This is a genomic window from Sporosarcina sp. BI001-red (assembly GCF_003384035.1).
Classification (GTDB): Bacteria; Bacillota; Bacilli; order Bacillales_A; family Planococcaceae; genus Sporosarcina.
The window spans coordinates 1-44,064 of sequence record NZ_QQAK01000004.1; the positions used below are offsets into that span (position 1 = coordinate 1).

At 40.9% G+C, this 44,064-nt stretch carries 35 protein-coding genes and 1 rRNA gene; 27 read left to right on the forward strand and 9 right to left on the reverse strand.

Annotated features, from left to right (window positions below; genetic code table 11):
- From rrf to purB, 4 genes are all read left to right on the forward strand, one after another.
- Positions 1 to 104: ribosomal RNA gene (gene rrf / locus DVB69_RS01095) — 5S ribosomal RNA — on the forward strand; the annotation flags it as partial.
- Positions 105 to 1,510: 1,406 nt separating this feature from the next.
- Positions 1,511 to 2,047 carry a DUF2179 domain-containing protein gene (locus DVB69_RS01100; RefSeq protein WP_116015726.1) on the forward strand — a complete coding sequence of 179 codons (537 nt, stop codon included), beginning with the start codon at positions 1,511 to 1,513 and terminating at the stop codon, positions 2,045 to 2,047.
- Positions 2,044 to 2,238 carry an NETI motif-containing protein gene (locus DVB69_RS01105; RefSeq protein ID WP_116015728.1) on the forward strand — a complete coding sequence of 65 codons (195 nt, stop codon included), beginning with the start codon at positions 2,044 to 2,046 and terminating at the stop codon, positions 2,236 to 2,238. Before DVB69_RS01100 ends, DVB69_RS01105 begins: the two co-directional genes overlap by 4 nt.
- Positions 2,239 to 2,270: 32 nt before the next feature.
- Complete coding sequence (gene purB, locus DVB69_RS01110) at positions 2,271 to 3,566, forward strand: adenylosuccinate lyase (protein ID WP_116015730.1); 1,296 nt, start codon at positions 2,271 to 2,273, stop codon at positions 3,564 to 3,566.
- Positions 3,567 to 3,607: 41 nt separating this feature from the next.
- Here purB and DVB69_RS01115 read toward each other — a convergent pair whose 3' ends face one another.
- The 3 genes from DVB69_RS01115 to DVB69_RS01125 are packed head-to-tail and all read right to left on the reverse strand — an operon-like array spanning position 3,608 to position 7,181.
- Positions 3,608 to 4,729, reverse strand: a complete 1,122-nt coding sequence (locus DVB69_RS01115) for a Ger(x)C family spore germination protein (protein ID WP_116015732.1) — start codon at positions 4,727 to 4,729, stop codon at positions 3,608 to 3,610.
- Positions 4,726 to 5,820 (reverse strand): GerAB/ArcD/ProY family transporter, encoded by a 1,095-nt coding sequence (locus DVB69_RS01120; protein ID WP_116015734.1) that lies wholly within the window; start codon positions 5,818 to 5,820, stop codon positions 4,726 to 4,728. The genes DVB69_RS01115 and DVB69_RS01120 overlap by 4 nt, the downstream gene beginning before the upstream one ends.
- Positions 5,817 to 7,181, reverse strand: a complete 1,365-nt coding sequence (locus DVB69_RS01125) for a spore germination protein (RefSeq protein ID WP_116015736.1) — start codon at positions 7,179 to 7,181, stop codon at positions 5,817 to 5,819. The genes DVB69_RS01120 and DVB69_RS01125 overlap by 4 nt, the downstream gene beginning before the upstream one ends.
- 290 nt (positions 7,182 to 7,471) lie before the next feature.
- Between DVB69_RS01125 and DVB69_RS01130 the strand changes: the two genes are divergently transcribed.
- The gene (locus DVB69_RS01130) at positions 7,472 to 8,740 is read left to right on the forward strand and encodes an erythromycin esterase family protein (protein ID WP_116015738.1); all 1,269 of its coding nucleotides are present in this window, start codon (positions 7,472 to 7,474) and stop codon (positions 8,738 to 8,740) included.
- Between the two features lie 86 nt (positions 8,741 to 8,826).
- Here the strand turns inward: DVB69_RS01130 and DVB69_RS01135 are convergent, their stop codons facing one another.
- A complete protein-coding gene (locus DVB69_RS01135) occupies positions 8,827 to 9,519 on the reverse strand; it encodes a class I SAM-dependent methyltransferase (RefSeq protein ID WP_116015740.1) in 693 nt (230 codons plus the stop codon).
- A gap of 137 nt (positions 9,520 to 9,656) precedes the next feature.
- Here DVB69_RS01135 and DVB69_RS01140 point away from each other — a divergent pair, with 137 nt between their 5' ends.
- The 12 genes from DVB69_RS01140 to DVB69_RS01195 all read left to right on the forward strand — a co-directional run bounded on the left by DVB69_RS01140 (position 9,657) and on the right by DVB69_RS01195 (position 24,024).
- Complete coding sequence (locus tag DVB69_RS01140) at positions 9,657 to 11,375, forward strand: adenine deaminase C-terminal domain-containing protein (RefSeq protein WP_116015742.1); 1,719 nt, start codon at positions 9,657 to 9,659, stop codon at positions 11,373 to 11,375.
- Between the two features lie 10 nt (positions 11,376 to 11,385).
- Positions 11,386 to 12,423 carry a DUF3048 domain-containing protein gene (locus tag DVB69_RS01145; protein ID WP_116015744.1) on the forward strand — a complete coding sequence of 346 codons (1,038 nt, stop codon included), beginning with the start codon at positions 11,386 to 11,388 and terminating at the stop codon, positions 12,421 to 12,423.
- A gap of 18 nt (positions 12,424 to 12,441) precedes the next feature.
- Positions 12,442 to 12,756 carry a YerC/YecD family TrpR-related protein gene (locus tag DVB69_RS01150; RefSeq protein WP_116015746.1) on the forward strand — a complete coding sequence of 105 codons (315 nt, stop codon included), beginning with the start codon at positions 12,442 to 12,444 and terminating at the stop codon, positions 12,754 to 12,756.
- Between the two features lie 126 nt (positions 12,757 to 12,882).
- Positions 12,883 to 13,581, forward strand: a complete 699-nt coding sequence (pcrB, locus tag DVB69_RS01155; protein ID WP_116015748.1) for a heptaprenylglyceryl phosphate synthase — start codon at positions 12,883 to 12,885, stop codon at positions 13,579 to 13,581.
- Positions 13,582 to 13,629: 48 nt separating this feature from the next.
- Positions 13,630 to 15,855 (forward strand): DNA helicase PcrA, encoded by a 2,226-nt coding sequence (gene pcrA, locus DVB69_RS01160; RefSeq protein WP_116015750.1) that lies wholly within the window; start codon positions 13,630 to 13,632, stop codon positions 15,853 to 15,855.
- A gap of 24 nt (positions 15,856 to 15,879) precedes the next feature.
- The gene (gene ligA / locus DVB69_RS01165) at positions 15,880 to 17,886 is read left to right on the forward strand and encodes an NAD-dependent DNA ligase LigA (RefSeq protein WP_116015794.1); all 2,007 of its coding nucleotides are present in this window, start codon (positions 15,880 to 15,882) and stop codon (positions 17,884 to 17,886) included.
- Positions 17,887 to 17,894: 8 nt separating this feature from the next.
- Positions 17,895 to 19,022: a CamS family sex pheromone protein gene (locus tag DVB69_RS01170; protein WP_116015752.1), complete on the forward strand. Its 1,128-nt coding sequence runs from the start codon at positions 17,895 to 17,897 to the stop codon at positions 19,020 to 19,022.
- A 73-nt stretch (positions 19,023 to 19,095) separates the two neighbouring features.
- Positions 19,096 to 19,386: an Asp-tRNA(Asn)/Glu-tRNA(Gln) amidotransferase subunit GatC gene (gene gatC, locus DVB69_RS01175; RefSeq protein WP_116015754.1), complete on the forward strand. Its 291-nt coding sequence runs from the start codon at positions 19,096 to 19,098 to the stop codon at positions 19,384 to 19,386.
- Positions 19,387 to 19,410: 24 nt separating this feature from the next.
- The gene (gene gatA, locus DVB69_RS01180; RefSeq protein ID WP_116015756.1) at positions 19,411 to 20,871 is read left to right on the forward strand and encodes an Asp-tRNA(Asn)/Glu-tRNA(Gln) amidotransferase subunit GatA; all 1,461 of its coding nucleotides are present in this window, start codon (positions 19,411 to 19,413) and stop codon (positions 20,869 to 20,871) included.
- 2 nt (positions 20,872 to 20,873) lie between these two features.
- Positions 20,874 to 22,304: an Asp-tRNA(Asn)/Glu-tRNA(Gln) amidotransferase subunit GatB gene (gatB, locus tag DVB69_RS01185; protein ID WP_116015758.1), complete on the forward strand. Its 1,431-nt coding sequence runs from the start codon at positions 20,874 to 20,876 to the stop codon at positions 22,302 to 22,304.
- Positions 22,305 to 22,491: 187 nt separating this feature from the next.
- Positions 22,492 to 23,058, forward strand: a complete 567-nt coding sequence (locus tag DVB69_RS01190; protein WP_116015760.1) for a thioredoxin family protein — start codon at positions 22,492 to 22,494, stop codon at positions 23,056 to 23,058.
- 51 nt (positions 23,059 to 23,109) lie between these two features.
- Positions 23,110 to 24,024: a diacylglycerol kinase gene (locus DVB69_RS01195; protein WP_116015762.1), complete on the forward strand. Its 915-nt coding sequence runs from the start codon at positions 23,110 to 23,112 to the stop codon at positions 24,022 to 24,024.
- Between the two features lie 39 nt (positions 24,025 to 24,063).
- On the opposite strand, the gene DVB69_RS17430 is transcribed toward DVB69_RS01195, so the two are convergent.
- Together DVB69_RS17430 and DVB69_RS01200 are read right to left on the reverse strand one after the other, a co-directional pair.
- A complete protein-coding gene (locus DVB69_RS17430) occupies positions 24,064 to 24,285 on the reverse strand; it encodes a hypothetical protein (protein ID WP_147300746.1) in 222 nt (73 codons plus the stop codon).
- A gap of 74 nt (positions 24,286 to 24,359) precedes the next feature.
- Complete coding sequence (locus DVB69_RS01200) at positions 24,360 to 24,791, reverse strand: NUDIX hydrolase (protein ID WP_116015764.1); 432 nt, start codon at positions 24,789 to 24,791, stop codon at positions 24,360 to 24,362.
- Positions 24,792 to 25,120: 329 nt separating this feature from the next.
- Here DVB69_RS01200 and DVB69_RS01205 point away from each other — a divergent pair, with 329 nt between their 5' ends.
- From DVB69_RS01205 to cydS, 3 genes are read left to right on the forward strand one after another with little or no spacing between them, the layout of a single operon-like run.
- The gene (locus tag DVB69_RS01205) at positions 25,121 to 26,470 is read left to right on the forward strand and encodes a cytochrome ubiquinol oxidase subunit I (RefSeq protein ID WP_116015766.1); all 1,350 of its coding nucleotides are present in this window, start codon (positions 25,121 to 25,123) and stop codon (positions 26,468 to 26,470) included.
- Positions 26,467 to 27,492 carry a cytochrome d ubiquinol oxidase subunit II gene (locus DVB69_RS01210; RefSeq protein ID WP_116015768.1) on the forward strand — a complete coding sequence of 342 codons (1,026 nt, stop codon included), beginning with the start codon at positions 26,467 to 26,469 and terminating at the stop codon, positions 27,490 to 27,492. Before DVB69_RS01205 ends, DVB69_RS01210 begins: the two co-directional genes overlap by 4 nt.
- Before the next feature lie 12 nt (positions 27,493 to 27,504).
- Positions 27,505 to 27,630: a cytochrome bd oxidase small subunit CydS family protein gene (gene cydS, locus DVB69_RS17875; RefSeq protein WP_255415290.1), complete on the forward strand. Its 126-nt coding sequence runs from the start codon at positions 27,505 to 27,507 to the stop codon at positions 27,628 to 27,630.
- Positions 27,631 to 28,013: 383 nt separating this feature from the next.
- Here cydS and DVB69_RS01215 read toward each other — a convergent pair whose 3' ends face one another.
- Positions 28,014 to 28,253: a hypothetical protein gene (locus DVB69_RS01215; protein WP_116015770.1), complete on the reverse strand. Its 240-nt coding sequence runs from the start codon at positions 28,251 to 28,253 to the stop codon at positions 28,014 to 28,016.
- Between the two features lie 119 nt (positions 28,254 to 28,372).
- Between DVB69_RS01215 and rlmD the strand changes: the two genes are divergently transcribed.
- From rlmD to DVB69_RS01260, 7 genes are all read left to right on the forward strand, one after another.
- Positions 28,373 to 29,740 (forward strand): 23S rRNA (uracil(1939)-C(5))-methyltransferase RlmD, encoded by a 1,368-nt coding sequence (gene rlmD / locus DVB69_RS01220; protein ID WP_116015772.1) that lies wholly within the window; start codon positions 28,373 to 28,375, stop codon positions 29,738 to 29,740.
- A gap of 2,203 nt (positions 29,741 to 31,943) precedes the next feature.
- Positions 31,944 to 34,538 (forward strand): ATP-dependent helicase, encoded by a 2,595-nt coding sequence (locus DVB69_RS01235; RefSeq protein ID WP_116015778.1) that lies wholly within the window; start codon positions 31,944 to 31,946, stop codon positions 34,536 to 34,538.
- Entirely contained in the window at positions 34,531 to 35,349 is an 819-nt protein-coding gene (locus DVB69_RS01240) for a PD-(D/E)XK nuclease family protein (protein ID WP_370452903.1), read from the forward strand. The genes DVB69_RS01235 and DVB69_RS01240 overlap by 8 nt, the downstream gene beginning before the upstream one ends.
- Positions 35,350 to 35,351: 2 nt before the next feature.
- A complete protein-coding gene (locus DVB69_RS01245; RefSeq protein WP_116015782.1) occupies positions 35,352 to 37,367 on the forward strand; it encodes a site-specific DNA-methyltransferase in 2,016 nt (671 codons plus the stop codon).
- Between the two features lie 14 nt (positions 37,368 to 37,381).
- A complete protein-coding gene (locus DVB69_RS01250) occupies positions 37,382 to 40,396 on the forward strand; it encodes a restriction endonuclease (RefSeq protein WP_116015784.1) in 3,015 nt (1,004 codons plus the stop codon).
- A 342-nt stretch (positions 40,397 to 40,738) separates the two neighbouring features.
- The gene (locus tag DVB69_RS01255) at positions 40,739 to 41,002 is read left to right on the forward strand and encodes a hypothetical protein (protein ID WP_116015786.1); all 264 of its coding nucleotides are present in this window, start codon (positions 40,739 to 40,741) and stop codon (positions 41,000 to 41,002) included.
- Between the two features lie 878 nt (positions 41,003 to 41,880).
- Positions 41,881 to 42,318 carry a hypothetical protein gene (locus tag DVB69_RS01260; RefSeq protein ID WP_147300747.1) on the forward strand — a complete coding sequence of 146 codons (438 nt, stop codon included), beginning with the start codon at positions 41,881 to 41,883 and terminating at the stop codon, positions 42,316 to 42,318.
- Positions 42,319 to 42,435: 117 nt separating this feature from the next.
- On the opposite strand, the gene DVB69_RS01265 is transcribed toward DVB69_RS01260, so the two are convergent.
- Both DVB69_RS01265 and DVB69_RS01270 read right to left on the reverse strand, forming a co-directional pair.
- Entirely contained in the window at positions 42,436 to 42,729 is a 294-nt protein-coding gene (locus tag DVB69_RS01265; RefSeq protein ID WP_116015790.1) for a hypothetical protein, read from the reverse strand.
- On the reverse strand, positions 42,726 to 43,700 hold the full coding sequence (locus DVB69_RS01270; protein WP_116015792.1) for a ParM/StbA family protein: 975 nt from the start codon (positions 43,698 to 43,700) through the stop codon (positions 42,726 to 42,728). Before DVB69_RS01270 ends, DVB69_RS01265 begins: the two co-directional genes overlap by 4 nt.
- Positions 43,701 to 44,064: the final 364 nt, after the last annotated feature.

Sequence of the window (44,064 nt, forward strand, 5' to 3'; positions counted from 1 at the left end):
GGCGAAGAGGTCACACCCGTTCCCATACCGAACACGGAAGTTAAGTTCTTCAGCGCCGATGGTAGTAGGGGGCTTCCCCCTGTGAGAGTAGGACGTTGCCGGGCAATTTAAAAAGCGAGTCGAGGATGTCATTCCTTGGCTCGTTTTTTTGTATGTTCATTTGTTTGGTGAAATCCGCATACAATGTGGAAGAATCTAATTGGATGGATTGTGTCTTTTAAGGGGAAACTTATAAGACGTGATCTTTGAATGGTAAGGGGAGTAACGTTCAAGTTGATTAATGATCACAAATAGGGATTTATGAGCAGATGCATGGTTTTATGATCACAAATTGTTATTTATGAGCAGATCCAAGTTTTTATGATCACAAAATGAGATTTATGAGCGGATTTAAGTTTTTATGATCACAAATTGTTATTTATGAGCGGATCCAAGTTTTTATGATCACAAATAGAGATTTATGAGCGGATCCAAGTTTTTATGATCACAAATAGGGATTTATGAGCAGATGCATGGTTTTATGATCACAAACTGTTATTTATGAGCAGATCCAAGTTTTTATGATCACAAATAGAGATTTATGAGCGGATTCAAGTTTTTATGATCACAAAAAGGGATTTATGAGCGGATCCAAGTTTTTATGATCACAAATTGAGATTTATGAGCAGATGCAAGTTTTTATGATTACAAATAGAGATTTATGAGCGGATCCAAGTTTTTATGATCACAAATAGAGATTTATGAGCAGATGCAAGTTTTTATGACCACATTTCAAACGTGATCTTTGAATGGTAAGGGGAGTAACGTTCAAGTTGATTAATGATCACAAATAGGGATTTATGAGCAGATGCATGGTTTTATGATCACAAATTGTTATTTATGAGCAGATCCAAGTTTTTATGATCACAAAATGAGATTTATGAGCGGATTTAAGTTTTTATGATCACAAATTGTTATTTATGAGCGGATCCAAGTTTTTATGATCACAAATAGAGATTTATGAGCGGATCCAAGTTTTTATGATCACAAATAGGGATTTATGAGCAGATGCATGGTTTTATGATCACAAACTGTTATTTATGAGCAGATCCAAGTTTTTATGATCACAAATAGAGATTTATGAGCGGATTCAAGTTTTTATGATCACAAAAAGGGATTTATGAGCGGATCCAAGTTTTTATGATCACAAATAGAGATTTATGAGCAGATGCAAGTTTTTATGATCACAAAAAGGGATTTATGAGCGGATCCAAGTTTTTATGATCACAAATTGAGATTTATGAGCAGATGCAAGTTTTTATGACCACATTTCAAATTTGATAATAAAATCCACAATTACCTGTTCACTTACTAAAATCCATAATAATTATCTCTTGTATTTTAATGGGCCATTCTCAATAAACATCTCCAGTGATCTTGTCATGAATAGATTCATCTGCAGTCGGTGAATTCACTTGTAATCACAACGTTTCACCTGTACCATGTATCATGTAGAATGGAGGGGTGCCACATGAATCCTTGGGTAATGGTTTTGATTATCTTTGTGATAAATATTGTTTATGTAACTTTTTCTACCATGCGCATGATTTTAACGCTAAAAGGATATCGCTATTTTGCAGCCCTCGTTAGCATGTTTGAAGTGGTAGTCTATGTCGTTGGACTAGGACTGGTATTAGACAGTCTTGATCAAATTCAAAACTTAGTTGCCTACGCACTCGGTTTTGGTTCGGGTGTAATCGTTGGAACAAAAATTGAAGAAAAAATGGCACTTGGCTATATTACTGTGAACGTCATTACAGATGAGCTTAATAAAGAACTAGCATCGACGTTACGCACTAAAGGTTATGGTGTAACGGATTGGGCGGCACATGGACTAGGCGGAAATCGTTCTGCGATGCAGATTTTAACCCCGCGTAAATATGAGCTGAAACTGTATACTACGATTGCTGAGCTTGATCCCAAAGCTTTTATCATCTCCTATGAACCTAAAACAATTCGAGGTGGATTCTGGGTCAAGTCTGTTAAAAGAGGGAAGTTATTTAAGTGAGCCAACGAAAAACGATATGGTTTAAAGTGGAAGAGCATGAGACAATTTCGGACTGTATCGAGCGTATGAGAGCAGAAGGTTATATGCCTGCTGGACGTCGAGAAGAACCGTTATTTGAAGAACGTGATGGCAAGTATGTACCAATTCGTCAGATGATCCAATTGAAAGGTGTACTGGCAGATAGTGAATGATTGAGTTGAGGGATCCAAGGAGGAACTAGACGATGATTGAACGGTATACACGCCCTGAAATGGGAGCGATTTGGACAGATGAAAATAAATACAATGCGTGGCTAGAGGTTGAGATTTTAGCAAGTGAGGCATGGGCTGAACTTGGGGATGTTCCGAAACAGGATGTAGAGAAAATTCGACAGAACGCAGGCTTTTCTGTTGATCGAATTCTTGAAATCGAAAAAGAAACACGCCATGACGTTGTCGCTTTTACACGTGCTGTTTCTGAAACGCTTGGGGATGAACGTAAATGGGTTCATTATGGACTTACTTCAACCGATGTTGTGGATACCGCGCTTTCCTATTTGTTGCTTCAGGCTAACCGAATTTTACGAGCTGACCTTGTAAGATTCATTGATATTCTTGCGGAAAAAGCGAAAGATCATAAATACACTGTCATGATGGGACGTACACATGGTGTGCATGCAGAGCCTACAACATTTGGACTAAAGCTTGCATTGTGGCATGAAGAGATGAAAAGAAATCTTGAGCGATTTGATGCGGCGGCTATTTCTGTCCAAGCAGGTAAGATTTCTGGGGCTGTGGGGACGTATGCGAACGTGGATCCGTATGTGGAACAGTATGTATGTGAGAAGTTAGGATTGACTCCAGCTCCTGTTTCTACACAAACTCTGCAGCGTGATCGTCATGCTCAGTACCTTTCGACTTTGGCATTGATAGCAACATCGATTGAAAAGTTTGCGGTGGAAGTTCGTGGTCTTCAGAAATCTGAAACTCGTGAAGTGGAAGAGTTCTTTGCGAAGGGCCAAAAAGGTTCTTCTGCAATGCCTCATAAACGCAATCCAATCGGTTCTGAGAATATGGCAGGTCTCTCTCGTTTAATGCGTGGGTATATGTTAACTGCCTATGAAAACGTTCCTTTATGGCATGAGCGGGATATTTCCCATTCATCTGCAGAGCGAGTGATTTTGCCGGATGCGACGATTACGTTAAACTACATGTTAAATCGCTTCGGCAACATTTTGAAGAACTTGACGGTGTATCCTGAAAATATGAAACGTAACATGGATCGCACACATGGTTTGATATACTCACAACGTGTGTTGTTGTCATTAATCGATAAAGGGATGTCTCGTGAAGCGGCGTACGATACGGTGCAACCTTTGACTGCACAGTCTTGGGACGAGCAATGTCCGTTTAAAGACTTAGTAAAAGGCAACTCCACGATTACTAATCATTTAAATGATAAAGAAATCGATGAGTGCTTTGACTACAATTATCACCTTCAGAAGATTGATATGATTTTTGATCGGATTGGACTCAATTAATATTGTGAAAAAGGGATCGGCATATGCGCCGATCCCTTTTCTTATTGGATTGCACCAACAGATTTCAATTGTAAGTCAACTTTTACATCAAACTCCAGTTCAGGATAAATGGCTTTCCATTCATCTAATAAACTGTCCGTATGCAGACGGGTTGCCCGATATTTCAACCCGAATCCAAAAGGATCCACATCTTTCGATTGAAGACTTTCAAATAACTCTTTCACTTCCTCGGTTAGTTTTTCTGCTGAGAGACGGTCATAATGACCCAATTCTTTCAAGTGCAATAACTTGTTGGATTCGTTGACTGCGCCAACAGCTTTTATTCTAACGACTGCTCGGGGTTTCTGTCCGTCTTTTGTTTGAATCTTGATTTTCATATTGATACGATCCAATGTTAGTGTGAATTTGTAGCCTTCATTGTCAATTTGATAGCCAAATCCTGAAGAATTTTTCTTCAATGAATTGTATAACTTGGTTTCTAATAGACCAAGTTCAACTGGCTCGACCGTATCTTTTAAGACGATGGAGTGATTCACAATGAATTTAGAACTATCTTCCCCTCTAACAATGGGAAGCACTGTACTTAATCCTTTTGTATCATAATCCCGGCGGAATTCAAACAAGAACGTAGTGACGACGAATGGACTTTCAGTTCCTGTCTCGTCGAAAAAGTTGTATAAAGAGTTTTCTCCCGCGGATTCAAGTTTCGGTTTAACTTTTAATACTTCTTCTGCGCTTGGCACTGCAGCAACCACATATAATAGAAGTTGAAAATCTCCCCGTCTTACAAAGTAGTCCATCAGTTGAAATAAATCACCTGAGAGTATTTCTGGATTCAATGCGAGAATCTTAGTTTGACTATAATCCAGCACTTTATCAGCTTCTGTATCAAGATAACGCATGGCCTCCGCTACAGAGTCACTTTCATGCACTAAATATGCATATTCATTTTCAGTGTTAGATTTTAAAGAGGCGATAGGCTTTGCTATTTTTAATGTTACCTTGAACTTATCGTCCTTCCCATTTCCTTCAGCTGGATCTACTCCGATTCCTACAACAAAAGACCGTTTGTCCACACCTTTATATGCGCAACCAGAAAGTGAAGGGAGGAAAAAGGTACCTACTAGAAGGAGGAGTAGTCCAGCCTTAATTCTTTTCTTCATGAGGAAGCCCCCCTCTTAATGGCCAACATTGTCAAAAAGAATATCGCTACGAATATAGGAAGTATATTATAGTAATACATTGAATAATGATAAAGGTCGTATTGGGTTGCTTGAATGGTTATCCACATACCTATTACACAAAAGACGAACGCGATTAGAAAAGGAGTGTAATTTTGCTGTTGGACTTGAAGTATCTTAAGTCTGAATACACTTAGTACTAATTTATAAGCAACATGCCAATGAACAATCATGCTGATGAATGAAATCGTCACGAATAGGAACATGAAAATGAAAACTACACGCTCAATGAATCCGAATTTCATACGGACGGCATCTACAGAAGAGGTCCAAGGGAACATAAGTTGATGGACTTTATCGAATCCTGAATAACCAATCGGAATCAAGTATGCGTTAATAATTAAGAAAATACCGAGGCAGGTAATCGCCACCAATGCCCCTTTAGAGATGTGGTGCTTCTCCTTAAAATATTTGTTATAGATTATGAGGTTCGCAGATCCCATAAACATGAATGTGCTCGAAGTAAATGATGTGTAATCCGGTAAGGTGTTAATGTGCGTTATGGCGAGTCGGACTTGATCCAAATCTAATTCACTGCTTGTAAATAGTTTGAAAAACATCAGGACGAAAAGTGGAATCATAATGATGAATACAATCTCAAGGGTAAATAAAACGCTTTTAGACTTTAGTAATACACCGAAGAATACGGTGATTAAAATGGATAACGTAATCGTATAAATCGACATTTCAGGAGTTAAAAACGTAATTAGTAAGAATACGGTCATGACAAGCGTAATGATGCCTGCCACAAACCACATGAATGCAAAAAAAAGGGTTACAGGGATGCGGACCCAGTTAGATGTATGCTTCTTTAATAATTGGATGAAATCTTGTCCAGGAAATTGAAGGAAAAAGGATACAGTAATATAGGTGAACAGGACACCTGCAACGATACTGAGAAGTATTGCGGACAGTGCCCCGTCACCTGAACGTAACAGTAGTAGACGCGGTACCGGTGTCATGATTACGGCCAACATATTCATGAAGATTAAATAATATAAAAAGCGGCTCACTCCTGGTTCACCTTCTTTTCACTTCGTTTACTTCTCCAGGCGATTCGTAGATAAGGTTCACCGAAACTGTCTAGGTTGGTCATATGAAGAATAATTAAAAGCATCCCTGAAATCAGACCGACCATCCCGAACAGTGCCGTGAAAACTAGGAGGAACAGTCTCAAAAATCGTACGACAAAGCTGAGTTCGTTAATCGGGATAACGAACGTGGAAATTGCAACGATTGCAACGACCATGATGAGGATATTGGATGCTAAGGATGCCTCAGTTGCCGCTGTTCCGAGTATTAACCCACCAACTGTTGTGGCAGCTGCGTTGATGGACTTGGGTAGGCGTACACTGGCCTCAGTTAACAATTCTACGAATAAAATCATTATGATTGCTTCAATGAAAGAGGGATATGGAACACCGATTCTGCTCCCCGCAATGGTCAGTGTCAATTCTGTCCGTAAAATTTCAGGGGAATAAGCCGTAATTGCTACGTATAAACCGGGTAATACCAAACACATCATAAGTCCGAACCAACCTAAAAGTGTGTTGTAAAGAGAGATAAAGTACGTATGATAGTTTTCTTCCATTGAAACCATGTAGTCGAAGAAAATAACAGGTAACACAATGCCAAATGGAGAGTTATCCGCGAGTATAACAATTTTTCCTCCCGTAATATTATAAATAATACGATCGGGACGTTCTGTGATAATTGATGTAGGGAATAGATTAAAACGCCTGCGTGTGAGACGGACGGCAAGATCAGCTGAGGATTGTATGAGTGGTTCGTCTAAAGAGTCCAGCCTTTCTTTAACCCTACGTAGTACATCGATATTTACTAAATCCTCATCATAAAGAATCGCAATCGACATGTTGCTTTTGTCTTTTAGTTGCATGCTCTCTACATAAAGGCTGGATTGGTGATAGTGCTGACGGATAATACTAATGTTTGTTTCCAGGTCTTCACTTAGGGCCAGCTGTGATCCATGAATGGTTGTTTCTACAAAGGTTTCATTTTGTTGGGTATTTCCCAATCTTCGGATTTCGAGAAGGCTATATGTATCTTCCACGTATATTAAGACGAATCCAGAAGTGAGCATGGTAATCAGGTCATCTGTCGGAGGGATATCGATTCGATTTGGTAACCCTTTGATATACGCTGCAAATTTATGTTCATCCGCTAGCTCATAAAAAGGTTTAATGATTGTTTGTTGAAGAGTAGCTCCATCCACAACTGTTTTCAAGAAAAGAAGTTGGGCTTGTGCACCTTCGAATGTAATTGGTACATGCAAGACATCAAAGGATGCAGGAAGTATCTTTGTTATTGTCTTCATGAAGATCGGCATCTCTTGTTTGCTATTATCAGTTGTCATTGCAATAACTCCCTTCTATCAGGCATGTAGTGTAATTAGCCTTGCCGGAAATGGATCGTTGTATTCATCGATTACAGGCATTCATCCAATGATTTGTTCGACCAAAGAGAGGCATATTGGGTGTTGGCTACATTCATCTGATGGAGTCCCACCACTCCGGAATTATGGCCAAATACTGAAAGCTACGCATGAAAGGATTTTAGAGCAGTGAATATCTTGACCGACAGCAACTTCGTCGGGTTTCCCCTCGGATCGTTCTGGTAATACTAGAACAAAAAGGAGGGACATTCATGTCTAAGAAAATGAGGATAGCCATAGAAGAGCAGGCGATGTCTCTGGATGAGGGATCATTGGAAAGGCTGGTGGAAGCGGCTGCGGATGCAGATGTGGTGATGATCGGGGAGGCGACACACGGGACAAATGAATTCTATGAAATCCGAGCGGAGCTTACGAAGCGATTAATTGTGAAAAAGGGATTTACAATTGTTGCGGTGGAAGGAGATTGGCCAGCAGCGGAGGCGGTGAACCGATATGTCAAAGGGTTTGGTGATGGTGGGACGGCACGTGATGTATTGCGGGATTCTTTCACGCGGTGGCCCGAATGGATGTGGGCAAATGAAGTAGTGGCTGACTTTATAGAATGGCTGAAGTCTCACAACACATGTACTAATCGAAAGACGGGATTCTATGGAATCGATATGTACAGTTTGTATGAGTCGATCGATGAGTTGCTAAGTTTTCTATCGAAAAATCCGAAGTATGGAGCGGATTTGGAACTTGCAAAAAAGGCGTTCTCCTGTTTTGAACCATACAATCGGCTACCGGATCATTACGCATTGTCGAGTGCGCATTTCACCGATGAATGCATTAGTGAGGTTTCCACGCTGTTATCATCAATCCAAGGAAATAAGGGTCGTTACGATGGACATCATGAGGAGAATTTGAATGTCGTCATGAATGCCCTCGTTGCAAAGAACGCAGAAGCGTATTATCGAGAACTTCTTCAGGAAGATGCGATTTCATGGAATACACGTGATTTGCATATGGCGGAGGCCATCAAAGAACTTAAGAACTATCACGAAGACGCCAAAATTATTATATGGGAGCACAACACCCACATTGGCGATGCATCTGCAACTTCGATGAAAGATGCTGGAATGACTAATGTGGGTCAAATTATGCGGGAGCAGTATGGGAAACATCGGACATATGCCATAGGTTTCGGGACTTATGAAGGAACGGTTATCGCTTCGAGCAGCTGGGGCGAAAGCTTCGAAAGGATGTCTATACCACCCGCTAAGTTCAACACATGGGAAGGGCAGTTGCATGGTGCGAAAGGAGGGGACAAGGTGCTGTTATTCACCTACTATACTCGTGAATTATTTAGTGAGTGGATTGGACACCGAGCAATTGGTGTCGTTTATAACCCCGAATTTGAAGCGTTTGGAAATTTTGTACCATCCCGTGTCGGAAATCGATATGATGCATTAATTTTTCATCGACCGTTCAACTGCGCTAACGCCCCTTTGAATACATCTTTCCTGACAAAAAAGTGTTAGTTCTGAATTTCCCCATGCATGGCGAGATGGGGAAATTCGTTAAAGGAGCAAGCGACGCAAATACCCATTCCAGTCTCTTAACCAACTCAATCCGCGACACACATCCACGCACAAAAAAATGTCGTTTGGAAAAATTGTGTAACCTGTCCAAACCCGGCATCACGAAGCAACCCTTCAATCTCATCACCAGGTACAAATGATAACGCGCGCACGGTTTTCTCCATCTCCAGCACTTGTGCTTCGGACAATGAAGATCGATCAATCCAGCTCTGACGCCACAATCCGAATAACTGATCGAAGGAAGGATCATTCCGATCACCCGCCATTGAAGCAATCACAAACGGGGCTCCGGGCTTTAACCGCCTCCGAACTTCTTGCAATAACGCTAATTTCTCCTCGACGCTGTCAATAAAATGCAATACGAGCAAACACGATGCAGCACCAAAGGCTGTTCCCTCAGGCACATCCACCGCACTTCCTGCAACGAAATTCACCCGTTCCTTACCAAATCGGCCCTCTACTTTAGCGCGGGCTTCTTTCAGCATCGGTTCGGAAGGGTCGACCGCAGTAAACTTCCAAGTCGGATTGTGCTCCGCGAACTCGAGCAATTCATTTCCACCTCCTGCACCAACAACCAGAACCTTAGCATCATTGCCAGCATGCATCCGAAGAGCTGTATTCGCAAGTCGGACAAGCCCGTCATACGTCGGTAATGTCCGGCGGATTCCTCTATCGTATTCTGTTGCCGTATCCCCATCGAATGTTAATTGTTCAGTCATTAAAATCACTCTCCTAAAAGTTCTTTGCATTAAATTTTCGCTACCAACACCTCCAGTTCCTTCATTCACTATCTATTCACACTTTCCAAGCTATGGTAGGATACTTGTAGGAACGGACGATAAAGGAGACGATCTCAATGTGGAACGCGGAAGAAATCGCTTTGCAACTTGCCGTCATTGACGGAAAAGAGGCACCAGATTTAATCATCACGAATGCAACGTACTTACATTCTGTCTTCAAACAATGGAAAACCGGTACGATTTGGATCAAACATGGTCGTATTCTTTATACAGGCGAGCGCATGCCGGCAATGACAGAAGGCGCTGAACTAATTGACGGGACAGACAAATGGATTGTCCCAGGATACATAGAACCCCACGTGCACCCATTTCAATTATATAACCCGGAAACGTTCGCCCAATACGCTGCACAACACGGGACAACGACATTTTTAGCTGATAATTTAATGTTGCTCATGTCGATAAACCAAGAGCAAGCGTTCACGTTACTCGACCAATTGAAAGAATTGCCGTTTTCATTCTACTGGTGGGCACGCATGGATTCTCAGACGAATTTGCAAAACGAAGCCGAAGTCTTTTCTCCAGAAAAAGTCGCGGAGTGGCTGAAGCGCGATGATGTCCTGATGGGCGGGGAGCTAACAGGTTGGCCACGTTTACTAAAAGGCGATCCCGTCATGACCGCATCACTGCAAAAAGCGAAGCAGCTTGGTAAAAAAGTCGAAGGACATTTTCCTGGAGCCTCTGAACGCACACTTGCACGGATGAGACTGCTTGGAGTGAACGGAGACCATGAATCGATGACGGCGGATGAAGTGGAAGCACGGTTGTTGCAAGGCTATGCAGTGACACTTCGCGAGTCATCCATTCGACCGGACTTGAAACCATTGCTCGAAGGCATTCTGGAAAAAGAGCTCGATGTTTTCGATCATCTTATGATGACGACAGACGGCTCCCCGCCCTTGTTCCATGAGGACGGTGTGATGGATAAATGCATTCGCATTGCGCTAGAAGTAGGTGTCGACCCGATCGATGCCTACCAAATGGCGTCCTATAATATCGCAAGGTACTATGATGTCGACGAGTTGCATAGTGTAATAGCACCGGGACGATTAGCGACACTGAATTTTTTATCCGACATCCAGGAACCAAACCCGACAGACGTGTTATCAAAAGGGGTATGGGTGAAACGCGATGGACAAGCATGTATCGAATTCAACAAAGCGGATTGGTCGGTATTCCCGAATTTCGCACCTAACTTCGATCTCACTTTAGAAGATGTAACCGCAACGGAACCGATAGGCATCGAGATGTTAAATGATGTCATCACGAAGCCATACGAGACAACCGTCGATTTGACCGCTGAACGGTTAGAAGGTGATCACGATGAGTCGTTCCTCGCCCTCATTGATAGGGAAGGAAAATGGCGTGTAACAACAGTCATCAAAGGATTCACGAGTTCCTTACAAGGTCTCGCGTCTTCCTATTCCAACACGGGAGACATTATTTTAATCGGGAAAGACAAAAACGAAATGCTTCGGGCGTTTCGCCAATTAAAACAACTAGGCGGAGGAATCGTGATTGCTGAAAATAACGGGATTCTAAGTGAATTGCCGCTCACAATTGGAGGCAGTCTGTCCAATCAACCTATAGAAATTTTGCGTGAACAAGAACGACTATTCAAAAAAGCCTTACGCGACAGAGGATATGAAAAAGGGGATGCTGTCTACAGTTTGCTCTTTCTACAGTCCACCCATCTACCCTATGTCCGGGTGACGCAATTCGGTGTTTCGGATGTAATGAGAAATAAGATTTTGGTCCCCATGACTGAACGATAGGAGAGCCTCTATGAACGCTAAAAAACTACTTTTTACTACGTTACTTGTTGGACAAGTGTTGCTCGTCGGCTGTTCAAATGATACAGAAGATGAAATGACGCAAACAGAGGTAAAGTCAGGTGAAACTAACGCACAACCGAGTGAAACGCTTTTGACTACGGCACCTTTTACCGGTATGAAAGTGGAAGAGACGGATCGGCGTCCAATTCTTGCGACCATCAATAATCATCCACTTGCCCGTCCACAATCCGGGTTAAGTCAGGCGGATGTCGTTTATGAAGTATTTGCAGAAGGGAATATCACACGGTTGCTTGCGCTTTACCAAAGCCAACTTCCTGAAGAAATTGGACCAATCCGCAGCGCCCGTGATTATTTCATAGACATTGCACAAGGGCTTGATGCGTTTTACATCGCGCATGGATACAGTCCAGACGCACACGCGTTATTGACTGCGGGAGTTGTAGATAACATCAATGGCATGCAGTACGATGGCACGTATTTCATCCGCTCGAAAGAAAGGAAAGCACCTCATAACTCCTACATTTCCAAAGAGCATATCGAAGATGCTATGGAGGATTTATCAATTGACACTCAAATTCGGGAAGTCCCAACGCTTTCGTTCCATCCAGACGCGGATAGTGCTAAACTAGGAGAGATTGCATCGACAATTGTTGTCGGTCACCCAGACCCGAATTTCACAAGCACGTATACATTCGACCCAGAAACGAAAACGTATGAACGTTCCGTCAATGGAATCATTACGACTGACAAAGCGGACGGCAAAAAAGTGACGCCTGCGAATATCGTCGTCATGGAAGCCCCTTATACAACCATTGATGCTGAAGGAAGACAATCGTTGGATTTAACAAAAGGCGGACCTGCTATTTTGTTTCAGAATGGTGTCGCGCTTACACTCGAGTGGAAACAAATCGATGGCGTGATTACACCTGTACAGAACGGGGTACCTGCAAAATTAGTACCAGGGCAGACGTGGATCCATATCGTTCGAGAACAAGCGATTGGCAACACGACGACCTATACCCCTTAAGGACGGAGGTAGATTTTTATGCTAGAAAAAATACAAGGCGAACAAACCGATCAGTTGTTTCGCGCAATCTTAGAGTTGAAAGATTTGGATGAATGCTATGCGTTTTTCGATGATTTGTGCACAATTGGAGAAGTTCAATCGCTTTCACAGCGCCTTGACGTAGCGGTCATGCTGAAAAAGAAGCATACGTATGACAAAATTCAAAGTGAAACGGGCGCAAGTACCGCAACCATTTCAAGAATTCGGCGTTGTGTCGACTATGGTTCAGGTGGGTATAACTTAATTGTCGATCGGATGAACGAACAAACTGAAGGTTCAACTGAAGAAAACTAACCAAAAAACCGGAAACAGCTACAGGCTGACCGGTTTTTTTCGTTTGTCGTAGGCGCCAACGAGAATCGGCACGTGTTTTTTGCTATACTGTAAGGAACATAATTACGAAAATGCAGGTGACTGGAAATGGACTATCGAACTTGGCGTCATGCCTTTAAATTAGATCCCGCAAATGAAATTTCAGACGAGGCACTTGAGCAACTTGCCGAGTCTGGAACCGATGGAATCATCATCGGGGGAACCGACAATATTACGCTTGAAGGTGTACTCGATTTACTTGCTCGATTGCGGCGCTACGCAGTGCCACTTGCGCTTGAAGTATCGAACGTGGATGCCGTCACATTCGGTTTCGACTATTACTTCATTCCAACTGTTTTAAATTCCAATGACGTGAAATGGATGAATGGAATTCATTTAGAAGCATTGAAAGAATTCGGCCATATGATGAAATGGGAAGAAGTCGCAACAGAAGGCTATTGCATCATGAATCCGGAATGCAAAGCCGCGCAACTGACAGGGGCAACGAAAACGTCAACTCAAGAAGATGTCGTCGGATACGCCCGCATGGCGGAGCATTTATTCAAATTACCTATTTTTTACTTAGAATACAGCGGGATGTATGGTGATCCTAAAATCGTCAGTGCGGCAGCTTCTGTGTTGGATGAAACTCGCCTCGTGTATGGCGGGGGTATCCGGACTTCGGACCAAGCAGCTGAAATGGCGGCAATCGCCCATACAGTCGTGATTGGCAATGTCATCTATGATGATTTGAAGGCAGCACTCAAAACTGTAGATGCAGTAAAAGCGGTTACCAGTCCCAAGTGAATTCGTGTATACTAAAGAACAAACGTTCCTAAAAGGCGGTTATAGATTATGAAAGAACTCGCACAAGATTTACTGACGGGCATGAACCCTGAACAGGCGAAAGCGGTGAAGAAAACAGAAGGACCTTTGCTTATTATGGCGGGAGCAGGATCAGGTAAAACACGCGTGCTTACTCACCGGATTGCCTATCTTGTCATAGAAAAAAACGTGTATCCATCAAAAATTCTTGCGATTACCTTTACCAACAAAGCATCTCGCGAAATGCGGAACCGAATCGATGGATTACTCGGCGAAGGATCAGGGGATCGGATGTGGGTATCTACATTCCACTCGATGTGCGTGAGGATTTTGCGTCGCAATATCGACAGGATAGGCTTTTCCAAAACCTTCTCCATTTTGGACTCCTCAGATCAGTTATCTGCTATTAAATCAGTCCTAAAAGCACAAAACCTAGACCCGAAACAATACGATCCGCGGACACTTCTCAACATCATCAGTTCTGCGAAAAACGAATGCATCGATGCAAAAGAATACCGTGCCGGTGTGAACGAATCGAACCCGTATGACCGCGTCATCGCAGACGTTTTCGATGGCTATACGAAAAAACTGCGTAAAAACCAGTCGCTCGATTTCGACGATCTGATCATGTTGACGTTAAGATTGTTCGAGCAAGTTCCTGACGTCCTTGAGTTTTATCAAGACAAGTTCCAGTACATCCATGTCGATGAATACCAGGATACGAACCACGCACAATATCGACTTGTTCAAATGTTGGCAGAGAAGTTCCGTAATATTTGTGTCGTGGGTGACTCGGATCAGTCGATCTACAAATGGCGTGGCGCTGATATCGGCAATATTTTGTCGTTTGAAAAAGACTATAAAGATGCAGAAGTTATTTTACTGGAACAAAACTATCGCTCGACCCAAAACATTTTACAAGCAGCAAACGATGTCATTAAAAACAACGAAAGCCGTTACGACAAACGACTTCGGACAGACAACGACCAAGGCGATTCCATCACCGTCTATAAAGCGACCGATGAGAAAGATGAATCTCAATACGTCGTCCGTAAAATTATTGAGCTCCAGCAAGAGCAAGGGTACACACTCGATCAGTTTGCGGTGTTATATAGAACCAATGCCCAATCCCGGATGATTGAGGAATACTTAGTGAAATCGAATCTAGAGTATACAATTGTCGGTGGCACGAAGTTCTATGACCGTAAAGAAATTAAAGACTTACTCGCCTACTTACGACTCATTGCGAATAGCGACGATGACCTCGCACTTGCCCGGGTTATCAATGAACCAAAACGTAGTATTGGCGCAACGTCGTTTGAACGTATGGCGACTTTCGCCATTGAAAACGATCGATCCATTTTCGATGCGATGCAAGAGTTGGACTTCATGGGTCTGACGAAAAAAGCGGCTGTTGAATCCGCAAAGTTTCGTGATCTAATTCAAAGTTTCACACAGATGCAAGAGTTTTTATCTATCAAAGAACTGACGGAGCAAGTGTTGGACAAAACGGGATACCGTGCGATGCTTGAACGTGAAAAAACGATTGAATCGGAAAGTCGCCTTGAGAATATTGACGAGTTTTTATCCGTCACACAAGCATTTGAAAAGCGTGCAGAAGATGATGAGGGCGACAAATCACTCGTTGCATTTTTAACGGACCTTGCACTTATTGCAGATATCGACTCTCTCGATAAAGAAGAGAACCAATCGACAGAAAAAATCGTCCTAATGACGACGCACTCTGCAAAAGGCCTTGAGTTCCCAGTCGTTTTTGTCGTTGGTATGGAAGAAAATATTTTCCCACATGCCCGCTCTATCGGAAACGACGAAGAAATGGAAGAAGAACGACGTCTTGCGTATGTTGCGATAACGCGTGCAGAACAAAAGTTGTTCATGTCTTCGGCTTCGAGCCGAATGCTGTACGGCAAATTCAGTTACAACAATCCATCTCGTTTTATTAGCGAAATCTCTGATGAAGTGATCGAACTAGAGAATGCCTCTGGCGGTTTTTCAATTGGCGGATCTCGCTCTGGCGAACCCAAACGACCAGCAGTGAAAAAGCCTGTCTATGAAACGACGGGTGGGGAGAAGCTAGGATGGGCAGCTGGCGACAAAGCTGCGCACAAAAAATGGGGCACAGGTACGGTCGTCAGTGTCAAAGGCTCGGCGGATGACGTTGAACTCGACATTGCCTTCCCCGAAATCGGCATTAAACGACTGCTTGCGAAATTTGCACCAATTGAAAAAGTGTAAGAGGAGGAACGCAATGTGAGCGATATTACCGAACTCGAACAACGCGTATTGGAATTGAATCAATTGCTCACGGAGTATGGACGAGCGTATTATGTGCTCGACAAACCGGTTGCTACAGACGCAGATTACGACAAACTGATGCAGGAACTACTTGCGATTGAAGCGGAGAATCCCGATCTGATCTATCCGGATTCACCAACTCAACGTGTAGGGGGCAGTGTGCTTGAAGGCTTTACTAAAGTTGAACACGATTACCCGATGCTCAGCTTGTCCAATGTGTTTAACGAAGAAGACATTCGTGAATTTGATCGCCGCGTCCGAGATGCGGTCGGCGAAAAGGTGTCCTACATTTGTGAACTGAAAATTGATGGGCTTGCTGTTTCATTGAAATATGAAAACGGTCGATTTGTTCAAGGATCTACTCGTGGAGACGGATCTGTCGGTGAAGACATCACAGCAAACTTGAAAACGATTCGATCCATTCCTCTAAAACTTAGAGAGTCGATCAAAATTGAAGTGCGCGGCGAGGCCTATATGCCGAAAAAGTCATTCGTAAGACTCAACGAAGCGCGGGATGAAGCAGGCGATGAGCCCTTTGCGAATCCAAGGAATGCTGCCGCAGGATCGTTGCGCCAACTCGATCCGAAGATTGCAGGAAGCCGTAATCTCGCCGTTTTCCTGTATGGAATCGGAGGCGACGGTGAAGCGTATGGGCAAGCAACACACTCAGAAGCACTCGACTATCTTGACAACCTTGACCTTGTGACGAACCATGAACGCAAACGCTGTCAGTCAATTGAAGAAGTCATCGAATACGTCAATAGCTGGGGAGCTAAACGCTCTGACCTTGATTATGAAATTGACGGCATAGTCATTAAAGTCGACAGTTTCGAAGACCAGGAACAGCTAGGCTATACAGCGAAAAGTCCCCGCTGGGCAACGGCGTACAAGTTTCCAGCTGAAGAAGTCGTGACGAAACTGCTCGACATTGAATTGAGTGTCGGTCGAACAGGAACGGTGACACCGACTGCAATCTTGGAACCGGTTCGAGTCGCAGGAACGACAGTCGGACGCGCGTCTCTTCATAACGAAGACTTGATCCATGAAAAGGATATCCGTATAGGAGATTACGTGACAATTCGAAAAGCAGGCGATATCATTCCGGAAGTCATCGGGCCACTCGTTGAAAAACGGACTGGAGATGAAGAGCCGTTTGACATGCCTGAAAATTGTCCAGTTTGCGATTCGGAACTAGTGCGTATTGAAGGGGAAGTTGCGCTTAGATGCGTTAATCCTCAATGTCCTGCACAGTTGAAAGAAGCGCTTATACACTTTGTCTCGCGTAATGCGATGAATATCGAAGGGATTGGCGAGCGCGTTGTCGATCAGCTGTATACAGCGGAGCTTGTCAAAGACTTTTCGGATTTGTACGGGCTCACAGAAGAACAGTTGCTGGAGCTTGAGCGAATGGGTGAGAAATCAGCATCCAATCTCATATCAGCGATTGCTGCTTCGAAAGAGAATTCATTGGAAAAACTTCTATTCGGTTTCGGTATTCGCCATGTTGGGGAAAAAGCGGCGACATTACTTTCTAGAGAATTCGGTTCGTTGGATGGACTCATATCTGCTGAAGCGGAACAGCTGCTTGCGATTCATGAAATCGGAGAAAAAGTGACCGATGCGATTGAAACGTACTTTTCCAATGAAGATGTTCTGGAAGTCATTCAGAAGTTGAAAGACTTTGGTGTCAATATGCAATACAAAGGACGAACCCAGCAAGAAATTCCAGACGAGGGGCCGTTCGTTGGTAAAAAGATTGTCTTAACAGGAAAACTATCGATTTTGACACGAGGCGAAGCGAAAGAGAAAATTGAAGCCCTAGGCGGCGAAGTGAGCGGTAGTGTCAGCAAAAAGACCGACCTCGTAATCGCAGGGGAAGACGCAGGATCCAAGCTTGCGAAAGCGGAAGAGCTCGGCATTGATGTATGGGATGAAGCGAAGCTCATAGACGTGCTGGAAGTAAAGGAGTAAACAACTTGATGAAAAGGTTATTCACAATACCCGTAGTGGCTTCTGTCCTGTTCCTTGGCGGGTGTATCCCGGCAATCGGACCGGGAAAAGGGGATGTCATTCAGGAAAATGACGATGTCCAACAAGAGACAGTGCTCATTCCGGAAGTACAATTGAATGAGCAATATTACCGAACGCTACTACCGTTTAAAAAGAGTGCAAGCCGCGGACTAATCGTTAACCAAGTATATAGTAAGTATGATATTGGCGAGGTTGAAGAGGGACTCCTTCGATTGTCATCTAAAAAGTTCAATCCAAAAGATCACTTTTTCCAAGAAGGGCAATTCATCGATGAAAAAACAGCAATCCACTGGTTATCGAGAAGCTCCAAATTCGATGATGGATTGAACCCGCCGATCAACGATAAGATGTCCCCTCAAGACATTAGCGAGAAAGCGCCTGTCTATTTGGCGCATATCGTCGAGCAGAACTACTACGTGAAAACGGGTGATAAAAAAGTAGGGCTCGCGGGAATTTCAATCGGTCTTGCCATGAACTCCGTGTTCTACCAGCGAGATGCGGCTGAAGCAAATATTCCAGACAAGACGATTCAACAGCAGGGAATGAAAATGGCAGAAACCATCGTCAAACGAATGCGCAAGATTGATGGTGTAGGAGATGTACCGATTACAATCGGTCTTTTCAAACAACAGCCGCGCAGTTCGATTGTCCCTGGAACGTATTTCGCAACTACAGTTGTTGACAAAGGCAAGGATGCACCATCAGGCTGGAAAGAAGTGAATGAGAAATTCGTCTTACTTCCCGTTGCGTCGAACGACAATGATTATCGTGACGCAAATCTGACGTTTGAAAAATTGAAGCAAGACGTGAACGATTATTTCCCTGGATTTGTTAGTATTGTAGGGACTGCATTTTACAGCGACAACAATTTTAAATCGCTTAAAATCAGCATCCCCATCCAGTTTTACGGAAAAAACGAAGTCGTTGCGTTAACACAATATATGACGTCATTAGTGTTGAAGTACTATCCGGATAATGAAGTAGAAGTGAGCATCACATCGAATAACGGCCCCGAGTCATTAATTATGAAAAAGTCGGGTGAAAAGGAACCAACTGTACACATCTACTCATATTGAGGATAGGAACTTTTCATCATCTGTCTGAGGTGTTATGATTAATCGTATTGTACAAAAGCCAGGAGGAGAGACTATGTCCAATTTTACTAAAGAGGATATCCAGTATTATGCGAATTTTGCACGGATCGATATGCCAGACGCGGAAGCGGAGAAGTTTGCGACTCGTTTGGACACGTTGCTCGAGTTTTCGGATCGATTGAAAGAACTCGATACGACGGACGTGGAACCGATGACACATCCGCTTGCTATCGTAAACGTATTGCGCGAAGACACACCTGAAGACATTCTCGATCGTGAAGAGATGTTGAAGAGTGTAGAAGACCACGAAGACGGTCTAATTAAAGTACCGAACATTCTAGATTGACCTGTATAGAGGAGGAATTGACTTATGGTAGTAAACAAAACTGCGTCTGAACTTCAGTCTCTTTTACATAGTCGTGAACTATCGGTTAAAGAACTAACTGAAGCTACACTGCAAACGATCGAAGAAAAAGATAAAACCATTCAGGCCTTCCTAACTGTGACTGGACCAGAAGCCCTTGCTGCTGCCGAACAGTTGGACAACCTTCCTGATGAAAAGCGCGGTAGCCTATTCGGCATGCCGATTGGTATTAAAGACAACATCATTACTAAAGGCATCAAAACAACATGTGCTAGTAAAATGTTGGAAAACTTCGTCCCTGTCTATGAAGGAACAGCTACAGAACGTGTGAAAGACAGCGGAATGGTAGTTGTCGGAAAGCTCAACATGGACGAATTCGCAATGGGCTCAACCACTGAGCACTCCGCCTTCCAGATTACACGTAACCCGTGGGACTTAGATCGTGTGCCTGGTGGATCTTCAGGCGGTTCTGCAGCGGCAGTCGCTGCTGGAGAAGTTCTATTCTCTTTAGGTTCTGATACAGGTGGATCAGTACGTCAGCCAGCCGCATTTTGTGGCGTTGTCGGTATGAAACCAACATATGGTCGCGTATCACGCTCTGGTCTCGTAGCTTTCGGATCTTCTTTGGACCAAATCGGACCGATTACAACAACGGTTGAGGACAATGCAATGTTGCTGAGCGCAATTGCGGGAGCTGATTATCGTGATGCTTCAGCGTCTGAAAAGCCAGTTCCAGATTTCCGTAACTCATTAACTGGAGACATTAAAGGCTTGAAAATAGCTGTTCCTGCCCGTTATTTGGGTGAAGGTGTCGATCCAGAAGTACGAGAAGCTGTTAAAAAGGCGATTGGTGTTCTTGAATCACTTGGAGCGCATGTGGATGAAGTAGACTTGCACTACTCGCGCTATGCTGCACCGACATATTATGTGATTTCATCTGCAGAAGCGTCTTCTAACCTTGCTCGTTTTGACGGGATCCGTTACGGCTACCACCCAGCTGATGCGAAAAACTTGAACGAGATCTATTTGCGTTCACGTTCTGAAGGCTTCGGAGAAGAAGTCCGCAAGCGTGTTTTATACGGAACATATGCACTCAGTGCTGGTCATCACGAAGACTTGTACGAGCGTGCGCAAAAAGTACGTACATTGATCGCACAAGACTTCCAAAATGTCTTTAAAGAATATGATGTCATCGTTGGACCGACTAGTGCAACGAACGCATACAAACTCGGCGAGACCATCAAAGATCCGCTTACGTTGTACGCGAACGACTTACTGACTACACCTGTAAACCTTGCTGGTATTCCAGCGATTTCGGTTCCGTGTGGCTTTGCAGACGGCCTACCCGTCGGCTTGCAGATCATCGGAAATCATTTCGAAGAAGCGATGCTCTATAAAGTGGCGCATGCATACGAGCAAGCGACAGAATTCCACAAACAGACACCGCCTGCTCGGGAGGGGAACTGATTATGAACTTTGAAACGATTGTCGGACTTGAAGTCCACGTAGAATTGAAAACAAATACGAAAATCTTTTCTCCGGCACCTGCCCACTTTGGTGCAGCACCGAATATGAACATTCACCCGACTGATCTTGCTTATCCAGGCACTTTGCCGACGATGAACAAACAAGCGATCGACTTCGGGATGAAAGCGTCAATGGCACTGAACTGTGACGTTGCGCGTGTCATGAACTTTGACCGCAAGCACTATTTCTATCCGGATAATCCAAAAGCATATCAAGTATCCCAAGACGACCGCCCAGTTGGAGCAAACGGCTGGATTGAAATTGAAGTGGATGGCTATAAAAAGAAAATCCGTATTGAGCGTGTACACTTGGAGGAAGATGCAGGGAAACTGACGCACTCTGATAATGGATATTCTCTCGTTGACTTAAACCGTCAAGGAACACCGCTTATCGAAATCGTTACAGAAGCGGACATTCGTACACCGAACGAAGCATACGCTTTCCTTGAAAAGTTGAAAGCGATTATTCAATACACAGGCGTATCAGACGTACGCATGGAAGAAGGCTCACTCCGTTGTGATGCTAACATTTCACTTCGTCCATATGGCCAAGAAGAATTCGGTACAAAAACAGAGCTCAAAAACTTGAACTCATTCAACTTCGTGCGTCGCGGAATCGCGAACGAAGTCGAACGCCAAGAGAAATTGTTACTTTCTGGAGAGAAAATCGTCCAGCAAACACGCCGTTATGACGAAGCTACAGGTCAAACGATGTTAATGCGTATTAAAGGAAGCGCGAACGACTACCGCTTCATCGATGATCCCGATCTTCCAGAAATCGTTATCGACGAAGACTGGATAGAGCGCGTACGTGCAGAAATTCCAGAACTTCCTGATGCACGTAAAAACCGTTATGTAAGCGAGCTTGACTTACCTGCATACGATGCACACGTGTTGACATTAACAAAGGAAATGTCCGATTTCTTCGATGAAACTGTAAAAGCTGGCGCAGATGCGAAACTAGCATCGAACTGGCTTATGGGCGGAGTATCAGAATACTTGAATGCTGAAGGCAAAGAATTGAAAGAAACACCAATTACACCTGCAGGACTTGCGAGCCTTGTGAAACTGATTTCAGATGGAACGATTTCATCGAAAATCGCGAAGAAAGTATTCAAAGAACTTGCTGAAAACGGTGGGGACGCTGCAGATATCGTGAAGGAAAAAGGACTCGTCCAAATTTCTGACGAAGGTACGTTGCGTAAAGTGATCGGTGAGATTTTGGATGCCAACGAGCAATCCATTGAGGACTTTAAGAACGGGAAAGATCGTGCAGTAGGATTCCTCGTAGGCCAAGTTATGAAAGCAACGAAAGGGCAGGCAAATCCGCCGCTCGTAAACAAACTCTTGTTGGATGAAATCAGCAAGCGATAACTAGACACCTTCTGAGGCGCCCTGTGATTTGGCTTAAGCTACCAACACAGGGCGTTTTCGTGAGTGTTGCGTGGCAATTGATTTCCATGTATGGATAGAGGTACACTTAGGAAAAGGTTGATTTACAATTTTGATCTCATTGAAATTATGTGGGGTCACTTACATCATTTAAGGAGTGTGAGGGTCGTTGGCTACTGAATTAGAGTATTTTGAACGAGCGATTTCACTTGAAGCGTATATGGATCGTATGGAACAGCTGAAAGATAGCAGTTTTTCAATTTATGAAAAGTTTGATGTGCCGAAAGACGATGAATTCATCTCCCGACTAAAAGAAGTGAAGCCGCGGATTCTCGTCATCACAGAGGATTGGTGTGGCGACGCGATGATGAACAACCCGATTTTGCGTCGAATTGCAGAAGCTGCAGATTTAGATGTCCGGGCAGTGTATCGGGATAAAGACACGGAACTTATTGATCGTCATTTAACAAATGGAGGACGGTCGATCCCTGTTTACTTATTACTTGACGCAGACGGCAAGGTCGCTGCTAAATGGGGCCCACGGGCTGCAACGATTCAAAAACATGTGATGGAATTGAAACAACAAATCCCGGCGAAAGATGCACCGGACTTTGAAGAAAAGCAACGCGCAGTACATGAACAAATTGTAGCCGAATACACGACGAAACCGGAGTATTGGTTAGCGGTTTACGAAGACATTCGCACTACATTCTTACCGGTAGTCCAAGAGGCTTAAACAAGGGCTCGTGCACCTGGAGCTGAGTGAACAGAAAGAAGGAAACGATGTATGAAGCGTGCTCGTATTATCTACAACCCGACTGCGGGACGGGAGGTCTTCCGCAAAAACCTTTCAGATGTGCTCATACGGCTAGAACAAGCTGGTTACGAAGCATCTGCACATGCGACCACGTGCGAAGGCGATGCTACTGTCGCTGCCGCTGCGGCTGTTGAGCGTGGGTTTGACATCATCATCGCTGCAGGTGGAGATGGAACGTTGAACGAGGTCGTTGCAGGTGTTTCAGATTTCGAGGAGCGTCCTCCAATCGGTCTTATTCCAATGGGGACGACCAATGATTTCGCCCGTGCACTTCGAATTCCACGCGATATCCACAAAGCGCTCGATATTATTTTGGAAAACAAGAAAATACCAGTCGATGTCGGTAAGATGAACGACCGATTCTTCATCAACATCGCAGGTGGCGGCCGAATGACTGAACTTACCTATGAAGTCCCAAGTCGCTTAAAGACGATGCTCGGTCAACTTGCGTACTACTTGAAGGGGATTGAAATGCTCCCGTCCATTCACGCAAGCCGTGTGAGAATCGAATATGACGACCAAGTTTTTGACGATGAAGCGATGCTATTTTTAGTGGGCTTGACGAATTCAGTTGGAGGCTTTGAAAAACTCGCACCTGAATCGAGTATTAACGACGGAAAATTCACGTTGCTTATCTTGAAAAAGTGTAACATCGCAGAATTTATCCGCGTCGTGACGCTTGCAGTTCGAGGCGAGCACTTAAACGATCCACTCCTGATTTCGTGCAAAGCTGAGACTGTCAAAGTAACCTCAAATGAAGAAGTCCTCGTGAATTTGGATGGGGAATACGGCGGCAAAATTCCCGCTGTCTTCAAAAACCTGTCATGCCATATCGAGATGTATGTCCCGTTTGATAAGCTTCGTGACCAAGATCGTACATGGTAATCCATTGAAACTCCGCTGAACCATGCGGAGTTTTTTTGTTTAGTAAAAATGATATATAGGCGCATATCCTCCCGTTTCATCGGGCCACTCGCTCGTTACAGCGAAGCGCTCCATTGGCGAGGGTAACCGCTCCATTCCGCCAGCGAAGCGCTCCATGCGAAAGGGTAACCGCTCTATTCCGCCAGCTAACCGCTCCATTGGCGAGGATAACCGCTCCATACCGCCAGCGAAGCGCTCCAATCGAGAGGGTAACCGCTCCATCTCACACCATGCAATCCACTCTCTATCCCAACAAAAAAACAACGAGCACAAGGCTCGTTGCTAATGACCAACTCTTATTCAATAAACTCCAGTGCCTGATCTTGTTTGGATGCAAGCTTCGGAAGATCTTCGACAGGAATCCACTTAAATTGGAACACCAATCCTTCATCTTTTCCATCACCATGCACCTTATAATCCCACTCACGTTCATGACTTCCAACGTAATCGAAGTGGAAAACGTTGCGCTCGAGAACTTCATCTTTATCTTTCGGGAAAAAGTTCGTTTTATGCAGTTTTCCACATAATACAAGTTCATCACGTTGGATTCCAGATTCTTCCTCAATCTCTCGATATAAGGCATCGATCAGTAGTTCGTCCCGTTCGATCGTGCCACCCGGTACTTGGAGTCCAGCTTCAGGGAAGTCCCTATGCTCGAACACAAGGAGTTGGCGTTCATCTTCTTCACCCTTTGTAATATAGGCAAGAACTTTACGTTTTAGTTTCATTACGTTCACCTCGCTTAATCGTACTAGTATACACTACAATTAACAATAATTCAAGTATTCAACCAATGACTCGTCATAACTCCATTACTTTTATTTACCCAAATAGGCGTAATTTAATCCGAATTGGGGAAAGTACGTAATACATAAGTTAAATAACTTTTAAGAATTTTTTTGAAAGGATGTGTCCCGGTGTACAAAAAACAGGAAAAGATCCTCATGTGGTTAGCATTTGGCGTCGCGGGCGTAATGCTTCTCTCGATAGTTGGAAGGTTACTTGGATAAAACCCAACCAATAGAGGGATACTCTATTAGTGAAGGAGGCAACGCATATGGGAAATGAAGAAGCCGTATTTTTCTCGCGCGTCTTGACCGAAACGACCTTATCATTTCATATCATTTACGCAACCATTGGTGTCGGTGTACCCCTCATGATTATGATAGCTCAGTGGGTGGGAATTCGGAAAAATGACGAGCATTATATTTTACTCGCAAGAAGGTGGGCACGCGGATTCGTAATCACTGTAGCCGTTGGTGTCGTTACCGGTACCGCAATCGGGTTACAACTCTCGTTATTATGGCCAAATTTCATGGAATTAGCCGGTAACGTTATTGCACTGCCGTTATTCATGGAAACGTTCGCATTCTTCTTTGAAGCGATCTTCCTTGGTATTTATTTGTATACGTGGGATCGATTTGAAAACCAGAAAAAGCATTTGCTCTTACTCATCCCAGTAGCACTCGGTGCAATGTTCTCTGCAGTATTTATTACCATTGTGAACGCGTTTATGAACGCACCGCGCGGATTTGATATTGTTAATGGAGAACTGGTTAACATCAGTCCATTGCTTGCCATGTTCAACCCAGCAATGCCGACTAAAGTTGCGCACGTGGTTGTTACTGCATTCATGACCGCTGCATTTATTTTAGCAGCAATCGCCGCGTTCCGTTTATTGCGTGGATCAGATCATGTTTATCACAAGAAAGCGCTACTGCTGACCATGAAAGTCGGATTCATCTTCTCAATCGGTGCAGCCATTATAGGGGACTTCTCAGGTAAGTATTTAGCAGAGTATCAGCCAGAAAAGCTGGCCGCTGCCGAATGGCACTTTGAAACGACCGACAAAGCTGAGCTCATTTTAATGGGAGTCCTGACGAAGGACAATGAAGTCAAGTATGCTCTCAAAATCCCATACGGACTTTCAATTCTGGCGGCAAACAATCCGTTCGCTGAAGTTAAGGGACTCGATCAGTTCCCTGAGGATGAAGTACCGCCTCTCTATATTCATTACTTATTTAACTTGATGGTATTCATCGGCATGTGGATGGCCTTCTTATCGGCCGTATTCCTCATAGGAAAGTGGAAGGAATGGAACTTCATTGCTTCGAAGTGGTTCCGCTGGCTCATTGTTCTCGGAGCACCGCTTTCGCTTCTCGCCATTGAATTTGGATGGTGGTTTGCAGAAGTTGGTCGACAACCATGGATTTTGCGAGATCTTATGAAAGTATCCGAAGCCGCAACGACAAGTGATCAAGTAGACTCTATGCTCATTCTGTTCTGCTTGCTCTATCTCGTACTTGGTGTCGGAAGTGTCGTTGTTTTACGCCGCATGTTCCGTCACAATACAGTTGAAAAAGAATTGGAAGACCGTCATGCAATGAGGGGACGTGATGTACGATGAACCTTGAGATTCTTGGAATCACCGTATTGTGGACGTTTTTGTTTGGGTACATTATGGTCGGTGCGATCGATTTTGGTGCCGGGTTTTTCAATGCCTATTCCGTGATCACCGGAAAACAGCGCGTACTAACGAAAGTCATTCAACGCTATTTGTCCCCAGTCTGGGAAATCACAAACGTCTTTCTTGTGTTCTTCTTCGTAGGCATCATCGGGTTTTTCCCGAAAACGGCCTTTTACTACGGAACGACATTGCTCGTACCAGTCAGTTTTGGAGTAATTCTACTGGCAATCCGGGGTTCCTACTATGCGTTTGAAACGTATGGATCCCGTGGACACAAAGGCTACTCGTTTATGTACGGACTGGCGGGTATCCTCATTCCAGCATCGCTTTCAATCGTGCTGACGATTTCGGAAGGTGGATTCATCGAAATCATTGGTGGCAATCCGGTACTCGACTATTGGAAGCTGTTCACAAGTCCATTGACCTGGTCGATCGTTGTGCTCAGCATTTCAGCGACGTTGTACATTTCAGCTGTATTCCTCACGTGGTATGCAAACAAAGCACGTGACGTAGAAGCAACGGGGTTACTTCGCAGGTATGCACTCACTTGGTCACTGCCGACAATGATTGCAGCAGGTGGGATCATCGTTGAGCTTAGAAGACATCAACCAGAGCACTACAACAACATCCAGAATTTCTGGCCGATGTTCGTGATATCCTTGTTGTTATTTATCGGTACAGTGATCTTACTCTATACGAAACGTCAATATGGATGGGCATTCACAATGCTCGCGGGTCAATTCGCGTTTGCATTTTATGGATATGGAGCATCTCACTATCCGTACTTGCTGTATCCGTATTTAACGATTTACGACAGCTTTACGAATCCAGCAATGGCGATCTCACTCATCGTCGTGTTCATACTCGGACTTTGCCTACTCATCCCGTCACTGATCCTAGTCATGCGTCTATTCTTGTTTGATAAAGACTACGTGAGCGGCAAAGGCGATTATCATGCATAAGGGGGAGATTGTTTGGAACACTTCATCATGTTTTACGCACCATTCATTGTGCTAATCGGATTAATCATCGTCGCTTTTTTCGTCGCACCAATGGACGGATGGGTGACTGACCGTAAGAAAGAGGACAAGAAGAAATGAGGAAATGGGCTGCTGAGGCAGCTCTTTTTTCATGGAAAGCGCTCGTCCCTGCTCGCGTAGCGCTCCAACACAAGGGGACCGCTTCATGATGCTCAAGGATATCTCAATTTCGCTCAAGCAAGTGGAAAAGTGATCAAGGAGGCACTCAATCTGCTCAAGTGGGGCCAGGAAGTGATCAAGCAACCCACAATCTGCTCAAGCGAGGCTAGAAAGTGATCAAGCAGACCACAATCCGCTCAAGCGGCCACAGAAAGTGATCAAGCAAGGACAGAATTCGTAGGAGTATATAAAAAACTAAAGTCCGCGGCACCAAAAAAACCGCCAAACTACTTAAAAACTCGCGACCAATCTATCTTTCCAAGGTCAAAGAACGAAAACCAAGATTAATTTGTAGAGCCGCTTCGCGTCACATTTTCGTGCGGAGATTCCGCTAAAGCTGGAAAAGTGATCAAGTGAGTTGTTAATCTGCTCAAGCGAGGCCTGGAAGTGATCAAGCAACCTTCGATCCGCTCAAGCATGGCCAGAAAGTGATCAAGCAGACCACCAATCTGCTCAAGCGAGGCCAGAAAGTGATCAAGCAGACCACCAATCCGCTCAAGCGAGGCTAGAAAGTGATCAAGCAACCACAACTCCCCTCAAGCAAACCCCAATCCCTCTCCATCTTCCACAAAATCGACTCAAGCAACTCGCCCCGACCTATGGTAAACTACAGTACAGACCGAAAACTGGAGGGCACGAACTCATGACCTATGCAGTAAACCAAAACGACCGCTTAGTCGTTCACATAGAAGACCTCACCCACGACGGATCAGGCGTCGGAAAAGTCCAAGGCTATCCGCTATTCATCCCAGGTACATTACCCGGTGAAGAAGTCGAAGTCAAAGTCGGCAAAACCCTGAAAAACTACGGATTTGCTAAATTACTTAACATCATCACACCTTCACCTGAACGAATTGAAGGGCCATGTCACGTCTATCCGGAATGTGGCGGATGTCAGATTCAACACTTGACCTACGAAGCACAACTGAAGCAAAAACAAAAAATCGTTCGCGACGCAATCGACCGCATTGCAAAACTTCCGGACGTCCCTGTGCATCCAGTACTTGGCATGGAAGACCCATGGCGCTATCGGAACAAATCCCAAATTCCTTTCAGCGAACGCGATGGCCAAGTCGTCTCTGGATTTTATCGCTCGAAAACGCACCATATCGTGGACACCGATGTCTGTATCATCCAGAGCGATGAAGCCGACGAACTCATGGCGATGTTGAAACGCGAACTTCAAATCCTTGGTATCGACGCATACGACGAACACAAAAACAAAGGCTTCTTGCGCCACCTGGTCGTCAGAAAAGCCCGCGCAACAGGTGAACTTATGGTCGTCCTCGTCACCGCACGACGTAAATTCCCGGAAGCTGACCAAGTCATCAAAGCCATCAAACGTGTAGTTCCAAACGTCACATCCATCATGCAAAACGTCAATACACAAAAGACAAACGTCATTTTTGGCAATGAAACCTTGAATCTCTATGGCAAAGACGTCATCATCGACTCAATCGGCGGCGTTGACTTTGAAATCTCGGCTCGCTCGTTCTATCAAGTAAATCCTGTGCAAACAGAAACGCTTTACAACCAAGCACTCAACTTCGCGCAGTTAACAGGAACTGAAACAGTCATCGATGCTTACTGCGGTATCGGAACAATCTCACTTTTCCTAGCGAAACAAGCAAAAGAAGTATACGGCGTTGAAATCGTTCCGCAGGCAATTGAAGACGCAAAACGGAATGCTACTCTAAACGGCATTGCCAATGCACACTTCGAAACAGGTGCCTCTGAAGACGTCATTCCGAAATGGTACAGTGAAGGAAAAACGTTCGATGTCTTAGTCGTCGATCCACCACGAAAAGGATGCGACGAAAAGCTGCTAGAAACGATTCTCACACACAAACCAGGTCGCGTAGTATACGTATCATGCAACCCCGCAACGTTAGCTCGAGATCTCCGTATCTTAGAAGATGGCGGCTACAAAACGCAAGAAATTCAACCAGTGGACATGTTCCCACATTCCACACATATCGAGTGCGTGGCGTTGATTGAGTTAAAATTGTAGCCCCATAATAAAGACGTGCAAGTTAAAATAAAGTCGTGCATGGGGGCAGGCGTGGTTTGCAATAAAGACATGTCCCAGAAAACCCCTGAACCGGCACGGTGCCTGTATTCCTTCAAACGATTTCTCGCAAATCTTTATTCGAAATCGAGAAAAACGGGAAAAAAAAGAGGGGGAAACGCTGGAAAAGTGCTCAAAAATGGAGAGAAAACCGGCGGAAACGCGGGAATCATATCCTGACATTATTTTAAATCCCAACGGTCCATTGCGCCCTGGCAACGTTTTTCATGAAGTGACTTTTTTATAAAGGAACATAGTAGCGAGGAGAAAAGGAGGAAAATTAAACCCTTTTCTCCTTTTTTGGTAGAAGGAGAAGGGGGGAATACTTCTTTTGAAGAAGTATTCCCTATGGAAGGTATCTCTATTGTACAATTAGCAATTTCTATTCATAAGCTCAAAAATTGTAATGACTGCATTTAACTTTGATATTACTTAGTTTGGTGAAATTAGCTTTGATTACACAGTCTATTTATATGTTAGGCAGATATCGAGACCATTTAATGCAGTACAGCTGTTGTATATAAAAATTGAAAGTGAGGAATTTGTGCAATGAAATTTATATATTTTAATGATACAGGTCGAAAAGTTTTAATTCATCCAGCTACATTTATAAGCGGATGTGCGAGTTCAGATACTGCTATAGAGCCTTTAGAGGAGAGAACTTTTGTACTACCTGAGGGGTCATACCCTTGGGTTAAAATGTGGGACTACGGACCAGGAGTCGGATTGCAAATATTAGTTTCTCCTGGTTGGAATTAAAAAAGTTTTAATTACAAAAGAAACTAATAGGATTACACAAATTATGAACTCCCTCAAGAAGCTCATATAATTATTCTTATTAAAGAAGTAACAGATTCTAAGTATTTACAAACTTGTATGTAAAGAATTCATACCTGTTCATATTATCATCTCTTAATTAGCAAGTGGAGAGAAAGATTGATTTAAGCATGTTGTTCTATTTTTGAAAAAGTCATCCGGTCATGCCGACCAGTACTTAGAAGAAATATTCCACTCTTGAAATTCCGGTTCATATAAAAAGGCTGAAAGTCTTCATGTTAACCAGGAATGGTGACCTGTTAAATATTCAAAACACTTAAAATCTAATTATATCTAAATCAAAATAATACGCCTTACTCGGAAACGATAACAACATACTCTATATAATATCTGAAATTTAAGTTAGTTGTTCATTTTTTTAAGAAAGTGCTTTGAAACCATACGTACCAGTGCTTTGAATCGAAAACAACTTTCGGAAAACATAAACCTATACAGTCTATAAAAAAGTCGAAATGCGATATTGAAACCACTAAAAGAGCTCCTGAAAAATGTCAAAACATACAAAACCAAATTTTATCAAAAACAAACTTCAAAAAACAATTCAAGCCCATACCTTCTAATTCTAAAAAACGTACCAATCCTTAAGGTTTTTAAATATTATCTGAAAGTCATAACTAATTATATGACACAAGTTTTAACGAAGTGCTAATCTATCTACGTATTTTCTAAATACAATAGATACAAACTAATTCAGTATATTCATTTGCGGTATGTGTTTAAAGTGTTCTGTAAGCCTCGTAGAACTATTCAAATTAACTGCGTGGGGAATTGGTATGTTTGGAACGGAAAGAAGCGTTATGAACCAAATGGATACAATGGAAGCGAACTTGATTACTTATCATATTAAGTAGTGCCTTTATATAGAAAGACCTTACCATTGTAGTTGGGACTATTTAACAATTTATATGTATATCTCTTTGTGAATTAATCTAATTGAACATTGAAGTCGGAATCATATCACTTTTGAGGAAGACCACACCATTTCTATGATGTAAAGTCTATACTTTTGAAACACTAATTAGTATCTATTTAAAGAGTTTTATAATCCCTCTGGCGCCTTCTAAACAATTTAGTAGACAAACTGTAGGGCGAGGTAAAATCGAAGCATTGTGGGCATAAGGGACGCCTTGTAAGTTAACACGAATTGCAATCATAATTAGCTACCCCTTCAAAAAGTATTCCTTACTAATTGTCATCGTAAATTAGATTAGTTTACAAAATGATTATAAGTAAAATATATCCAAGTAATTTATCTTATGTAATGGTAAAATGATACTATAAATAAAAGACTTTGGAAGGGGATAGTAAGATGTTCAATCAACGACTTACGTTAGAAGACCTTTTTACGGTACATAAATTCACTCCTAATGCTGGGCAACTCGAGGCAATAAAATCATTAAATGGCCCTTTGTTCTTAATGGCTGGACCAGGGTCTGGGAAAACAAGAGTTCTTTTATGGAGAACAGTAAATGCTATAGTTTTTCAAGGTATTTTACCGGAAAAGATATTTTTATCAACATTTACAGAAAAGGCTTCTAAACAGCTAAAAGATGGTCTACAAACTATATTAGGTTCAGTTACAAACATAACAGGCGTTCCCTACGATATTTCAAGAATGTATATTGGTACTGTTCATTCACTTTGTCAGAAAATAATTGGAGACAGACGTTTTATCAAAGAACGCTCCAGAGTTAAGCCTCCTATATTATTAGACGAGTTGGACCAATACTTTTATATAAATTCTTCTGTATTTTGGAAAGGGATAGAGGAATTACTTGTTGTGAACGAAAACGAATGGCGTTTAGATGTAAGACAGTATCTAACAGGGATGTCGTTTGAATTTGCGTCTCGTCATGATACTACTACTTTGTTAATATCTATTTTTAATCGATTTTCAGAGGAAAATCTACAAACTCAAAAAATTATAGATTATGCACAAAATGAGGATGAACAAGTTTTAAAGCAAATAGCTCGTGTTTACGAATGGTATAAGCTAAAACTTGAAAAATCTAATATGGTAGATTTTTCATTATTACAACAGAGGGCATACACTCAACTGCTTCTAAGTGACCATACGGCTTATGAATTTGACCATATAATCATAGATGAATATCAAGATACTAATAGAATTCAAGAACAGCTCTTCTTCAGGCTGGCGAAAGGTAGTAAAAATTTTTGTGTAGTTGGTGATGACGACCAGGCATTGTATAGATTCAGGGGTGCGACTGTCGAGAATTTTGTTCAATTTCCGAAGCGAACTGAATTGTACCTGCAAACCAAGCCAAAAGAAATTAAATTAAACACTAATTATCGTTCTAAAAATCAGATTGTGTCTACTTATAAGCAATTCATGGAGAAGGTAAGTTGGATTAGAGAAGATGGGAGAGGATATTATCGATTACATGATAAAGATATTCAACCCCAGCAACAAGATAACGACATATCGGTTATAACAACTAAGCCAGGCAATTCAGAAAGTGTATCAAAGGAAATTGCCGAATTCGTTAAAAGTTTAATAGATGAGAAGAAAGTAGAAGACCCTAATGAAATAGCATTTTTATTTCCCTCTTTAAAAAGTAATCACGTTAAACAAATGAAGAAGTCATTGGAAGATGAGGGGATTAGCGTATATGCTCCAAGAGCTGGACGTTTTTTGGAAGTGAAAGAAGCGAAAGCGATGTTTGGTGTTATATCTCAAATAATGGGGAAACCAGTAAGGCAAGATTATGCAGGAGCATATAAAGAATATCATGGGTGGTTAAGAGATTGTGAAGAAGTTGCTAAACAACTTATGGTCAAGGATAGTCGTTTAGAAACGTTTGTACATACTAAAAAGAAGGAATTGCGTAGGTGTAAAGAAGACTACATTCGTCTTTTAAAAACGGTGAATGACAACGATTGGTCGACAACAGATGCTTACCATCCAAAGAAGCACAAGAGGGTTTTATCAAATACCCCCCTTATTTCAGAACAAACGATGAGTGGACTTGGTACTGGACGTTTAGATAAAGTGATTGAGGAGCGCAGTAAGGGCTTGAGACCATTTACCCTGCAGTATATTCTAAATAGGTCAACTTCAGTGGATTGGAATGTATTAGATTTGTTTTATCGGCTTTGTGGATTCTCATATTTCTCTCATATGTTTAAAAAAGCGGAGAACGGTGATGATGAGGGTCCAATTTCAAATCTCTCTATGATTTCCGAATACTTATCAAGATATATGGAGCAATCACAATCAATGTTAACAGGTGCAAGGTTAATTGAAGACCGGTTTTCAAATGATTTCTTTGGTAGATACGTCTATGGGCTATTTAGGATAGGTGAATCAGAAGTTGAGAATCCAGAAACTCCATTTCCAAAAGGAAGAGTTTCATTCCTAACAATTCACCAATCAAAAGGATTAGAATTTCCATATGTCATTTTGGGAAACCCAGGTAAGAAAAATTCAGGGGTCCCACGTCCGGAGGAGATTGTTAGACCATTAATCGACTCAGAAAACGAACCTTTGAGCCGAGTATCTGAGTTTGATATAATGAGAATGTTTTATGTAGCCTTATCCAGAGCAGAAAAAGGATTACTTATTACGAATCTAAGAGGACAGGGGCAAGTGGTTGCCCCCGCTTTCAAGCAACTGCTCGATGAAATGAATTATCCGGTTGCTTCAGAACTTGATGTTTCCAAACTATCCAATTCAGAAATTAAAATAAATGATATTCCAAAAGTTTATTCTTATACAAGTGATTACCTAATGTATATTAAGTGCCCGAGGAACTATATGGTCTTTAAAAAATATGGATTTGTTCCATCTCGTTCTCAGACAATGTTATTTGGCAGTCTGGTACACCAAACAATCGAAGATATTCACAATCAAATCATTTCCTCAAGGAGTGATAGTAATGAATAATAATGAGATGTTTCAATTTATTGAAGAATCTTTTGAAGAAAATTACGAACTGCTAAGATTAGAAGGGGGTCATTCTTTATCTCCACAAGTGAAGAAATTAGCGTTGGAACAAGTTAAAAATTATTGGAAGAAGCTTAGGCATGTTGCAGAAAATGTATCTGACACAGAGGTGAGATTAACACTCCCACAACAGAGTACACCATCGGGTAGACCCTATACAATACAGGGGGTTGTGGACGTAGTGAAAGAAGACGACCGCACAGTCATGTATGATATAAAAACGCAAGATGCAGATTTTGTTAGAAGTAACAAGAAAGATTATGAGGGACAATTAAACATCTATGCTCACGTTTGGCAATCAGTTAGGGAACAGGAATTAGATGGGACATCAATTCTTGCGACTGGTGAAACACAAGGGTTGCGAAGAGCAAAGCAACGTTCGTTTTTGACAAATAATGATAATCTCTTAGAAGAAGCTCTTGAAGAATGGGAACCTGAAGTACCTATTGACATAGCAGATGAAAGAATAGAAGGGTATCTTGAATCTTTTGGGGTAGTTGTCGACAAAATTGAGGAGCATTGTTTTGAAGCACCGTCTATAGAAAAAATCAACTCGAAGATTCTTGGTAATAAAACGTTTGCAGTACATGTTTGTAGAAACTGTGATGCAAGATTCTCTTGCGATACATATAAAGAATATGCTTTTAATTCAAGTCGTGTATCAAATGATTTTTTATCGTTTTATGAAGACTATGGTACGGAACAGGAACGAGTAGAACAAATTGAAACAACATTAGAAGAAGAGGTGTGAAAATGTCAATTGAAGAATTAAAAAGACCTGACCGAACTGATGAAGAAAGAGTAAGAATCCTGAAAGAACTTTTTCCGGAGGCATTTAGTGATGGGCAAATTAATGTCGAAACGATTAAAGAATTAGTAAATGCGATGCAAAGTGATACGGTAGAAACAGATTATGGGGAGTTTTTCGGATTACAATGGGTTGGAAAAAAACAAGCAAGAAAGCTCGCTTCTGTGCCCTCAACTGGAACTTTAAGAAAAGTTGTTGGTGATGGTATTAATGAAGATGAAACCAATAATATCCTAATTGAAGGAGATAATTTAGAGGTCCTAAGAATCTTACAAAAAAGTTATGCAGGTAGGATACAGACTATTTATATTGACCCACCCTATAACACAGATAATGATTATATATACAAAGATACATTTAAGGAACCTGTTGAAAGTTATTTGCATAAATCAAAACAAGCTGATGATGATGGTCTTTTAACCAGTAACCCCAAAGCGAGTGGTCGGTATCATGCAAACTGGTTGAATATGATGTATCCAAGGCTGAAAATTGCTTGGAGTTTATTGAAAAAAGATGGTGTCATTTGTGTTTCCATCTCTGACATTGAAGAGGCAAATTTAAGAAAAGTTTTAGATGAGATTTTTGGTGAAGAGAATCATATCAATACTATATCTGTGAAATCTAAAGTGAATGCTGGAGCCTCAGGGGGCGGTGAGGACAAAAGACTTAAAAAGAATTTAGAATATATTCATATATATGCCAAGAGCATTGATGAACTCAGCCCGTTAGCTAATCTTTACCAAAATGAAAATCTAATGGATTTAATATCAGAAATGAGAGAACAAGAACAAAGTTGGAAATATACAAGTGTTTTAACAGATATGGGAACAAGGAAAAAACTTACAACGACATACGATGGAAAAGGCAATGCAATCGATGTATATCTAAGAGAGAATGTAAAAAGAACAACAGTTAATCAGCTAATGAAAAGTGAAGGATTATCTGAAGAGGAAGTTTATAAAAAGTACCTCGATAGAATATTCTCAGACACGAATGCTCAATCGAGTATTAGAACGAGAGTAATTGATGCATCCGGAGTATTAGAATCGGGAAATATGTTTGAGGTAGAGTATACACCTCGTTCCGGTCGTATGAGAGGAGAAATGGTTAAGCATCATTATATCAGTAATTCCGTAAGAAGAGTTATTTGGCTAAATGACGTTGTTGATGAAATTGATGGAACGCTATTTAAAAAGGAAAGACTAAGTACATTATGGGATGATATAGATTATAACAATGTAGGAAAAGAAGGAGGTATATCTTTTCCTAATGGTAAGAAACCGATTGAGCTAATTCAAAGATGTATAAAAATCAATGATAATAGTAATAAGGATGGTATTGTATTAGACTTTTTTGCTGGTTCAGGCTCAACGGGACATGCTGTTTTAGATATGAACAGCAAAGATAGTGGTAATAGGAAATTTATTTTAGTTCAATTACCAGAGACACCTAAAGGCTCTGCATACCATACGATTACTGAACTAACTAAGCAACGCTTAAAAAATAGTATCCACACTTTAGAGAAAAGTGAAAATAACGCAGGAGAACCGGTTTTTGGGTTTGAATTTTATCAGATGTCCAAAACGAATATCAAAAAGTGGAATGATAAAGATAGTATAAATATGGATGACTTATATAAGAACTTAGATTTGTTTATGACAAATCCATTAGATGATGATGAAAGTGAAATAAATATTGTAATAGAATTAATGTTAAATCAAGGATTCCCATTAGATAGCATGATTACTAAAAAAGAGGATTCTGGAAATAAATTATTAATCGTTCGACATGAAGATGTACCTTTTTCACTGGTTATCTGTTTAGATGAAAAGTTAGTCGACGAAACTGAAGAATATTTAAAGGCATATTACGAAAAATCAACTTTTATTTGTATTGATGATTCATTATCAAATAAGCAAAAAGTTTTACTGAGTGAAATGATGAATGTGAAAACAATATGAAGGGGATGAGCTGAATGGGAGAAAAACTAAAGTTTCAATATGATGCTGACCAACAATTCCAATTAGATGCCATCTCCAGTGTAGTTGATTTATTTGAAGGATTGCCATTTCAAGAACAAAATGAACTCCTTTCTGGTGCAATAAATGATGTCATACCGAATTGGCCAAAAGATGAAATGTTAGATGAAATATTACTTTTTGATAATCTACAGATGGTTCAAACGAGAAACAGTTTTGAAGGGCGTGGAAGCTCAATTGAAATTTCAAATGACCTTGAAGTAGATGATGGAATGGTATTGGAGGTTGCAGGTAATGACTCAGTAAGAGTGCCAAATTTCACCATAGAAATGGAAACAGGTACTGGGAAAACTTATGTATATCTGCGTACTCTATTTGAGTTAAGAAAAAAATATGGCTTTACGAAATTTATTATTGTTGTACCAAGCGTTGCGATATACCAAGGAGTTTTGAAATCCATTGATACAATGAGAAATCACTTCAGACAGATATATGATAATCAAGATATTTCAGTCATGTCCTACGATAGCTCCAAAATTGGTGAACTCAATAGCTATGCAAGTAGCACAGACTTAACAGTGATGGTAATGACCATTGATTCGTTCAATAAAGCTGGAAATAATATCTTTAAAAACACTGAAAAGTTAGCAGGTCAAATGAAACCCTATGAGTATATTCAAAATACGCGGCCCATATTAATATTGGATGAAGCACAAAACTTTGAAACAAAAAAGTCTAAAGAAGCAATTCGAACCCTTAAACCATTAGTTGTAGTACGTTATTCTGCAACGCATACTGAGACCCCTAATCTTCTATATAAATTGACACCTCTTGATGCTTTCAAGAACAATTTGGTTAAGCAAATAGAAGTAGTTGGAATATCAGAGTTAGATAATATAAACGAACAGATGCTACGATTGCTGGAAATTAAAAGGAACCCATTGCGTGCAGTTATTAGAGCAACAGTTATTCACCAGGGAGAATCGTCAGAGGACGATATCGTTTTAAAAAAAGACGATTCCTTATTTTTGAAGACTAAGAATGTTGATTATAAAGAATTCGGCAATGTTAGGGAAATAAGATTCGGAAAAAATGAAGATGAACAAAGTATCACATTTGATAATGAAGTGAATTTATCTGTAAGCGATTCAATTTTTTCTAAGGAAAGCATTTTTAGAGCTCAAATAGAAAAGACAATTAGTGTGCATATGCAACGTCAGCAAGTATTGAAGGAACAAGGTATTAAGGTTTTATCGTTATTTTTTATTGACAGAGTGAAAAACTATACTTCTGATGAGGGATTAATTAAGCGCATATTTGATGAATGCTTTGAAAGATTAAAACATCACTATCCTATTTATGAGAATCATAATGCCACAGAAGTACGTGAAGGTTATTTTGCAAAACCTAAAATAGATTCTCCAGAAGAAGATGCTGTTGATACCAATGGTAAGACAAAACCGCAAAGAGAAATGGAAAAAAGGGCTTTCGAACTTATAATGAAAAACAAAGAACAACTATTGAGTTTTGAAGAGCCTGTATCTTTTATCTTTGCTCATTCGGCTTTGAAAGAAGGTTGGGATAACCCAAACGTTTTCCAAATCTGTACATTAAATCAGACAAACTCAATAGTCAAAAAACGACAGGAAATAGGACGAGGCTTACGATTATCTGTAAACCAAAAAGGTAATAGAACAGAAAATCATGACATCAATATATTAACAGTTGTGGCTAATGAACAATATGAAACATTTGTGAAGAACCTTCAAAAAGAGTATAGAGATGACGGGACATATGCACCTCCAGTACCTAAGAAACCGGAACAAAGCGAAGTGAAACGTAAAGATAATATGTATTACTCCTCAGATTTTACGGAGCTTTGGAAAAAGATTAACAAAAAAGTATCGTATAAAGTGGAAGTAAATACAGATAAACTGATTGAGGACTGTATATATCGCATCAATAAAATAAAATTTCCCTCCCCAGTTATTGAAATTAAAACAGGTCGTTTCGTTATGGCTGAATATAAAATAGCGATTATTGAAATAAATGAGTACAATGCTAAACTGAAAATTAAAATGGATAATTCAATAGGTAATGGATTTGAAAACGAGCTTTATGTAAAGGCTGGTGACGATTTAAAAAAAATCTTGAAGGATGAGAATCTAAGGGGGTTTAAAGTTCTCCACATAGGAGAAATATATGGAGAACCATTTTTGAAATTCACGAATGAAATCACTATTAAATCACATGAGCCTTATAACTTTTACACAGAAAGAGCTGAAAAACCAAAAAGAGAAATAGAAGAAACTAAAAATAATACGTATCCTGTCCCGGATTTTATTACACGTACTGCTAATGAAACCAAACTAACAAAAAGTACTATAGTGGCGATATTTAAGGGGATAAGTAGTAAGCAACAAGAAAAAGTGTTTTTGAATCCAGAAGGTTGGATATCTGAGTTCTTATCACAAATTCGTATAACTTTAAGTGACCACATTGTCGATAATATAGAATTCGAAATTGATGAAGATACTGATTTATATAACTCAGAGGAACTATTCCCTGAAATGGTAAAACAACCTCAACGAGAGTTAATAGATGCTGGCAGTGCAGGGTTGTACAATAGAGTGCAAATAGATTCAGAAGTAGAACGAGAATTTGTTCAAAACCTTGTAAAACGTGACGTCGAAAAGGACCATACGGTTTTGTATTTTAAATTCCCTCCTAAATTTAAAATTCATCTACCTAAAATAATTGGGAACTATAATCCAGATTGGGCTATTGTACGTAAGTATGATAAAGAGGATAGATTAAAGCTTGAATTAGTAAGAGAAACTAAAGGTGGAATTAAACTCGATGAACTACGTTTTCCACATGAAAAGAGAAAGATATTATGTGCGAAGAAGTACTTTGAAAAAATAGGAGTCAATTATAGGGTTGTTACCGGAGAAAGTCATGACTGGATGGAATTAAATGAGTCAGAACAACTCGCCATTGATACGGAATAACTATGGAGAGAAGGGGCAGAAACAGTTTAGGCTTTTCAATTAAATAGGGAATTAATATAATAGAATTTAAAAGGAATCTTTATAGAATGAATGAGTAACAAGCACATGTTCATTTTAAGTGTAATTAATATTGATAGGTTTCTAACTGCATTAAGAAGTGCGACTTATACAGCCTGATATCAATTAGAAACTATACACTTTTATATCAAATGCTATATAATCAATATTATATATTATAAAAAAGGACTAAGAGCACTCCTCAAAAAAAACTTTGAGAGTAGCTTTTAGTCCTCTTTTTTGCGTTCAATGACTATTGTCAAATATAGAAAGGAGGTGAAGACAATGGAGAATAGTGACAGAAAAAATGAGGGTAAGCAGAACAAGAAGACTGATGTAGAAAAACCTATAAACAGGAAAAAAATGAGTGTTCCTGATTTTCATTTTTCAGTTTCTGAGGATAATAAAAGGATATTAGATTACTTTAAAACATTGGAGAGGGAAAAGAGAGAAAGGCAAATTTCTCATTTTAATAGGCTTGAGAGAAGAAGAGAATGCATACACAGAGGTATAAAAAAATTGAAGACCTATTTTGGAATTAAAAGTTAGAGATTATCTATAATAAAAATAATTGACAGGCTTCCACAAAGGAAAATTCAATAGGAGGTAACTTTGATGTGAAAAGATTCGAGAAACAAGCTTCAAAAGTTTAGGGAAGACAAGGGGATGTCATTCATTGACCTAATTAACAGTGTAGGAATTTCAGCAACAGAAATTGAAAGAATTTAAAAAGGGAGACTAAAAGTCAGTCTTGCTATACAGGTGTTTTAGCAATCGTTGACACAATAGGAATTGATTTGATTGAGTTAATAGCAAATCAGTGTGAAACGAATTAATATTGGATGATGAGAAAGGGGTAGGCTTTAAAATAGCTACTCCTTTTAAACGTGAGAACTTTTAGTAATTTAAATCAAAGGTGATTACAGCCACGTAATTTCACCACCTTGTTAAAACGCATGCCTGCTGAGAAATAAAACACTTTTAAAGTTATATATTGTAAAGTCAGCATGTAATAATAACAACTGGACATGGAGCCCCTATGGGTAAGGCTTCGAAGCCGGGCAACCAGCAACACGTAGTTGGCTTGGGCCAATCATGCCCGTCTCTTCTCTCCGTGCAAATTTGTAAGAAGGACAATCTCCAAAGTGGCAAACAACTTGACATTACCTGGTACATGTATTGTCATTTGGTGGTAAAAAACTTATCAAGGTGTTACATTTCATTGGCTGTAATCAAAAGGTTTATAACTGATTAAAAATTTATATATATTATCTTGTTGAGATAACTATTCATGTATCTTTATATTACAGGATGGTTTTTGAAATTATGACAAATTTTATGCAGGAGCATATAAACATAGAAGGAAAGTGCTTCCTAAATGTCGAATATTGTCTTAGTAGCAAAATAAATGAAGGGAGGAGTATTTAATGAATAACACAAAATTTTGGATTCGAAATATGTATACTGGTCCCGGTGGAGGTGCGTACACAGGACCGGGAGGTGGAATGTATACCGGACCTGATGGGGGTGCGTACACAGGACCGGGAGGTGGAATGTATACTGGACCTGATGGAGGTGCATATACAGGGCCAGGAGGTGGGCTTTATACTGGCCCAGGCGGAGGGTTATATACCGGACCAGGAGGAGGGCTTTATCCCGGGCCGGGAGGGGGGCTATACACAGGCCCTGGTGGAGGGTTATATACCGGACCAGGAGGAGGTATGTATACGGGGCCAGACTCAAAGCCTTATCAGGCAATTCACCCACCTTGGCCGATTTTTGTCTTAGAACTTCGAAAAAGGAAATTAGTAAAGCAAGCAGAGATTATAGAAAAGACTTTAAATAGTATCGGTTGGAAATTGTAGCTGATAAATTAATCCTGTATTACTAACTGTCGTATTTCTCTTTAATTTTGGATTGGGACACTCTTAGAATGTAAAGAAGTATTTATATAAAGCTTGAATTAATAGTTGTCTTCTTGACTAAAACAAATCATTGATTGCATTTTTAAATTCAATGTCTAAAGTAGAAGATTCGGGAGGATACTGACATTCTTTGTTTACTGTTACCTCGACCGTTTTCAAAAGATGAAGCACCTTATCAATAATGTCATCATTAGTTCTATTAATTGAATGTGGCTCTGACTGCATGTCATTTCTGATTAAAGTCCGAATATAATCGCTAAGATTCCCAAACTCTTTTTTTGTCTTTATAAAACTTATTAAATCACTATCAGATGGTAAAAAACTGATAGTGATTTTTTCGTTTTTTGTCATAAATATTTGACCTTCAAAATTTCCATGAAGCTTTTGACGTTTGCATATTGAGGATTAACCACAATACTTGCTTCAGGCAAGTTTATTTGAATTTGTTCCTTTAAAATTAGTGAACCTCCACCAACAAAGTAAATATGGTCCTGATTAAACGTGTAGTTATGCTGTTTTGCATAGTTAATAATTTTATCGAAATGCTTCTTTTTGATATTTTGGATGATTTCTTTACTTTCTTCTTCGACTTTACCCATATTGCTAAAATAACCTTTTTGAATTATGTGCTCTAAATCGTCTGAAGATATATTACAGTTGTATTTCTCTACAAGTTCACACTCTAAGTCTGTCTTCAGTGTGTTGATTCCTAAATGAGATACATTCATACTATTAAAATTAGGTTGTACTCCGACAAATGTACAGTATGTTGTATTTAGTCCACCTATATCCAATACAACAGAGGTGGCATTTTTTTGCTCTTCATGATTCGCATAAGTTAACCCCATACCTTCAAAACAAATTGTAACTTCGCTCAAATGAAAATTATACTGCATATCATTTAAGCAAAACTGTATAGGTAGGTTATTATTTTCAATGAATTTTTTAAAAGAATTCTTTAGAGCTTGTTTTTTATAAACATGAATAGGCACATTCACTGCAATTCTTATACTTTTATCATAAAACCTCAAGTTTGCCATACGCATTAATTCTGTTATTGCTGTGTAAATTGCAATCTTGTGAATATAACTTTCTTTACTTAGATTAAAATCGCTTTGTGTTTCTGGTACTATGCTTCCTACTAAATATTGTTTGCTTTCGTAATCAACTTTATAGGAGTCTAATGGGATATCTATTCCAATATCGCTAACCTCCTGTATTTTAGTTCGAAATTGAACTGTTTTAAAAATATCAACTCCTTGTAAAATCGCTTTTGTTGTATGCTTTCCTGAATCAATTGAAATAAAAATCTGTTCTTTCATATAACTTCTCCTTCCCTATTGAGTATTTAATATCTTATACAGTTTGAGAAAAGGATATAAGAAGAAATAAGAAAAATTGGTCTGATTTTGTTCAAGTAATTCTTAAAAATTCTTATTACTTGTTGGAAAGAACGATAGTTTATTCTTTGAAATACTTATGTATTAGGGTCTACTTATAGAGATATTGTATATGAAGCCCTCAATCTCAGTTCAACTCTTCAACTACTTTTGGAGTGTAAGTGAATAGGCTACACTTACTTGGACAGAAAAGTTAGGGTCTTGTAGAATACAACCAAAGAGATGAGGAGAATCTACATGACTGAAAAACGAGTGAGACGAACCTATACAAAGGAATTTAAAAACC

Bases quoted from the DNA above. Each gene is read 5' to 3' on its own strand.
- DVB69_RS01100 (WP_116015726.1), top strand. From the start codon at position 1,511: ATGAATCCTTGGGTAATGGTTTTGATTATCTTTGTGATAAATATTGTT.
- purB (WP_116015730.1), top strand. From the start codon at position 2,271: ATGATTGAACGGTATACACGCCCTGAAATGGGAGCGATTTGGACAGAT.
- DVB69_RS01115 (WP_116015732.1), bottom strand. From the start codon at position 4,729: ATGAAGAAAAGAATTAAGGCTGGACTACTCCTCCTTCTAGTAGGTACC.
- DVB69_RS01125 (WP_116015736.1), bottom strand. From the start codon at position 7,181: ATGACAACTGATAATAGCAAACAAGAGATGCCGATCTTCATGAAGACA.
- DVB69_RS01130 (WP_116015738.1), top strand. From the start codon at position 7,472: ATGTCTAAGAAAATGAGGATAGCCATAGAAGAGCAGGCGATGTCTCTG.
- DVB69_RS01135 (WP_116015740.1), bottom strand. From the start codon at position 9,519: ATGACTGAACAATTAACATTCGATGGGGATACGGCAACAGAATACGAT.
- DVB69_RS01140 (WP_116015742.1), top strand. From the start codon at position 9,657: ATGTGGAACGCGGAAGAAATCGCTTTGCAACTTGCCGTCATTGACGGA.
- DVB69_RS01145 (WP_116015744.1), top strand. From the start codon at position 11,386: ATGAACGCTAAAAAACTACTTTTTACTACGTTACTTGTTGGACAAGTG.
- DVB69_RS01150 (WP_116015746.1), top strand. From the start codon at position 12,442: ATGCTAGAAAAAATACAAGGCGAACAAACCGATCAGTTGTTTCGCGCA.
- pcrB (WP_116015748.1), top strand. From the start codon at position 12,883: ATGGACTATCGAACTTGGCGTCATGCCTTTAAATTAGATCCCGCAAAT.
- pcrA (WP_116015750.1), top strand. From the start codon at position 13,630: ATGAAAGAACTCGCACAAGATTTACTGACGGGCATGAACCCTGAACAG.
- DVB69_RS01170 (WP_116015752.1), top strand. From the start codon at position 17,895: ATGAAAAGGTTATTCACAATACCCGTAGTGGCTTCTGTCCTGTTCCTT.
- gatC (WP_116015754.1), top strand. From the start codon at position 19,096: ATGTCCAATTTTACTAAAGAGGATATCCAGTATTATGCGAATTTTGCA.
- gatA (WP_116015756.1), top strand. From the start codon at position 19,411: ATGGTAGTAAACAAAACTGCGTCTGAACTTCAGTCTCTTTTACATAGT.
- gatB (WP_116015758.1), top strand. From the start codon at position 20,874: ATGAACTTTGAAACGATTGTCGGACTTGAAGTCCACGTAGAATTGAAA.
- DVB69_RS01195 (WP_116015762.1), top strand. From the start codon at position 23,110: ATGAAGCGTGCTCGTATTATCTACAACCCGACTGCGGGACGGGAGGTC.
- DVB69_RS17430 (WP_147300746.1), bottom strand. From the start codon at position 24,285: ATGGAGCGGTTACCCTCTCGATTGGAGCGCTTCGCTGGCGGTATGGAG.
- DVB69_RS01200 (WP_116015764.1), bottom strand. From the start codon at position 24,791: ATGAAACTAAAACGTAAAGTTCTTGCCTATATTACAAAGGGTGAAGAA.
- DVB69_RS01205 (WP_116015766.1), top strand. From the start codon at position 25,121: ATGGGAAATGAAGAAGCCGTATTTTTCTCGCGCGTCTTGACCGAAACG.
- DVB69_RS01210 (WP_116015768.1), top strand. From the start codon at position 26,467: ATGAACCTTGAGATTCTTGGAATCACCGTATTGTGGACGTTTTTGTTT.
- rlmD (WP_116015772.1), top strand. From the start codon at position 28,373: ATGACCTATGCAGTAAACCAAAACGACCGCTTAGTCGTTCACATAGAA.
- DVB69_RS01235 (WP_116015778.1), top strand. From the start codon at position 31,944: ATGTTCAATCAACGACTTACGTTAGAAGACCTTTTTACGGTACATAAA.
- DVB69_RS01240 (WP_370452903.1), top strand. From the start codon at position 34,531: ATGAATAATAATGAGATGTTTCAATTTATTGAAGAATCTTTTGAAGAA.
- DVB69_RS01245 (WP_116015782.1), top strand. From the start codon at position 35,352: ATGTCAATTGAAGAATTAAAAAGACCTGACCGAACTGATGAAGAAAGA.
- DVB69_RS01250 (WP_116015784.1), top strand. From the start codon at position 37,382: ATGGGAGAAAAACTAAAGTTTCAATATGATGCTGACCAACAATTCCAA.
- DVB69_RS01255 (WP_116015786.1), top strand. From the start codon at position 40,739: ATGGAGAATAGTGACAGAAAAAATGAGGGTAAGCAGAACAAGAAGACT.
- DVB69_RS01260 (WP_147300747.1), top strand. From the start codon at position 41,881: ATGAATAACACAAAATTTTGGATTCGAAATATGTATACTGGTCCCGGT.
- DVB69_RS01265 (WP_116015790.1), bottom strand. From the start codon at position 42,729: ATGACAAAAAACGAAAAAATCACTATCAGTTTTTTACCATCTGATAGT.
- DVB69_RS01270 (WP_116015792.1), bottom strand. From the start codon at position 43,700: ATGAAAGAACAGATTTTTATTTCAATTGATTCAGGAAAGCATACAACA.